Genomic DNA, 57,469 nt, shown 5'->3' with positions numbered 1-57,469 from the left:
CATCTCGGCCTTCTGGGCCGGAGCGGCCGACACCTCGGCCCACTTCATCATCGCCCGCTTCATCGGCGGCCTGGGCGTCGGCGCCGCCTCGGTGCTGTCGCCGGCCTATATTTCCGAAGTGACCCCGGCCTCGATCCGCGGCCGGCTGTCGTCGGTGCAGCAGATCATGATCATCACGGGTCTGACCGGCGCCTTCGTGGCCAACTATGTGCTGGCCCGCACCGCCGGCGGATCGACCGCCGACTTCTGGATGGGCTTCCCTGCCTGGCGCTGGATGTTCTGGCTGCAGGTCATCCCCGCCGCCATCTATCTGCTGGCCCTGCTGGTCATCCCCGAAAGCCCGCGGTTCCTGGTGGTCAAGAAGAAGGACGCCCAGGCTGAAGCCGTCTTGTCCAAACTGTTCGGCGCCGGCGTCGGCGCGCGCAAGGTTCAGGAAATCCGCGCCTCTCTGGCCGCCGACCACAAGCCGAAATTCTCGGACCTGCTGGATCCGTCCACGAAGAAAGTGCGCCCCATCGTCTGGGCTGGTCTGATCCTGGCCGTGTTCCAGCAACTGGTCGGCATCAACATCGTCTTCTACTACGGCGCGGTGTTGTGGCAGTCGGTCGGCTTCTCCGAGAACGACGCGCTTCAGATCAACATCCTGTCCGGCGTCCTGTCGATCGCGGCCTGCCTGGCGGCCATTTCGGTCATCGACAAGATCGGCCGTAAGCCGCTGCTGCTGATCGGTTCGGCCGGCATGTTCGTGACCCTGGCCGTCGTGGCCTGGTGCTTCTCGCGCGCCGCCCTGATCGACGGTTCGCTGCACCTGGACGACAACACCGGCCTGACCGCCCTGATCGCGGCCAACGCCTATGTGGTCTTCTTCAACTTCAGCTGGGGCCCCGTCATGTGGGTCATGCTGGGTGAGATGTTCCCCAACCAGATGCGCGGTTCGGCCCTGGCCGTCGCCGGCTTCGCCCAGTGGATCGCCAACTTCGCCATCTCGGTCAGCTTCCCCTGGATGGCGGCGACGCTCGGCCTGGTCGTCACCTACGGCTTCTATGCGGTCAGCGCCCTGATCTCCTTCTTCCTGGTCCAGGCCTGGGTGAAAGAGACGCGCGGTCGCGAACTGGAAGACATGACGGGCTGACTTCCGGCCCTTCGATCCCTATCTCCCCGAGACGGGCGGCGCTCCCCCGCCGCCCGTCAGCCTTATGAAAAGGACATCCCATGACCGACACGCTTGAACTCTCGCACTGGATCGGCGGCGAAAAGGTCTCCGGCGCGCTTGCCGGCGAAAGCCTGAACCCGTCCGACACGCGCGACGTCGTGGCCCGCACGCCCAAGGGTGGAGCGGCCGAGGTTGATCAGGCCGTCGCCGCCGCCCGCGCCGCCTTCCCCGGCTGGTCCGACGCCTCGCCGGAAGTCCGTTTCGACGTGCTGGACAAGGCGGGTTCGCTGATCATGGCGCGCGCCGCCGAAATCGGCCGCCTGCTGTCGCGTGAAGAGGGCAAGACCCTGCCCGAGGGCATCGGCGAGACCATGCGCGCCGCCCGTATTCTGAAATATTTCGCCGGCGAGGCCCTGCGGGTCCACGGCCAGAACCTGGCTTCCACGCGTCCCGGCGTTGAAATCCAGACCTATCGCCAGGCTGTCGGCGTGTTCGGCCTGATCACCCCGTGGAACTTCCCCATCGCCATCCCGGCCTGGAAGATCGCCCCGGCCATCGCCTTCGGCAACACCGTCGTCATCAAGCCCGCCGGCCCGACCCCGGCCACCGCCGAGGCCCTGATCGCCGTCCTGCATGAGGCCGGCCTGCCCAAGGGCGTGGTCAATATGGTCATCGGCGACGGTGACGTCGGCCGCGCCATCGTGGCCCATCCGGGCGTGGACGGCATCAGCTTCACCGGCTCGCAAGCCGTGGGCGCCGGCGTGGCGGAAGGCGCGATGAAGCGTCAGGCCCGCGTCCAGCTGGAGATGGGCGGCAAGAACCCGCTGATCGTTCTGGACGACGCCGATCTGGACCGCGCCGTGGCCATCGCCCTGGACGGCTCCTATTTCGCCACCGGCCAGCGCTGCACGGCCTCCAGCCGCCTGATCGTTCAGGACGGCATCCACGACCGCTTCGTCGCCGCCCTGGCCGAGAAGGTTGCAGCCCTGCGCGTCGGCGACGCCCTGGACTCCAATACCCAGATGGGCCCGGCGGTCAGCGAGGCCCAGCGCGAGACCTCGTACAAGTACATCGACATCGCCCGCGAAGCCGGCGGCCGTATCGTGACCGGCGGCGAGCGTCTGAACCTCGACAAGCCGGGCTGGTACGTCCAGCCGACCTTGATCGCCGACACGGTCGCCGACGCCCGCATCAACAACGAAGAGGTCTTCGGCCCCGTCGCCTCGACCATCCGCGTCGCCAGCTATGAAGAGGCCCTGGCCGTCGCCAACGGCGTCGAGTTCGGGCTGTCGGCCGGCATCGTCACCCAGTCGCTGAAATACGCGCGCGACTTCCAGAAGAACGCCCGCGCCGGCATGACCATGGTCAATCTGGCCACTGCAGGCGTCGACTATCACGTGCCGTTCGGCGGATCGAAGAAGTCGAGCTATGGCTCCCGGGAACAGGGCTTTGCTGCGGTGGAATTCTACACCCAGATCAAGACCTCCTACTCGGCGAGCTGATTGATGAATGCTGTGGAACTGGTCTGGGATATCCAGGCGGAGCTGGGCGAAGGCCCCGTCTGGGACGCCGAGCGCAAGGCGGTGTGGTTCGTCGACATCAAGGGTCGAAAACTGCACCGCTACACCCCCGCGAGCGGCGAGACGGTCTCGTGGGACACGCCGGACCAGACCGGTTTCGCCCTGCCGGCGGAAGACGGTTCTCTGGTCTGCGGGGTTCGGGGCGGCTTGCACCGCTTCGAGCCCGAGACCGGCGTCTTCACCCTGATCCAGCCGGTCGAGGAAGACCGGCCGCAGAACCGGCTGAACGATGGCTTCGTGGCGCCCGACGGCTCGCTGTGGTTCGGGTCGATGGACGACAGCGAACAGGTCCAGACCGGCGCCCTCTATCGCTGGTTCCAGGGCGAACTGACCCGGCACGACGACGGATACGGCGTCACCAATGGCCCGTGCCTGAGCCCGGACGGCCGCACCCTCTATCACCACGACACCCTGGCCAAGACCGTCCTGGCCTTCGACCATGAGGACGGAGTGATCTCGAACCGGCGGGTCTTCGCCGTGACCGAGGACGGCTATGCCGACGGGCCGAGCATGGATTCCGCCGGGGTCCTGCACGTCGGCCTGTTCAACGGCTGGGGCGTGGCCAAGTTTTCGCCTGACGGCGAGCGGATCGGCAAGATCGAGGTTCCGGTCCAGACCGTGACCAAGGCGGCCTTCGGCGGCGAGGATCTGCGCGATGTCTATATGACCACGGCCTGGCTGGGGAATGCCGACAAGCGCGGCGAACAGCCGACCCTGGGCGGGCTTTACCGCGTGCGGGTCGAGACGCCGGGCCTGCCCCAGAACAAGATCCGCCTGTGAGCCTGCTGACGCTGACGGCCGGTGACTGGCGCGCGGCCGTGGCGCCGGAGCAGGGTGGGGCGATCCTGAGCCTGGACTGGCGGGGACAGCCTGTGTTCCGGCCGACGCCCGCAGGGGCGACCGACATGCTGGAGACGGCCTGTTTCCCCCTGGTCCCCTACGCCAACCGGATCGCCGACGCGCGGTTCGGTTTCGAGGGCCGGGACGTGCGTCTGACGGCGCTCGAGCGGTTCGCACCCCATGCTCTGCACGGCGACGGCTGGCTGAACCCCTGGGCGGTCGAGACCGTCTCAAAGGACCGCGTCGAGATGAGCCTTGACTGGCCGGGTGACGTCGATCCTGACGGCGCGGGTTGGCCCTGGCCATGGCTGGCGCGGCAGACGGTTCGACTGTCCGAAGACGGTCTCGAGATCGTCCTGTCGGTGACCAACACCGGCGATGCGGTCATGCCGGCGGGCCTGGGTCTGCACCCCTATTTCCACAAGTCCGCCGACAGCCGTCTCCGCCTGTCCGCGACCGGGGTCTGGCTGACCGACGCGCGCGAAATTCCTGAGCGGCTGGCGACGTCCGCTGCGGTGGCGGACTGGAGCGGCGGACTGGCCCTGGCCGAAGCGCCCTTCGTCGATCACGCCTATGCCGCCTGGAACGGCGAGGCGGTCATGGAAGGCGGCGGGCGGCGTGTGGTCATGCGCGGCGGCGCCGGCGCCGAATGGGCCCAGGTCTATGCCCCGGTCGGCGCGGACTTCTTCTGCGTCGAGCCGGTCACGCACCGCCCCGACGTGCTGAATGCCCCAGAGGGTGAGCAGGGCGGGCTGGCGCGGCTGCTGCCGGGCGAAACCCAGAGCCTGGTCATGACCGTGGCGGCTGACAATATCTAACGGAGGGGACGCGTCGTCTCGGCGACGACGCGTCGAACTTATCGCGCCGGAGCGGCCTTGGTCCAAGCCGCAACAAACGCGGCGGCGTTGGCGCCGACTTCGTCGGGCGACTGGCCAGGCTTGAACACCGCAGAGCCGATGCCGAAGCCGGAGGCGCCGGCGGCGAGCCATTGGCCCATGCTGTCGGGATCGACGCCGCCCACCGGATAGACGCGGGTGGCGGCGGGCAGGACGGCGCGAACCGCCTTCAGGCCGCGAGGGCCGGCGATCTCGGCCGGGAACAGTTTCAGGGCGTCGGCGCCGGCGTCCAGGGCGGCGAAAGCCTCGGATGGGGTGAAGAAGCCGGGCAGGGACAGCAGGCCCAGGGCCTTGGTCTCGCGGATCACGTCGGTGTTGGTGTTGGGCGAGATGATCAGTTGGCCGCCAGCCTGGGCGACTTCGCGCGCGGCGGCGACGGTCAGGACCGTGCCGGCGCCGACCAGGGCGCGGCCGTCCAGCGCCGCACGCAGACGGCGGATGCTTTCCAGAGGCTCAGGCGAGTTCAGCGGCACTTCCAGGCAGCGGAAGCCGGTGGCGACGATGGCTTCGCCAACGGCGACGGCCTCGTCAGGCTTCAGCCCGCGCAGGATGGCGATCAGCGGCAGGGCGTCCAGGCTTTCGACGGTGGGGGAGATCATCGGGATACAGCCTCGTGAATGCGCCACAGGCCCAGGGCCGTGGCGGCGGCGCCGTCCGCGATCCGGACGTCGTTGAAGCCGCCCAGAGCCAGGGCGGCGGCGTAGCGGCGGCAGAGGGAGTCTGCCCCGATCAGAATGACCGGTCGGGCGCGGGTGTCGCTTTGGGCCGAAACCTCGGCCCCAATCAGCAGACCGGACAGATAGTCGGCGGCGGATGCTGCGGAAAGACGTCCGGCCAGGCCTTCGACCCGGACGGAGAACAGGTTGGCGGTCACGGCCGGGTCGTGCAGTGCGCGCGTTACGCCGGCGGCGAAGGCGTCGTCGTCCACGCCCGGTTCGCCCATGTCGGCGCCCAGGATCGTGCCCTTGCGTATGGCGGCGAACAGCTCGCCGGTCATGAAGGTGCGGAAACCGGTGATCCTGGCCTGGGCCGTGCGGATCCATTTGCTGTGGGTGCCGGGGCCGACCACCACGGCGTCGTCCTGAAGGTCCAGACCCAGGACCTGGGTCTCCTCGCCGCGCATCACGTCCTGAAGGCGCTCACCTTCGAACGCCGCGACCCCGGGCACGAGGCGAACGAGGGGTGCATCATCCGGCGAAGCGACGGCGCCGGCTAAATCCGCTACGCCGGCGGGGCAGGGCAGATAGGCCATTTCGCGCCAACGACCGCGCGCGCCGGCCATGCCGCTGACCAGGACCGGCAGGCCTTCGCCCAACCAGTCGCCGGCCACGTCCCGAAGGACGTCGTGGAACTGGTCAGGCGCCAGGCCGCCCGCGCCGCGCGGATCTGAACGACTGTCCAGAACCCGGCCGCCTTCGGCGATCCGCATGGCGCGCAGATTGCTGGTGCCCCAGTCAATGCCGATAAGGCCGGGGCCGATCCGGTCTGTCGTCACGCTCACCTTACCACCAGATCGAATAGACCAGGATCAGGAAGCAGACGACGCCGACAGCAGCCAGGTTGAAGCCCAGCGACGTCTTGTAGCTGATCTGATCCAGCTTGATCTTCATCGCGTCCGGCTTGGCCGGGATCAGCAGGGAGACGATGACGGCTGCGATCAGGGACACGACGAAGACGACGCCGACCCGGTTCATGAAGGGGAAGATGAACTGACCCGTTTCCTGCAGCCACCAGAAGATGGCGGACAGCACGACCGAGCCGATGGCGGCGGTCAGGGCGCCGGCTTCAGACGCGCGCTTCCAGAACAGGCCCAGCATGAAGATGACCACGATGCCCGGCGTGAAGAAGCCCGTGAACTCCTGGATGAACTGGAAGGCCTGATCGAAGCCCCCCAGCAGGGGACGGGCGGTCAGGATGCCGATGATCACGGCGACGACGGCGGCGATGCGGCCGACCGTGACCAACTGATGCTCGGGCGTGTCCTTCCTGATCTTGGCGTAGAGATCCAGGGTGAAGATGGTCGAGATCGAGTTCACCTTGGACGCCAGCGAGGCGATGATGGCGGCGATCAGGGCGGCGAAGACCAGGCCCTTCAGACCGACCGGCAGCAGGTTCATCATCGACGGATAGGCTTGGTCCGGCGTCGACAGGTTTGGCGCCAGGATCAGGGCGGCCATGCCCGGCAGGACCACGATCACCGGCATCAGCAGTTTCAGATAGGCGGCGAAGGCGATGCCCTTTTGCGCTTCCGGCAGCGACTTGGCGGCCAGGGCGCGTTGGATGATGTATTGGTTGAAGCCCCAGTAGCTGATGTTCATGACCCACAGGCCGCCCAGCAGAACGGCGATGCCCGGCAGTTCCTGATAGTGCGGATTGTCCTTGGACAGGATCATGTCGAACTTCTCGGGGAACTGGGTGACCAGTGTGTGGAAGCCGGCGATGGCGCCGCCCGCGCCGCCAATGGTGGACAGGGCGATGAAGCCGATGATCAGGCCGCCGCAGACCAGCAGGGCCACCTGGACGATGTCGGTCAGGGCCACGGCCTTCAGGCCGCCCCACAGCTGATAGGCCAGGGCGAAGACGCCGATGGCGACGATGGCGTAGTCCTGGTTGAAGCCCGTGACGGTGTGGACGGCGATGGCGCCCAGCCACAGGATCGAGGTCACGTTCACGAAGACGTAGAGCAGCAGCCAGAACACGGCCATGACGTTGCGGATCGTCGGTCCGTACCGCTGCTGCAGGAACTGCGGCATGGTGACGATGTCGTTACGCAGGAAGATCGGCAGGAAGAACTTGCCGACGATCAGCAGGGTCAGCGCGGCCATCCATTCGTAGGAGGCGATGCCCAGGCCGATCACATAGCCCGATCCGCTCATGCCTATGATCTGTTCGGCCGAGATGTTGGCGGCGATCAGCGAGGCGCCGATGGCCCACCAGGGCAGGCTCTTGGACGCCATGAAATAGTCGGTGGAGGTCTTCTGCTCGCCGGCCTTGCCGCGAGAGACCCACTGGGCCAGGCCGAAGATGAAGACGGCGTAGATCGCCAGAATCGCCAGATCGATGCCCGCGAGCGTCATGTGCATTTCCCCTACAGCCCTTGGTGCGGGCGGCCCTTGGTCCGGGCTTCCCGTAAAGCCTAGGGGAGGCGTCCATCCGCCGCAACGATATTTTTATATATGCGTGGAGATTTTACCCGCGACAATGCTAAGGTCCGGTGCTCGGCGGGCTTCACCCGATGGACACGCCCCGGTAGCCTCTGGATCTTCCCGCAGGATTCCCATGACCGATCAAGACCCGACTGACGACCGTAAATATCGTGCGCCAGCGCTGGAGAAGGGCCTGGACGTGCTGGAACTGCTGTCGGCCCAGGGGCAACCCATGACGCCGTCGCAGATGTCGGCGACGCTGGGCCGTTCGGTAAGCGAGCTGTTCCGCATGATCCAGGTGCTGGAGTTTCGCGGCTATATCGAACAGTCGCCGGACGGCTATCGCCTGACCAATCGCCTCTTCACCCTGGGCATGACCCAGGCGCCGATCAAGTCGCTGGTCGATGTGGCTATGCCGGCCATGCGTGATCTGGCCTCCAGCACCATGCAGTCCTGTCACTTGGTCGTGCCGTCTGGCGATCAGATCGTTGTCATCGCCCGGATCGAGAGCCCGGGTGATCTCGGCTATTCGGTCCGGATCGGGTATCGACGCAGCATCCTGCACGCGACCTCGGGCCTGATGTTCTATTCCCGGTCCAACCCGCGGGCGCGCAAACATCTGCACGACAGCCTGGTCTCTCTGTTTGGAGAAGCGGAAGTCACCGAGTTCGCGAAGCGGGCTGTGGCTATGACGCGAGGCGCTCATGTCGAGCGCGCCAGTGATTTCGTGGTCGGCGTCACCGACCTGGTCGCACCGATCATCGGATCCGACGGCGTCATCGCCACCCTGATCACCCCCTTCATCGAACAGGCGTCCATGGTCTGCACCAAGGATCAGGCGGCGACCCTGCTGGTGCAGGCGGCGTCGGATATTTCCGAGCAGATGAGCGCTGTTTCGCAAGCCTGATGTTCCGCCCAGCTTCCGCCGTTGACAGGAGGAAGCGCAGTCGTCATTTTCGCGGACGGTAACGCGTTTTATTTGTGAAACGCCAACAGCCGCCGATAATCGGCGGGCGTCGAGGAGGCGCGCTTCGAACCATGGCCGCCATCTACACCGACCTGAAGGGCAAGACCGTCATCGTCACCGGGGGCGCCGGCGGCATCGGCGAGGGCATTGTCCGCGCATTCCACGCCCAGGGCGCCCGCGTGGGCTTTCTCGATATTGACGCGCAACGGGGCCCCAAGCTTCAGGCCGAGCTGGGGGCGGACACGCTGTTCGTCGCCTGTGACCTGACCGATATTCCGGCGCTGAAGGCCGCGGTGGCCGAGGTGCGCGCTGCGTTCGGCCCGATCGACATCCTGGTCAACAACGCCGCCCATGACGAACGTCATGCGACCCTGGACGTGACCGAGGAATACTGGGACGGCCGGATGGCCGTGAACCTGAAGCATCAGTTCTTCGCCGCTCAGGCGGTGCTGCCCGACATGAAGGCGAGCGGCAAGGGCGCCATCGTCAACCTGGGCTCCACGTCCTGGATCATCGGGCAGGGCGGAATGCCGGCCTATACGGCGTGCAAGTCGGCCGTGATCGGCCTGACCCGTTCGCTGGCCCGCGATTTCGGCCCCTTCGGCGTTCGTGTGAACGCCGTGGCGCCCGGCTGGATCATGACCGAGCGCCAGCTCGAGCTGTGGGTCACGCCGGAGACCGAAAAGGAAATCTACGCCAACCAGTGCCTCAAGCGCCGGCTCGTGCCGGACGACATCGCCAAGATGGTCGTCTTCATGTGCTCGGACGAGGCCGGGGCGATCACCAATCAACACTATGTCGTCGATGGCGGCTGGACCTGAAATGACCGATACTCCGAAGACCGCCAAGACGCTCCGCAGCCGCGCCTGGTTCGACAATCCGGAAAACCCGGACATGACGGCGCTCTATCTGGAGCGATATCTGAACTACGGACTGACGCGCAAAGAGCTTCAGTCGAACAAGCCGATCATCGGCATCGCCCAGACCGGTTCGGACCTGTCGCCGTGCAACCGCCATCACCTGGTGCTGGCTGAGCGCGTGCGCGAGGGTATTCGCGAAGCCGGCGGCATCGCCATGGAATTCCCGGTCCATCCGATCCAGGAAACGGGCAAGCGCCCGACCGCCGGTCTGGACCGCAACCTGGCCTATCTGGGTCTGGTTGAGAGCCTGTACGGCTATCCGCTGGATGGGGTCGTTCTGACCATCGGCTGCGACAAGACCACGCCCGCCTGCCTGATGGCGGCGGCCACCGTGGACATCCCCGCCATCGCCCTGTCGGTTGGACCGATGCTGAACGGCTGGCACCGGGGCGAGCGCACCGGTTCCGGCACGATCATCTGGAAGGCGCGCCAGATGATGGCGGCCGGTGAGATCGACTATGACGGCTTCATCGAACTGGTGGCGTCTTCGGCTCCGTCGGTCGGCTACTGCAACACCATGGGCACGGCGACGACCATGAACTCGCTGGCCGAGGCCCTGGGCATGTCGCTGCCCGGGTCGGCCGCCATTCCGGCGCCCTACCGCGAGCGCGCCCAGGTCGCCTATGAGACCGGTCTGCGCATCGTCGAGATGGTGCGCGAAGACCTGAAGCCGTCGGACATTCTGACGAAGGAAGCCTTCCACAACGCCATCGTCGTCAACTCGGCCATCGGCGGCTCGACCAACGCCCCGATCCACCTGACGGCTCTGGCTCGCCACGCCCACGTCGATGTGCCGCTGCAGGACTGGCAGACCGAGGGCCTGCACGTGCCGCTGCTGGTGAACCTGCAACCCGCCGGCGACTATCTGGGCGAGGACTATTTCCATGCCGGCGGCGTGCCTGCCGTGGTGTCCGAGCTGATGAAACAGGGGCTGATCCGCGAGAACGCCCTGACCGTGACCGGCAAGTCGATTGGCGAGAACTGCAAGGACGCCGAGATCGTTCTGCCGGACGTCATCAAGACCTTCGACGCCCCGATGAAGACCGACGCCGGTTTCGTCGTCTTCACCGGCAACCTGTTCAACTCGGCCATCATGAAGCTGAGCGTGATCAGCCCTGAGTTCCGCGAGCGCTATCTGTCCAACCCCGACGACCTGAACGCCTTCGAAGGCCCCGCCGTCGTGTTCGACGGGCCCGAGGACTATCACCACCGGATTGACGACGAGAGCCTGGGCATCACCGAACAGACCCTGCTGTTCATGCGCGGCGCCGGCCCCATCGGCTATCCGGGCGCGGCCGAGGTCGTGAACATGCGGCCGCCGTCATACCTGATCAAGAAGGGCGTCAGCGCCCTGGCCTGTATCGGCGACGGACGTCAGTCGGGCACCTCGGGCTCGCCTTCGATCCTGAACGCCTCGCCCGAGGCGGCGGCAGGCGGCAATATCGCCCTGCTGAAGACCGGCGACCGGGTGCGGATCGACCTGAACACCGGCCGCGCCGACATCCTGATCTCGGACGAGGAACTGGCCCAGCGCCGCGCCGCGTTCGAGGCGGCGGGCGGCTATAAATACCCGGCGTCGCAGACTCCTTGGCAGGAGATTCAACGCGCCACGGTCGGTCAGCTGGAGACCGGCGCCGTGCTTGAGCCCGCGATCAAGTATCACCGCATCGTCGATAAGTTCGGCCTGCCGCGCGACAACCACTAAGGCGATCTGGCGTCGTTTCGGCGGGCCGACGTTGATCGTCAGCCCGCCGGTCCGGCGTTGCAACGCGCGGTGATGTAGTCGTCGTGGGTCGGCATCTGTTCGACCGCGCGCCGGATCGCCGATCGTACCTCGTTGAGCCGGAGCCGGATCTGCTCTTGAGGAACGATTTCGGTCAGAGGGTCGCAACGGGCCGGGAATATGCCCTGGCCCATCAGGACGGTGATCCAACTGGCCTCCTGAAACAGTTTGTCCTCGTGGCGGAAAACCCGCCCGCGACTGCGGAACAGTTCGATCTTTTCGCTGAGGCTGTCAGGCACGGCCATGGCGCGCACCTGGCGCCACAGCGGCGCGTCGTCCCGCTCGGTGGCGTGGTAGTGCAGGATGATGAAGTCGCGAACCCGTTCGAACTCCGCCTGCATCAGCTGGTTGTAGTTGTCGATGTCTATCTGGGCGAAGCCGGTGTCGGGGAAACCGAGCAAGAGCTTGGAAATGCCGGACTGGATCAGGTGAATACTGGTCGATTCCAGCGGCTCTATAAAACCGGATGCGAGGCCCAGGGACAGGCAGTTCTTGTTCCACGCCTTGCGTCGGCGGCCGGTGGTGAACCGCAGGAGGTTCGGCTCCCCCGTCGCAGGTCCGTCCAGGGACGCCCGAAGCGTCGCCTCGGCTTCGTCGTCTGACAGGAAGGCGCTGCTATAGACATAGCCGTTGCCCGTCCGGTGTTGCAGCGGGATCCGCCAGCGCCAGCCCGCCGACAGGGCCGTGGACTGGGTATAGGGAATAGGCGCCCCCACGCGAGCGCAGGGCATGGCGACGGCACGGTCGGCAGGCAGCCAGTGGGTCCAGTCCTCGTATCCGGTGTTCAGCGCGCCTTCGATGAGCAGGCCGCGAAAACCGGAACAGTCGATGAAGAAGTCGGCCGCCAATTCGCGTCCGTCCTCCAGTTTGACGGAATGGATGAACCCGTCGCCCTCGCGCAACCGGACATCGGCGATACGGCCTTCATGACGGATAACGCCGCGTGCTTCCGACTGTCGTCGCAGAAAACGGGCATAGAGGCCGGCGTCGAAATGGAAGGCGTAGGTCATCCGCGCCAGGGGCGAGTGCAGCGTGTCCTCAGGGCGCGCGAACCGACCCAGTCGGGCCGCGACTTCGGTTGGCGAATATTCGCCTAGGGCGCCGACGTCCCCGCCGCCTGCGGTCGCTCTCAGCCAGTATTGGTGAAAGGCCGCTACGCCGAGCGGGGCGCCGTAGGCGCCGAAGGGATGGAAATAGCCATGCCCTTGGCGAAACCAGTCCTGGAAGGCGATGCCCAGTTTGAACGTGGCCTGGGTTTCGCGAATGAAGCTGTTCTCATCGATGCCCAACAGCTGGTTGAAGAGTTTTATCGGCGGCACGGTCGCCTCGCCGACGCCGACCGTGCCTACGGCTTCGGACTCGACCAGATCGATATGCACCGCGCCGCCCAGGATGTGGGAGAGGGCGGCTGCGGCCATCCACCCGGCCGTGCCGCCGCCGACGATCAGAATGCGTCGAATGGGGGGCGGAACCATCAGGCGTAGCCGGTGAAATGTTCGGAGTGGGGAGGCAGGCTGGCGACCGCCTGGCGGATCAGGTCGGCGAAGCGCGCGGCCTGTCGTTGGACGTCGTCCAGCTTGTCCAGCGCGACGAGGGGCGCCGCCTGTCGGGGCCAGACGCCGAGGCCGGTGAAAATCGCGGTCCAGCTGTCCTCCCGGAAGGACTCATCCTCCAGAAGCGAAATCTCCCCCCGTGCGCGGAACAGCTCGATCTTCTGCATCAGGCTGTCGGGGGGAGCAGTGTTGCGGCAGTGCTGCCAAAGGTCGCCGTCGGTCCGTTGCGCCAGGTGATAATGCAGGACGATGAAGTCGCGAATTCGCTCGGCTTCCTGAGTGGATAGACGGTTGTATTCGCGGATCAGGACCGGGTCGAAGCTTCGATCAGGAAACAGCTGCAGCAGCCGGCCGATCCCGTTCTGTATGAGGTTTATGCTGGTCGATTCCAGCGGTTCCAGAAAGCCTGAGGCCAGCCCCAGGGACACCACATTGCCTTTCCAGGCTTCTCGCCGACGACCGGTGACGAACCTCAAATGGTTGGGCTCGGCCAGAGGGGGCGATTCCATCTGACCAACCAGGTCGTCCAACGCGGCCTGATCGTCGATATGGGCGCTGGAATAGACATAGCCGTTGCCGACCCGGTGCTGGAGCGGGATGCGCCACTGCCACCCGGCCGCACGGGCTCGGGCCGTCGTGAACGGCTCGGCGGGTCGCGTCGAGGCGCAGGGCAGGGCGATGGCGCGGTTGCAGGGGAGCCAGCGGCTCCAGTCCTCGTAACCGGCCTTCATCGTCTGTTCGATCAGCAGGCCCCGGAAGCCCGAACAGTCGATGAACAGGTCGGCCTCGACCTGGCGACCGTCCTCAAGTCGTACAGCGGCGACATGTCCCGTGGCTGGAGCCTGCACGACCTCGACGATCCGCCCCTCGCAACGCACCACGCCCAGACCTTCCGCCAGGGTCCGCAGGCGACGTGCGAACAGGCCGGCGTCGAACTGGAAGGCGTAGGAGTAGTGGGAGAGGGCGGAACGGGGATCGTCTACTGGCGGAGCGAAACGGCCGGCGCGCGCCATGACGGTCGGCAGCGACCAGGGCTCCAGATTCTCTATCCGGCCCGCCGCCTTCAGCCGGAATAAATACTGCCGCCACGCCTGTCCGGCGACGGTCGGGCCATAGTCGCCGAAACCGTGGAAATAGTCTGAGCCCGGACCATTCCAGTCCTTGAACCCTATGCCCAATTTCGCGGTAGCCGCCGTGGAACGGATGAAGTCGTCCTCGGCCAAGCCCAGCATGCGAATGAACTGACGGATTGGCGGGATGGTCGCCTCGCCGACGCCCACGGTTCCGATGGCCTCCGATTCGACCAGCGTGATGTCGAGGCCCAGGCGAGACGATCGCGTGAAGCTGCGCGCCAGCGCAGCGGCGGCCATCCACCCGGCGGTGCCGCCGCCGATTATGGCGACGCGGCGCACTTCTCCCGAAGACTGGTCCATAACCTCTCCCTACATGCCGGCTTTTCGCCGATCCTGATTGCCGGCCATCGTTAAAGCAAAGCTCGATGGAGAGCATTGATGGTAGCGCTATCAGAAATTGCTTTTCAACACGTGAAAACCTGTGCATCCTTGAAAGGTGATCATGCCGTCTAGGACGCAGGATCTCACATCGGGAGGGATGTCGTCCCACGTCGCTGATAAGCGGCGGGCGCGACCAGCAGGAGGTTGAGGCTTATGTCTCGTCATAATCATGTTCGCCGTGTCGCGCTTCTGTGCGGCGCTTCGCTTGTCGCAGTCGCCGCTCTGGCGCCGACGATGTCTGTCGCGCAGGAAGCTGCACAGTCTGATGACGCCGCCACGGTCGACGAAGTGGTCGTCACCGGCATCCGCGCTCAGCTGCGCTCGGCCCAATCCATCAAGAAGAACTCCGAGGTCATCGTTGATTCGGTGACGGCCGTGGACATCGGCGCCCTGCCGGACCGCTCGGTCTCCGAAGCGCTTCAGCGTATCCCCGGCATCACCCTGCAACGCACCAACTCCGCCCGCGACCCCGCCCGTCTGGCGGCGGAAGGCGGCGGCGTCTTCGTGCGCGGTCTGTCGGGCGTTCGCTCCGAAACCAACGGCCGCGACATCTTCTCGGCCTCCAGCGGTCGGGGTCTGAGCTTCGAAGACGTGTCCGCCGATCTGCTGTCGGGCGTGGACGTGTACAAGAACGTCGCGGCCAACATGATCGAAGGCGGTATCGCCGGCACGATCAACCTGCGCACCCGCGTTCCGTTCGACAACAGCGAGCCGCTGCTGGCGATCAACGCCGACTACAACTATGGCGACCTGTCGGAAAAAGGCTTCTGGTCGGGCAGCATCATCGGTTCGGACCGCTGGGACACGCGGATCGGCGAGTTCGGCCTGCTGGCCAATGTCAGCATCTCCAACGTGGGCAACCGCACCGACAGCATCTCGGCGGACCGTTACGACCCGGTGACCCTGTCGGCCGACAGCGCCGACGGCACGGGTAAAGCGGGGCAGACCGTCTATATTCCCAAGAACATGGGCTGGCGGACCATTGACTGGGAGCAGAAGCGTACGGCCGTCGCCCTGGCGGCGCAGTGGCGCCCTAACGACCAATGGCTGTTCACGCTCCAGGCTCTGGGGTCGCAAGCCGAGGCCTACAATGTCGAATATGCGATGGGCAGCGAGAGCATCCTGACGCCGAACTCGAGCTATTCGTATAATGACGCTGGGTTCTTCGTTTCCGGAGAGGTTCCCAACGCCAATTACAGCACCGACACTCGCGTCGGCGACGATACCAAGAAGACCGGCGATGTCTCGCTGAATTTCAAATATACGCCCGGCGGCGCCTGGTCCTTCAGCGGCGATCTTCAGTACGTCAAGTCGACGGCCGAGATTTACTCGATGACGGCCTACACGCAGCTGGAGGATCGCCCGACTCTGGCGTTCACGATTGATGGCGATCTTCCGACCATCACCTCGACCGGTGGGTCGATGGAAGACAAGTCCAGCTACTGGTGGGCTGCCGCCATGGACCACATCGAAGACAACGAAGCCGACGAGGTGGCCGGTCGTCTCGATGCACGCTACGATTTCGAAAACAATGACTTCTTCCGCTCGGTCGAGTTCGGCGTCCGTATGACGGACAAGAACTACACCAATCGTCAGACAAAATATAACTGGAATCTGCTATCTAACCAGTACTGGTTAGGGAATACGAATACGGTTTACCTGGATGAGACGGGCTATTCTGGCGGAACGCAAGATGCTCGCTTGCTTGACTCGTCTTTCCTGTACACATTCGACAATTTCTTCCGCGGCGACACCAGCGTTCCGGGCGTCGCCTGGTTCCCCACTGCTGGTCTGCTGAACAAGGGCACGGCCTCCGCCTACGACATCCTCAAGAACACTGAGAGCGCCGGATGGGGTTGGTCGCCGCTCAGCGACGATTACGACAGCTATCGTTTGGGCAGCGGGGACGGCGGTGTAACCGACCTGCAGGAGAAGACCGAGGCGGCCTATATCTATAGCCGTTTCGGCAATGATACTGGCTTCTTCGGCCGCGCCTTCGACGGCAATATCGGTCTTCGCGTCGTGAAGACCAAGACCGAGACCAACCAGGTCATCACCCTGCCGTCGATCACTGGCACCTGCCCGCCGGCGACCAACGCAGCTGCGGACTGCACCGACTTCAATGAAGCGGTCCAGTTCGTCTCCGGCGGCGCATTGGACGCAGGCGCGGATGTCAGCAAAGAGTACACCAATGTGCTTCCCAGCCTGAACCTGCGCGCCTTCCTGACTGACACGCTTCAGGCCCGTGTCGCCGTTTCGCGCGCCATTGTGCGACCGGAAATGTACCAGCTTCAGCCCTTCACCAATCTGTCGATCAACTTTGAGTCTGACGGCTATACGCTGAACGCGACGACGCCCTATACGGGCACCGGCGGCAATCCAAACCTAGAACCTCTGAAGTCCACCAACTACGATTTCAGCGTGGAATGGTATTTCGCCCCCACCGGAAGCCTGACCTTCGCCGCCTTCCACAAGGATCTGAAGGACTACATCTTCTCGGGTAGTTCGACCGAAACCTTCACCAACGGCGGCGTGAGCTACGACTTCGTCATCTCGCGCTATGTGAATGGCGATGAGGGCAAGATTGACGGTTTCGAACTGGCCTATTCGCAGTTCTACGACTTCTTGCCAGGAGCGCTGAGCGGCCTGGGGCTTCAGGCCAACTTCACCTATGTCGATAGCAGCGGCGGGCGCAACACCAGCCAAGACATCCTCAGCACTGACCAAAACTCGGCGTCTGGAGCCGAACTGCCGCTCGAGGGTCTGTCCAAGACCAGCTACAACGCCGCCGTCCTGTATGAAAAATACGGCATTTCGGCGCGCCTCGCCTACAACTGGCGCGAGGAGTATCTGATGACCACCTCGGCGGCCAACATCAACGCGCCTGTCTGGGCCAGCGACTTCGGCCAGCTGGATGGTTCGATCTTCTACAACCTGACGTCGGACGTGAAGATCGGCATTCAGTCGACCAACATCCTGAACGAACGGACGGTTCTGAAGGTCGGCTATCCGGACCGTAAGGCGCCTTACAACTGGGTCGACACCGACCGCCGGGTCGCTGTGGTGCTGCGCGCCGCCTTCTGATCTGGACTGACCCAACGGGGCGTCGGCAGTCGCCGGCGCCCCGATTGTTTTCTTATCGACGTTGGGAGGCGGCGATGGGTTTTTTCGCACGCGGATTGAGCACGGCCCTGTCCTTCGCGGCCGTCGCGGTCGTGGCGACGGCGCCAGTCCAGGCGCAATCGCCGATCCCTCGGCTGGTGCAACAGGACGGCCGACATGCCCTGATGGTCGATGGCGCGCCTTTCACAATCCTGGGCGCCCAGGTCAATAATTCGACCAACTATCCGGCCCCCTTGGCGGAGGCTTGGCCCGCGATCCGTTACATCGGCGCCAATACCGTCCAGGTGCCCATCGCCTGGGAGCAGTTGGAGCCGGAGGAGGGGCGGTATGACTTCTCCTTCGTCGATCATCTGGTGCAGGAGGCGCGTCGCAACAATGTGCGGCTGGTCGTCCTGTGGTTCGCCACCTGGAAGAACACTGCGCCCAAATATGCGCCGGCCTGGGTCAAGCTGAACCCCGGACGTTTCCCACCTCTGATCCAGAAGGACGGGACGGAGTCTTACGCCCTGTCGCCCTATGGCGAAGAGACCAAGGCGGCCGACGCGCGCGCCTTCGCCGCCCTGATGCGCCACATCCGTCAGATCGACGAACGTCAACGCACCGTCATCATGGTCCAGCCGGAGAACGAGACCGGCACCTACGGATCTGTCCGCGACTACTCCCCCGCCGCCCAGACCGCCTTCGACGGCCCCGTCCCTCAGGCCTTGCTTGATCGAATGGGCAAGGCGCCGGGAAGCTGGTCTTCGGTCTTCGGCGAGGAGGCGGACGAGTTCTTCCACGCATGGTCTATCGCCTCCTACGTCAATACGGTGGCCGAGGCGGGCAAGCGCGAATATCCGCTACCCATGTACGTCAATGCGGCCCTGCCGGACCCGTTCGAGCGCACGCCGCCGACCGGCTATTCCGCCGGCGGACCGGTCTGGCCCGTGATAGACGTCTGGAAGGCGGGGGCGCCGGCCATCGATATGTTGAGCCCGGACATCTACAATCGCGACTCGCGCACCTATCTGGGCCAGCTGGACCGCTATACCCGGCCGGACAATGGTCTGTTCGTGGCCGAGACCGGCAACGACACCCTCTACGCCCGCTATCTGTTTTCGGTGCTGGGCCGCGGCGGGATCGGATTTTCATCCTTCGGCATCGACTATACCGGCTACGCCAACTATCCGCTGGGCTCCAAGTCGGTCGATGAAGAGACGCTGAAGCCGTTCCGCGAAACCTATCGCCTGGTTGCGCCTTGGCAGCGGGTCTGGGCCCAGGCGGCCTTCGCCGGCAAGGTGTGGGGCGCGGCCGAGCCGGACGACCGGTCGTCTCAAACCCTGGATCTGGGCGACTGGACCGCCACTGTCGGTTATCGCCGCTGGCAGTTCGGCCAACCGGAATGGACCTGGCTTGGGCCGCTCGACCCGGTGCCGGGGCGCGACAAGCCCGCCGGCGGCGCCCTGGTCGCCGAGATCGCGCCAGGTGAGTTTATCGTCACCGGCTATCTGTCGCGCGTAGACTTCGCCGCCAAGTCGACGTCCGACGGTAAGCGTCGCATGGTCCTGCGCTACGAAGAGGGCCATTTCGACGACGCCGGAAAATGGGTCTTTGAACGCATCTGGAACGGCGACCAGACCGACTACGGCCTGAACTTCACCGACCGACCGCAGCTGTTGCGCGTCGTCACCGCCACTTACTGAACGCACCCCTGATAGAAGCGAGAGCCTCCATGACCTCGACCCTCGCCCGCCGACTGATGTTGGCCACCCTGATGATCGCGCCCCTGGGCGCCTGCGCCGGAACGGGCCTGATGGACAGCGCCTCTGCCGGCGCCATCCAGCAGGCCGCCTTCGAACGCATCCCCGCCGGCGTCGTCATCGCCCCGACCGAGGGCGCCGCGCGCCGTGTGCGGCTCGAGGTCTATGGCCCCGAGACCATCCGCGTCACCGCCAGCGAAGACGCCGATCTGGATCTGCCCGCCAGCCTGATGGTCACGGCCCAGCCTTCGACCAACACTCCGTTCGAGGTCGAGACCCGCGGCGACCTGGTCGTGCTGAAGACGGCCGAGGCCACGGCGGAAGTGTCGCGCACCACCGGCGCCGTCCGCTTCCTCGACGAGAACGGCCAGGAGGTCCTGAAGGAGCGTCCGAACAGCCGTGAACTGACCCCCGTCACGGTCGAGGACCAGAAGGGCGATCATCGTTTCCTGGCCACGCGCCAGGTTTGGGAAAGCCCCGCCGACGAGGCCTTCTACGGCCTGGGTCAGCACCAGCAGGGCATGATGAACTACAAGGGCCAGGACGTTCTGCTGGCCCAGCACAACATGGACGTGGGCGTGCCCTTCGTCGTCTCCAGCCGCAACTACGGCCTGCTGTGGGACACCAACGCCATCACCCGCTTCGGCGACCCGCGCCCCTATGGCATGTTGTCGGATCGGCTGATCGTTCGTGACGAGGGGGGCGCCTTCGGCGGCCTGACCGCCCGCTATTATCAGGACGGCGTGCTGAAGGTCAGCCGGCCGGAAGGCGAGATCAATTATGAGTTCATACGCGACCAGCAGCGCTGGCCCGAAGGCCTGAAGGCCCAGCCCGGCGCCCCGGTCCAGACCGGCGATATGGGCAAGCCTGGCCAGGCCGGCGTCAGCGTCGTCTGGGAAGGCACCATCGAAACCGCGACCGCCGGCCTGCACAAGTTCCGCCTTTATTCGTCCGGCTATGCCAAGGTGACGATCGACGGCAAGGTGGTCGAACAGAACTGGCGCCAGAACTGGAACCCCTTCGACCATGATTTCCAGGTCCAGATGGCGGCGAACACGCGCGTGCCGATCAAGATCGAATGGACCCCGGAAGACGGCTATATCTCGCTGCGCCATATGGACCCGCTGCCTGCGGCTGATCAGGGCGCGCTGAGCCTGGCCTCGGAAGTCGGCACGGCCATCGACTACTTCTATGTCGGCGGCGACGACATCGACGGCGTCATCTCCAACTATCGCGGCCTGACCGGCAAGTCGGTGATGCTGCCCCGCTCGGCCTATGGCTTCTGGCAGAGCCGCCAGCGCTACAATACCCAGGAAGAAGTGGTCGGCGCCGTGCGGCGTTACCGCGAACTGGGCCTGCCGATCGACATGGTGGTGCAGGACTGGTTCTACTGGCCCGAAAACGCCTGGGGTTCGCACCAGTTCGACCCGGCCCGCTATCCGAACCCGACCCAGATGGTGAAGGACGTTCACGACATGAACGCCGACATCATCATTTCGGTCTGGCCGAAATTCTATCCGACGACGGAACACTACAAGCAGCTGGACGCCATCGGCGGCATGTACACGCGCAACGTCGATGTCGGTGCGCGCGACTGGGTCGGCCCCGGCTACGCCAACAGCTTCTACGATCCCTATCTGCCGGCCGCCCGCGACCTGTACTGGAAGCAGATGTCCGACAGCTTCAAGGACATGGGCTTCGACGGCTGGTGGCTGGATTCGGTCGAGCCGGACATGCACTCCAACCTCGACATCCCCGAGCGGACCCTGCGCATGGGACCGACCGCGGCCGGGCCGGGCGCCTATGTGTTCAACTCCTATCCGCTGGTGAACGCCGAGAACGTCTATCGCAACTTCCGCGCCGAGCAGGACGGTCAGCGCACCACCATCCTGACCCGTTCGGCCTGGGGCGGTCTGCAACGCACCGGCTCGATCCTGTGGTCGGGCGATGTCGTGGCGCGTTGGGACAATCTGCGCGACCAGATCTCGGCGGGCGTCAACGCCGGCCTGTCGGGTCTGCCTAACTGGACCCATGACATCGGCGGCTTCTCGGTCGAGGCCCGCTATTCGAACCCGGCCGGCATGAAGCCCGAGGACAAGGCTGAGTGGGACGAGCTTCAGCTGCGCTGGTTCCAGTTCGGCGCCTGGTCGCCGATCTTCCGCTCGCACGGCGAATACCCGCTGCGCGAGGTCTACAACCTCGCCAATCCGGGTACGGACTATTACACCGCCTATGCCGAGCAGATGCGGACCCGCTACCGGCTGATGCCCTATATCTACAGCCTGGCCGGCGACACCTATCGGCGCGACGGCACCATCATGCGCGGCCTGGTCATGGACTTCCCGTCCGACCGGAAGGCGCGCGACATCGCCGACCAATATATGTTCGGTCATGCCCTGATGGTGGCGCCCGTCACCGAGTACAAGGCGCGCAGCCGGTCGGTCTATTTCCCCGCCGGCGCCGACTGGTACGATCTGAAGACGGGTCAGACCTATGCGGGCGGTCAAACCGCCTCCGTTGCGGCTGCTCTGGGCAAGATCCCGGTCTTCGTCCGCGCAGGCTCGATCCTGCCGACCGGTCCGGCCATCACCTATGCGTCCGAAAAGCTGGACGGCCCCCTGACCCTGGTCGTCTATACCGGGGCGAACGGCGCCTTCTCCCTCTATGAGGACGACGGTCAGGACTATGGCTACGAGCGAGGCGAGTTCTCCACCATCCCGATGACCTGGGACGACGCGCGCGGCGTCCTGACCATCGGCGCCCGCGCCGGCGCCTATCCGGGCATGCCGTCGAACCGCACGATCAATGTGCGCTTCGTCAGCGGCCCCGGCGCCGATGTCGGCGACTTCGACGCTGCCCCGGCCAAGACCATCCAGTACACGGGTCAGGCGGTCGAGCTGCGTCGCTAGAAGACGGGGGGCATCGACATCGCGCGCAATGTCGATGCCCGTTCCGTTGTTTTACATGATGATTTGAAGATTTTTGGCGGGCTGACCAAGCATGGTTCCAGACGGGGTTATACTCTCCACTCCGTCTTCGCTGGGCCAGCCAAAGACCCGGCCAAATTGCACTCAATTGCATATTGCACTGGTTTTTGACGTGCAGTGCAATTTCGGAACACCCGCCCAGGCGGGGTGATTGGGAGGCGCCGATGCGCTCGCTGTTGCTATCCGCCGTCGCGGCGACCGTCCTGGCCGCCGGCGCCGTCCAGGCTCAAGATCAAATGGCCGCTGCGCCGCTGCTTGATCCGATGTTCCAGGACCACGCGGTCCTGCAACGTGACCGGCCCATCTCGGTGTGGGGAAGGGCTGCGCCCGGCGCTGTCGTTTCCGTCGGTCTGGACCAGACCCAGGTTCAGGCGACTGTCGGCGCCGACGGCGTCTGGCGCGCGACCCTGCCGACCCTGACTGCTGGCGGTCCCTATGTCCTGACCGCCCAGACCTCGGGCGCGACCCAGACGGTTGCGGACGTCATGGTCGGCGATGTCTGGCTGTGCTCGGGCCAGTCGAACATGGAGTTCGCCGTCCGCCAGGCGACCAACGCCGAGAGCGAGATCGGCGCCGCCAACGACCCCAATCTGCGCCTCTTCCTGGTCGGCCGTTCCAGCCTGCCCGCGCCGTCGTCGGCGCCGCACGCGGTGGGCCAATGGCGCACGACCAATCCCGCCAGCGTCCGCGACTTCTCGGCGGCCTGCTATTTCATGGGACGCGATCTGCGCCGGTCCGAGAATGTGCCCGTTGGCCTGATCGCCGCCTCCTGGGGCGGGTCGATCATCGAGGACTGGCTGAGCCGGGACGCCGTGACGACCCTGGGCGGTCATGAACAGGCGCTGGAAGCGCTGGACGCCTACGCCCGCGATCCGTCCCAGGGCGACGCCCTCTGGCGAGAAATCACCCAGGCCTGGTGGGCGGCCAATGATCCTGGCACCAAACAGGGCTGGAACCTGCCGCGCACGGCCGACGCCGATTGGGCGCCCATTGCGGCCGAAGGATTCTGGGAGACGACCGTTCCGGGCCTGACGACCTTCGACGGGCTTGTCTGGCTGCGAAAGGAGGTCGAACTGACCGCAGCCCAGGCCCGTCAAGCCGCCACGCTGGAGCTGGGGCCGGTGGACGACGCCGACGTGACCTGGGTCAACGGCAAATATGTCGGCGGTCAGCAGGGCTGGGACACGCCGCGCACCTACGCCATTCCGGCTGGGACCCTTAAGGCGGGGCGCAACCTGATCGCGGTCGGGGTGCTGGACACCAATGGCGGCGGCGGCGCCTGGGGACCGGCCGCGAACAAGCGTCTGGTCCTTGCAGACGGAACCAGCGTCGCCCTGTCTTCGGGCTGGCGTCACCGCGTCGCCGCCCCCCTGGGGAACCTGCCTAATCCGCCGCGCACCCCCTGGATCGGCGGCAGCGGCACGACCACCCTTTACAACGGTATGATTGCCCCCCTGGGCGCCTATGGTGTGAAGGGCATGGCCTGGTACCAGGGCGAGTCGAACGTGGGCGACTACGTCGGTTACCGCCGACTGCTGCCCGCCCTGTTCGCCGACTGGCGCAAGCAGTTCCAGAATCCCGAGATGCGGATGCTGGTGGTTCAACTGGCCAATTTCGGTCCCGCGGCAGGCCAACCGACCAACTCCTACTGGGCCGCCCTGAGGGAGAGCCAGCGCACGGTCGTCAACGCCGATCCCCTGGCGGGTCTCGCCGTCGCCATCGACATCGGCGACCGCTACGACATCCACCCGACCAACAAGCTCGAGGTCGGGCGGCGACTGGCGTTGGAGGCGCGGCGTCTGGACGGAACCGTTCAGCCTGTGTCGCCTCAGCCGATCTCGGTCGACCGCGCTGCCGACGGCGTTCACGTCCGCTATGCGGTGGGCACGGCCTTGACCGCCTATGGCTTCAATCGCCCAATTGGGTTCGAGCTATGCGGCTCAGATGGCGCTTGCCGCTTTGTCGATGCGAGCCTGGCTGGCGATCAAGTGGTGCTGCCCACGGCCCAACCGACGGACGTCAAGGTGCGCCTCTGCTGGGCCGACAGCCCGGTGTGCAATCTCTATGGACCGGCAGGGCTGCCGGCGGTCCCGTTCGAGGCGACGATCCGCTGATTTGGGGGCGAGTTCAGACCAGACCCGCGCCCCGCAAACGCACCGCCGGTGCAACGGCCACCGGTCGCGCCTCCGGCAGGTCGATGACCAGGCCCTGATCGGTTTGCCGGAAGGGCAGGGCGGGGCCGCCCAATAGCTCGACGGCCTCGACCCGGCCTGCCTGCGGCGTCAGGGCGTGGATCTGCATCTTGCGGTCTTGCGGCCAGTCGAGAGCGAAGGCGTACAGAGACTGCCCCTTGGTGGTGAAGCGGATGTCCTGGCCGGTCCACGGCCGCGCCGCGCCCTCGCCGTGCATACCCGCGACCACTGTCGTCGGCCCCTCGCCGTAGATGCGCCAGGGGCGGGTGTCGAAGATGGCCTCGCCGTTGATCTTCATCCAGGCGGCGATGTCGGTCAGGATCTGGCGTTCGTCGCTGTCGATGGAACCGTCGCCCCGCTGAGGAATGTTCAGCATCAGATTGCCGTTCTTCGACACCACGTCCACCAGGCGCTGGATCACGCTGTGCGCGGGAACGTAAGAGTGGCTGGTGTAACGGCCGCGGTTGTAGTGCCAGTCGCCGATACAGGTGTCGGTCTGCCAGGGCTCCGGCTTCAGACTGTCCGAGAAGCCGCGCTCCACCGTCTCGACGATGCCCTTGCGCTGACGCTCGTCCAGCCGTTTGCCGTTGACGACCGGCAACTCGCCGCGCCACGCCAGTGAGGCGTTGTAGTATTCGGCGGTCGCCTCCAGCCCATACTGCCCCAGCGGCAGGCCGTAGTTGTCGAAATAGACCATGTCCGGACGGTATTTCGTGATCAGGTCGCGCTGCCGCGCCACCCAGGATCGGACGAAAGCGGGGTTGTTCGCCGGCGGCGTCTCAATCCACTGGCGGTCGCGGGCCTCGTGCCAGGCGTCCATCTCGGCGATGGAGCCGATTCCGTCGGGCGGGGCGAAGGTCGGGCCGGTGTAGAGTTCTTGCGGGTCCAGCCCGTCCCACCATTTGCCTGCCCCGTCGGCCTTGGTCAGGCGCGCGGCGTCATAGCGGACGCCCTTCAGCGGACCTTCGGCGTCATAGCCATAGGCGGTCTGCCACCAGTGCCAGGCATGGGCGGCATGGTTCGACACGGCGAACCTAAGGCCCCGCGCCCGCACCGCCTTCTCCCAGGTCCCGACGATGTCGCGCTTCGGCCCGACCCGCATCACGTTCCAGTCGTGATGGGCGCTGTCGAACAGGTCCAGATTGTCGTGATGGTTGGCCATCGACATGATGTAGCGGGCGCCCGCCGCCTGATAGAGGTCTAGCAGACCCTCGGGGTCCCACTGGTCGGTCCTCCACTGATTGATCAACTCCATGAAGCCGAACCGGCTGGGATGGCCGTAGGTTGCGACGTGGTGTTCGTAGAAGGGATGGCCCTGGATATACATCAGTCGGCCGTACCAATCGCCGAACTCAGGCACGCACTGGGGACCCCAGTGGGACCAGATGCCGAACTTGGCATCGCGGAACCAGTCCGGCGTCTTGTAGCCGTCAATCAGGCTGTCCCAAGTCGGCTTGAACGGGCCGGACGCGATCTCGCCCGACGTCGTGGCGCAGGCGCCCAACATCGAAGCTGAGGCGCCCGCCCCCAGAAGTCCGCGTCGTGACAGGTTCATGCCGGTTCTCCATAGACGACGCCGCGTCCGTCGGTGGCCACATAGACGCGGCCGAACACCCTGGGATCGCCCGCGATGGCGCGATAGCGGCGACCGTATTCATGGCGGTCATCATTGACCCGGACCCACGACCGACCCCGGTCGTCGGAGCGGAAGACGCCGCGGATCGCCCCCTGCGTCCCTATGGCGAACAGGGCGGGATAGGGCGATCCTGCCGGCGGCTTGCCGAAGTCCAGCATCTCTACTGCCAGCCCACCGTCGATCCGGTCGAAATTCTGGCCGCCGTCCCGGCTGTTGTAAAGCCCGGAGCGGGAGACGAACCACAGGTCGCCGTCATGGCCGGGCGTAGCCTTCAGCGGAAAGGCCTGCTCGCGCCAGGTCGGCCGGTCAGCCGAGACGTCGGGCAGGCCGCGTGACGGCACGGGCGCGAAGCTGCGCGCCTGGTCCACGCTGACGAACCAGTCGCCGGTTTGGAAATCCAGGGCGTAGAACAGGCCGGCGTCCTTGCGGTCCGCAACCGGACGCAGCAGCGGCGGCAGGCCAAGACACGGTCGCCAACTGGCGCCCCGGTCGTCCGACCAGGCCGTCTGCGGCGTCGCCAGCACGAAGGTCGCTCCATCTGCCGAAACGGTGATCGGGGCGTCACGGTACAGGTTCATGTGCGGGTTGTCCGGCGACGTCGCGGATGTGCCCGAGGCTGGACGGGGGCGGCCCAGGGGCTTCCAACTGCGCCCTGCATCGGCGGACCAGGCCAGGGTCGAGCCGTCGTGGCCTTCTGAGCCGACGCCTTCATGAGGCGTACCGCTGCGCACCACGATCTCGGGCGCTGCGCCGGCGTAGTCGATCTGGTTGGTGTTGGCGAAGACGGGGGTGGTGAACTGCAAATCCGGCGACCGGGTCAGGTCTTCGTGGGCGAAGCCGGAGATGTCGCCGAACCCTGTCAGAAGCTGCGGCCCGACCGGGGGGCTGATCAGGGTGATCACCGCCGTCTGCTCGATGCCCTCGACCCAGGGCCTCCAGTCAGTCGGGCGGCCCGCGTCCGCCGCCGACAGATTGCGCGTCTCATAGACGGTCGCGCCGGTCGCATAGACCAGCCGGTCACTGTCGAACGGATCCAGAGCCAGGGCGGCGATCCACCAGCCGAAGTCGGGCTTGTCGTTGCCCCAGTTCAGATAAGGGGTGGCGCTGACGTCGTGACGGGCCGCCTCCCGAAGGCTGATCCAGGTCTTGCCGTCGTCGGTGCTGCGCCAGATCGTATCTCCAGGTCGCCACCGGTTCAGGGTCGAGACCATCAACACGTCCGGCCGCTGGCGGTCCACCGCAACCCCCATGAAACCGCCGAGAGGGCGAGGCGGGGTGATATCGGTCCAATCGCCTGTGTTCGTGTCCAGCCGCCAAACCGCGCCGTCGGTGACGCCGTTGGGACCTATGCCCAGGGTGCAGGTGACGTATAGCACGCCCCGGTCGTCCAACTCAGCCTTGGCCGCCGACAGTTCGGCGTGGGGGCCGCCTTCGACCGGCCGCCAAGTTTGGCCCGCATCGTCGGAGCGATAGAGGGCGTACTCATGCGGATCGGCGACGCCCACGAACAGGGTCTGAGACCGCCGCCCTCTGGAACCGCTGCGGGGATCGAAAATCACGAAGCTGAGGCCGCCGTGCGTCTCACGACCAGTCGGCAGACCTAGGCCTTTCTGGGGGAAGCTATCGACCTTGGCCCAGCTATGGCCGCCGTCGGTCGAGGTCTGCAATCCGTCGTGCCGCGAGCCGAAATAGAGGATCTGATTGTCGTTTGGGTCGATGGCCAATCGCTCGCCGAGCCCTCGGCCATCTTCATTGCCGCCCATGCGGAAAGGAACCTCGACCCGCGACCAGGTCTCGCCCCGATCATCAGAGCGCAGCATCGCGCCCGGATCGCCCCGATGGACCCCCACCGCCATATGGACCACGTCCGCGTCGACGGGGTCAGCGGCTATGCTCTCGACGCCGAAATCGGCGGACAGGGGACTGGAATCCTGTAACGGCCGCCACTGTCCAGCGGCGGCGTCGAAACGATAGGCGCCGCCCATGTCCGACCGAGCGTAGGCCAGGCCTTGCTCGACACGGCTGAACACAATGCCGGGTATGAAGCCGCCGGCGCCGACCTTCACATTGCGCCACCGATAGTTTGCCCCTTTCGGTTCGGCCTGCGACACGGCGCTGAGCGGGACCAGCGCCGTCGCAATTCCGAGCGTCAGAACGCCCGCCGCCCGTCGCGTGATTCCGTTCGTCATGCCGTTTCTCCCTAGAACTCGGACGTCTGACGGTCCGTTTGTGGTAGCGCTAACTTATTCCAGTTGACAGCATTGTCATGGGTGCATCAAGTTGCGCCGGTGAAAATCAACGTCGGCCAACGACGTGCGGGAGGGAGGCTTGAGTTCTAAGGGATTTCGCCCGCCCGCGCGTCCGAGACGACTGATCTTTTGCACCCTGAGCGAACTTCCGGTGCGGTCTGAAGGCCGCACCGGGCTTTTCGCGCCCAGTTTCTCGCCCGCCGAATGGACGGACCCGACATGACCCCGCGCTTCCTGACTTCTCGCCGCAACGCCGTATCCATCATGGCGTTGAGCTTCGCTCTTGCGGCGGGCGCTTGCGCCACGACCACCTCGCAATCGACGCCGATCAACTATGTGAAGCCGTCGGAGACAATCGTCACCGACGCCAGCCGGGCCCATCCCGACCTGTGGCCACATGCCGCATCCCCCGCCGCCATGTCGGACGCCGCCACCGAGGCCTTCGTCACCGAACTGATGGCGAAGATGACGCTGGAGGAGAAGGTCGGCCAGACGATTCAGGCTGACATCGCCTCGATCAAGCCCGAAGATCTGCTGACCTATCCGCTGGGATCGATCCTGGCCGGCGGCAACTCCTCACCGGGCGGAGACGAGCGCGCCTCGGCTCAGAAATGGGTCGAGCTGGCCCAGGCCTTCCGCGCGGCGGTGGCCCAGCGTCCGGGCGCCAAGATCCCGATGATCTACGGCATCGACGCCGTCCACGGGCATAACAACATCGTCGGCGCGACCATCTTCCCGCACAACAGCGGCCTGGGCGCCATGCGTGATCCCGATCTGATCCGGCGCATCGGTGCGGCGACGGCGCTGGAAGTCGCCGTGACTGGCGCCGACTGGACCTTCGGTCCGACCCTGGCTGTGCCTCAGGATGACCGTTGGGGCCGCGCCTATGAAGGCTATGGTGAAAATCCCGAAGTCGCCCAGAGCTACGCCGGTCCGATGACCTTGGGCCTGCAAGGCTCGCTTTCCGCCGATCATCCGCTGACGCCGGGCCATATCGCCGGCTCAGCCAAGCATTTCCTGGCCGATGGCGGCACCACGGGCGGTCATGACCAGGGCGATTTCGCCGGCACGGAACAGGAACTGATCCGCACCCATCTGTCCGGCTACCCCCAAGCGATCGACGCCGGCGTCCTGTCGATCATGGCCAGCTTCTCCAGCTGGAACGGCGTCAAACATTCCGGCAACGAGACGATCCTGACGGACGTGCTGCGCGGACCGCTGGGCTTCGACGGTTTCGTCGTGTCCGACTGGAACGCCCATGGGCAACTGCCCGGCTGTTCGAACGAGAGCTGCGCCCTGGCCTTCAACGCCGGGATCGACATGTTCATGGCCCCCGACAGCTGGAAGCCGCTGTATCAGAACACCCTGGCCCAGGTGCGGTCGGGCGAGATCCCGATGGCGCGGCTGGACGAGGCCGTGCGTCGGATCCTGCGGGTCAAGGTCAAGACCGGCCTGTTCGCCGACAGCCGACCGGTCGAGGGTCATCTGAACGAACTGGGCTCGCCCGCTCACCGCGCCATCGCCCGTGAGGCGGTGCGCAAATCGCTGGTGCTGCTGAAGAACGAGGGCTCGGTCCTGCCGATCCGGTCCGGTGCGCGCGTCCTGGTCGCCGGTCATGCCGACGATATCGGCCAGGCTTCGGGCGGCTGGACCCTGACCTGGCAGGGCACGGGCAACACCAACGCCGACTTCCCGAACGGCCAGTCGATCTGGAGCGGCATCCAGGAAGCGGTTGCGGCCGGCGGCGGCACGGCGACCCTGAGCGCTGACGGCGCCTTCACCGACAAGCCCGATGTGGCCATCGTCGTCTTCGGCGAGACCCCCTATGCCGAGTTCCAGGGCGACGTCGATACGCTGGACTTCCTGCCCACCGAGCCGCTGGAGACTCTGAAGCGCCTCAAGGCTGCTGGTATTCCGACCGTCTCGGTCTTCCTGTCCGGCCGGCCGATGTGGACCAACCCTGAGATCAACGCCTCTGACGCCTTTGTCGCCGCCTGGCTGCCGGGCACGGAAGGCGGCGGCGTGGCCGACGTCCTGATCGGCGACGCTGCGGGCAAGCCTCGCACCGACTTCAATGGCAAGCTGTCGTTCAGCTGGCCCAAGAACGCCAAGGGCGAACCGCTGAACGTCGGGCAGCCGGGCTATGATCCCCAGTTCGCCTACGGCTACGGCCTGACCTATGCCCAGGGCGGGCGGGTCGGCGTCCTGTCCGAAGAGAGCGGAGTTGCGGGCGAGATCGGCAGCATCGATCGCTATTTCGTCGATGGCCGTTTCGTTGCGCCCTGGTCGCTGATGCTGCGAGACGCCGGCGGCGAGTTCCGCCTCGGAAACGAGAGCAGCGGCGCCAGCCCGCGCGGCGGCGTCAGTGTCCGGTCCGCCGATGGGGCAGGGCAGGAGTCCGCTCGCGCCCTGACCTTCGGGCCGATCGGCGGTCACGCCTTGATCGCCGCCAAGCCGGTGGATCTGACCCGTCAAGCCAATGGCGAGATGGCGCTTGTCTTCCGCTACCGGGTCGACGCCCGGCCTACGGGGCCTGTCATGCTGACCCTCGGCGAGGGCAAGGTCGATGTGACCGCTCTGTTCAACGCGGCGCCGCTCGGTCAGTGGCGGACGCTGAAGGTTCGATTGTCATGTCTGCGCGACGCAGGGGCGAACCTGGCCGCCGCTGATCAACCCTGGGGCCTGAGCGCCGCAGGAGGTTTCGGCGTGACGGTCGAGGATATTCGTCTAGGGTCCAATGAGGGGGACGCCATCTGTCCGGCAACCTGACGTCGGGCTGAAGCGAGCAAACGCAATGGGCCAGGCGCCGACAGGCAGTTTTATGCTGAACCGCCGCGCGGTCCTGGCCGCGACCGCCGCTCTGACCCTGGCCCTGAAGTCAGGCGCGGCGTCGGCCGGCGGCCGCATGGCGCCGGCCCGCGGGTTCGTGACGCGTGACGGAATCAGGCTGATGCTGGATGGCCGGCCCTATCGGTTCGTCGGCGCCAACGCCTGGTATCTGGCCTGGCTGGGCGTGGATGCCGACTATGGCGACCGGGGGCGTCTGGCGCGCGAGTTGGACGCCCTGGCGGCTGATGGCGTGACCAATCTTCGGATCGCCGCCTCGGCCGAACTTTCGCCGCTGACCAATTCGGTCCGCCCCGCTTTCCGCGACCAGACGACGGTCTACAACGAGACCCTCCTGATCGGACTGGACCAAACCCTGGTCGAGATGGGCCGGCGCGGCATGAAGGCGGTCCTGTATCTGACCAACTTCTGGGAATGGTCGGGCGGGATGATGACCTATCTCTCCTGGGTCAACGGCGGTCGCTATATCAACATGAACGACCCGGCCCATCCCTGGCCTGAGTTTCCCGACTTCAACGCGGGATTCTACCGCAGCGAAGACGCCGTCGCTCTCTATCACGACTATGTCCGGGCGGTGGTCGGCCGCACCAACACGATCAGCGGCGTGGCCTATGCCGATGATCCGACCATCATGGCCTGGCAACTGGCTAATGAGCCGCGCGCGGGCGGCGGAGCGCAGGTCGCTCTGGACAATCTTCCCGCCTTCTACGCCTGGATCAACGGCACGGCCCGGCTGATCAAGTCGCTGGCGCCTCACCAACTCGTTTCGACCGGCGGGGAAGGGCTGAAGGGCTCCTCAGAGCGCGCCGACGTGGTGATGGACAGCTGTCGTTCGGCCGACATCGACTATCTGACCGCCCATGTCTGGCCGGCGAATTGGAGCTGGCTGGACCGCAAGGACATGGCGGGAACCGACGACGCCCACGCCCGCGCCATGGCGATCGACTATGTGAACCAGCACATCGGGTTCGCCCACCAACTGGACAAGCCGCTGGTGATCGAGGAGTTCGGCTATCCGCGTGACGGCGACCTGTACGCCCCCTCCGCGCCCACCACGCTGCGCGACGGCTTCTATGCCGACATCCATGCGGCGGTCCTGGCCGACGCCCGGGCGAACGGGCCGCTGGCCGGCTCGAACTTCTGGGCCTGGAACGGCGAGGGACGCACGCGCAATCCGGACTTCCGCTTCCACGACGGCGACAGCGCCTGGCTGGGCGACCCGCCGCACGAGCCCCAGGGCTGGTACGGCGTGTTCGACACCGATCATTCGACGCGGGCCCTGGTGCGCGAGCAAGCCGCTGCGCTTCGCGCCATCATTGGCTGAAGATCTGCGGCGCGGGTCTGTCGCCCACGCATAACCCCCAAAGAAAAACCCCGGCCTCGCTTTGCGGCGAGACCGGGGCTGATGTTCAGCGAAAGCTTGCGTCAGCTCTTGGCGATGCGGGCCTTGTCCGAAGAACTGCGCGCCAGCTCTCTGTTGAGCCACAGGGCGACCAGGGTCAGAACCGCGCCTGACAACAGATAGGCGCCGGCCGCGATCAGGCCGAACTGGCTGGAGATCCACAGGGCGACGAGGGGCGCGAAGCCGGCGCCGAACAGCCAGGCCAGGTCGGACGTCAGGGCCGAGGCGGTGTAGCGGTTGGCCAGAGAGAAGCTGGACGCCACCGGACCTGAGGCCTGGCCGAACGAGAGGCCCAGCAGGATGAAGCCGGAGATCATGAAGACCAGCTCCCCGACCGCGCCGCCGTTCAGCAGTTGAGGCGCGAAGCCCGAGAAGGCGGCGATGCCCGCCGCCGTGGCGGCCAGAAGCGAGCGACGGCCGAAGCGGTCGGCCAAAAGGCCGGAGGCGAGAATAGCCAGCAGGCCGAAGACTGCGCCGACCATCTCGATCAGCAGGAACCGCACCGGCGTCTCCTGGGTGAACAGGAAGACCCACGACAGCGGGAAGACGGTGACCATGTGGAACATGGCGAAGCTGGCCAGGGGCGCGAAGGCGCCGATGGCGATGCGGGGGCCTTCCGCCTTGATGGCGGTGTGAACCGGCGTGGGCTGCAGTTCTCGCGTTTCGAACATCTTCTGGAAGCTGGGCGTCACGACGATACGCAGGCGCGCGAACAGCGCCACGACGTTGATGGCGAAGGCCACGAAGAACGGATAGCGCCAGCCCCAGTCGAGGAAGTCCGCCGCCGACAGGGAGTTCAGGAAGAAGGCGAACAGAGCCGAAGCGACGATCAGGCCGATGGGCGCGCCCAGTTGGGGGATCATTGCATACCAGCCGCGACGATTTTCCGGCGCGTTCAGGGCCAGCAGAGACGCCAGTCCGTCCCAGGCGCCGCCCAGAGCCACGCCCTGACCGATGCGGAAGACGGCCAACAATACGGCGGCGGCGATGCCGATGGTTTCATAGCCGGGCAGGAAGGCGACCGCGACGGTCGAGGTGCCCAGCAGGAACAGGGCGATGGTCAGCTTGGCGCCGCGCCCGAACTTCTGGTCGATGGCGATGAAGAGGGCGGTGCCCAGCGGACGCGCCAGGAAGGCGAGGGCGAAAACAGCGAATGAAAGCAGCGTGCCGCCGATCGGTCCCGCGAACGGGAAGATCAATTGCGGGAACACGACCACGGAGGCGATGGCGTACACGAAGAAGTCAAAGAACTCCGAGGTGCGGCCAATGATCACGCCGATGGCGATTTCGCCGGGATCCACCTTGCCATGATCGTCGTGGAGGGCGGCGGCGTCGCGTTCCAGCGACTCTGACGAAGGGGTCGTCGAGACGGACATGGGCTGGGATCGCTCCGTTTAAACTAGGGGGATTTGAGTGTACGGCGGTAATGCCGCATTATGACCGCGCGCCCTTTGCGATGAAAGTCGCCACATGAGGATAGGACAGATTGTCCAATGTCGCTCCTGACCGAAGCTGACTATCGGGCGCAATTCGAACGCCAACCGTCGCGACTCCTCCCCATGGTCCGACGTTTCCCGATTGGAGCCGCCTTGCGCCGTCTGCGCCTACTTCTGCTCGTGCCCATGGTGGCGCTGCTGTCGGCCTGCAACCTGGTCGTACTGAAGCCCGCGGGCGATGTCGCCCAGCAGCAGGGCGACCTGCTGATGGTCTCCACCCTGCTGATGCTGCTGATCATCGTGCCGGTGATGGCGCTGACCGTCTTCTTCGCCTGGAAGTACCGCGCGTCGAACACCGAGGCGGAATATCGCCCCGACTGGGATCACTCGACCCATCTGGAAGTGGTGATCTGGGCCGCGCCGCTGCTGATCATCATCTGCCTGGGCGCCCTGACCTGGGCCGGGACCCACCTGCTGGACCCCTATCGTCCGATCGACCGGATCAAGCCGGGGCAGCCCGTCGCCGAGAATGTCGAGCCGCTGCAGGTCAATGTGGTTGCGCTCGATTGGAAGTGGCTGTTCATCTATCCCCAATACGGCGTCGCCACCGTCAATGAACTGGCCGCGCCCGTTGATCGCCCGATCCGTTTCCACATCACCTCGTCCTCGGTGATGAACTCCTTCTACATTCCCGCCCTGGCCGGCCAGATCTACGCCATGCCGGGCATGGAGACGAAGCTGCACGCCGTCATCAACCGTCCGGGCGAGTACCAGGGCCTGTCGGCCAACTATTCCGGCGACGGCTTCTCGAACATGCGGTTCAAGTTCCACGGCATGGATCGGGCGGGCTTCGACGGCTGGATCGCCGGCGTTCGTCGCGGCGGTCAGCCGCTGGATCGCGAACGTTACCTCGAGCTGGAAAAGCCCAGCGAGAAGGTTCCCGTCATGCGCTTCTCCGCCGTCGATGGCGGTCTGTGGGACGCCATCCTCAACATGTGCGTCGAGCCGGGCAAGATGTGCATGGGCGAGATGATGGAGATCGACCGTAAGGGCGGTCTGACCATGGCCTCGATCCGCAACACCATGCCGCTGGTCTATGACAAGTACGCTGGGCGCGGGAAGAACGCCGCCATCTTCGGCTCGAACGACAGTTATGTCATGACGATCTGCACCCCGCTTCAGGCCGAAGCCGCGGCTGCCGACCGGATCCGTCGCGCTGAACTGGAGACGGTCAGCGCCCCGGTCAGCCTGGCGCCGCTAACGGGGCTGGGCCTGCCTATGGCGTCGCTTTCCACCTCACAACAATCGACGGGGGCGGTTTCGACCGACGTCCGTTCCTCCCCCAACGCCTGAGCGAACACAGTCGATGAACGCTGACACTCTCATTCCCCTTATCTTCGGGCGGCTGACGCCCGAGGCCTTGCCCTTGCACGAGCCGATCTTGGTCGTGACCATGATCGTGGTCGCCCTGGGCGGCCTCGCCCTGTTCGGCGCCCTGACCTATTTCAAGCTCTGGGGCTACCTCTGGAAGGAATGGTTCACGACCGTGGACCACAAGAAGATCGGGATCATGTACATGATCCTGGGTCTGATCATGTTCTGCCGCGGCTTCGCCGACGCCATCATGATGCGCCTGCAACAGGCCATGGCCTTCGGCGGGTCAGAAGGTTACCTGAACGCCCACCACTATGATCAGGTCTTCACCGCCCACGGCGTGATCATGATCTTCTTCGTGGCCATGCCCATGGTTACGGGCATCATGAACTACGCCGTGCCGCTGCAGATCGGCGCGCGCGACGTGTCATTCCCGTTCCTGAACAACTTCAGCTTCTGGATGACTACGGCCGGCGCCGTCATCATCATGGCCTCGCTGTTCGTGGGCGAGTTCGCGCGGACCGGCTGGCTGGCTTATCCGCCGCTGTCGGGCATCGGCTACAGCCCTGGCGTCGGGGTCGATTATTATATCTGGGGCCTACAGATCGCGGGGGTCGGCACGACCCTGTCCGGGATCAACCTGATCGCGACCATCGTGAAGATGCGTGCGCCGGGCATGGGCATGATGAAGATGCCGATCTTCACCTGGACCTCGCTGTGCACCAACGTCCTGATCGTGGCGTCCTTCCCGGTCCTGACCGCCGTTCTGGCCCTGCTGACGCTGGACCGGTACGTCGGCACCAACTTCTTCACGAACGACTTCGGCGGCAACCCGATGATGTACGTGAACCTGATCTGGATCTGGGGTCACCCGGAAGTCTACATCCTGATCCTGCCGCTGTTCGGCGTCTACTCCGAGATCGCCTCGACCTTCTCGGGCAAGAAGCTGTTCGGCTATACCTCCATGGTCTACGCCACGGTCGTCATCACCATCCTGTCGTACCTGGTGTGGTTGCACCACTTCTTCACCATGGGCTCGGGCGCGTCGGTGAACTCCTTCTTCGGCATCACGACGATGATCATCTCGATCCCGACGGGCGCGAAGATCTTCAACTGGCTGTTCACGATGTACCGTGGACGCATCCGGTTCGAACTGCCGATGATGTGGCTGGTCGCCTTCATGCTGACCTTCGTCATCGGCGGCATGACGGGCGTGCTGCTGGCGGTGCCGCCGGCTGACTTCGTGCTGCACAACTCGCTGTTCCTGATCGCCCACTTCCACAACGTCATCATCGGCGGCGTGCTGTTCGGCCTGTTCGCAGCCATCAACTTCTGGTGGCCCAAGGCCTTTGGCTTCAAGCTGGACAAGTTCTGGGGGCTGGTCAGCTTCTGGTGCTGGGTGCCCGGTTTCTGGCTGGCGTTCGCACCGCTCTATGTCCTGGGCCTGATGGGCGTCACCCGCCGGATGCGCGTGTTCGACGATCCGTCGCTGCAGATCTGGTTCGTGATCGCGGCCATCGGCGCCGGCGTCATCGCTCTGGGCATCGCCGCCATGTTCGTCCAGTTCGCCGTCTCGATCATCAATCGCGACAAGCTGCGCGACACCACGGGCGACCCCTGGGGCGGCCGCACTCTGGAGTGGGCGACCTCTTCGCCTCCGCCGGCCTACAACTTCGCCTCCACGCCGGTCATTCACGATTCCGACGCCTGGTGGGACATGAAGAAGAAGGGCTATCAGCGTCCGCTGACCGGCTACCACGCCATCCACATGCCCTCGAACACGGGGACGGGGGTCATCCTGTCCGGTCTGTGCCTGGTGATGGGTCTGGCCCTGGTCTGGTACATCTGGTGGCTGGCGGCGCTCAGCTTCGTGGCCGTGCTGGCGGTCGCGATCGCCCATACCTTCAACTACAAGCGCGACTACTACATCCCCGAGGATGAGGTTCGCGCGACCGAAGAGGCGCGTACGCGCGCCCTGGCCGGAACGGAGGCCTGATCCATGAGCGCGACCGCGACTGCGACTGAGATCGACCCGAACGTCTTCCACCTGGAAGAAGAGCCGCATCACGAAGAAGGCTCCAGCACCATGCTGGGCTTCTGGCTCTATCTGATGAGCGACTGCCTCATCTTTGCGATGCTGTTCGCCGTGTTCGGCGTCCTGGGCGGCAACTTCGCCGCCGGGCCTGGGCCGAAGGAACTGTTCGACCTGGAGCTGGTGGCGGTCAACACCGCCATGCTGCTGTTCTCGTCGATCACCTACGGCTTCGCCATGCTGGCGATGGACCAGAACAAGAAGACCCAGACTCTGGTCTGGCTTGCCATCACCGGCCTGTTCGGCCTGGCCTTCCTGGGCATCGAACTCTACGAGTTCGCGCACCTGATCCATGAAGGCGCCACGCCGCAACGCAGCGCCTTCCTGTCGGCCTTCTTCACCCTGGTCGGCACCCACGGCCTGCACGTGACCTTCGGCATCATCTGGCTGGTGACGCTGATGGTTCAGGTCAGCTGGAAGGGCCTGATCCCGGCCAACAAGCGCCGCCTGATGTGCCTGTCTATGTTCTGGCACTTCCTCGACGTCATCTGGATCGGCGTCTTTACCTTCGTCTATCTGCTGGGCATGGTTCGATGAGCGCCGACAAGAACGACCACTCGCCGGAGTCGCACGACACCGACCATCTGGGCCACGAGACGCACAATCACGGCTCCTTCAAGAGCTATATGATCGGCTTTGTGCTGTCGGTGATCCTGACGGCCATCCCGTTCTGGCTGGTCATGACCGGCGTGCTGCCGGCCCAGGCCACCGCGCTGATCGTCATGGCCTTCGCAGTGGTGCAGATCGTGGTCCACATGATCTACTTCCTGCACATGAACTCGAAGTCCGAAGGCGGCTGGACCATGCTGGCCCTGATCTTCACGATCATCGTCGTGGTGATCGCCCTGTCGGGTTCGCTGTGGGTCATGTACCACCTGAACACCAACATGATGCCCACCAGCCATGATATGAACCGGATGGGCTCCTAGGCGCCCAGTTCGGAGGCCGTCATCAAGGGCGATCATCATAAAGCGCCGCGTTCGTCTTCGGTCCTGTTCTGGGCCGGGGTCGGCGCGGCGTTTCTGTTCGCAGGCTTCGTCGCCCTGGGCGCGTGGCAGGTGCAGAGGCTTGGCTGGAAGACCGAGCTGATTGCTCAGGTCGAGGCGCGCGTTCACGCCCAACCCGTCCCTGCGCCAGGGCCGGCCTCCTGGCCCGAACTGTCCCGCGAAAAGGACCAGTATCGCCGGGTCACGATGCGCGGCGTCTTCCAGAATGATCGCGAGACCCTGGTCCAGGCTGTGACGGACTATGGGTCGGGTTTTTGGGTCATGACCCCGTTGATGACGGACGAAGGCTTCGCGGTTCTGGTCAATCGCGGCTTCGTCACGCCTCAGCGCCGTTCGCCAGCCGAGCGTGCCGCAGGCCAGGTGGCTGGCCGCCAGACCGTCACGGGTCTTCTTCGTATAAGCGAACCGGGGGGCGGCTTCCTGCGCGCCAATGATCCGGCAGGGAACCGCTGGTACTCCCGAGATGTGGCGGCGATCGCGGCGGCGCGAGGGGTGTCCAACACCGCCCCCTATTTCGTCGATGCAGACGCGACCCCCAATCCGGACGGTTGGCCGAAGGGCGGGCTGACGGTGGTGAGCTTCCCCAACAGCCATCTGGTCTATGCTCTGACCTGGTTCGGAATGGCGCTGCTGACCCTGGTTGGATACGGGATCGTGGTGCGTGAAGTCCGGCGTCGGCGACGGCCGGCATGACGTCCACCCTTCAACGCCTGCTGGGCTTCGGCGCCTGGCGCGAGACGGCGGTGTCGCAAGAGGCGGCGAACCGGCGCAATCTTCGCCTGCTGGTTCAACTGCGATGGCTGGCTGTGTTCGGGCAGGTCGTCACGATTTTGATTGTCCACTTCGCCCTGGGCATCCGGCTGCCGGTGTTGTGGCTATTGATCGCGCCGGCCAGCCTGGCCTTGGTCAATCTGATCAGCCTGCCCCTGACCCTGCGTCGGGACGCGATCTCCGACCATGAGTTGATGTTGGCTCTATTGGCTGACGTGGCGGCCCTGACCGGCCTGCTATTTCTGACTGGGGGCGCGACCAATCCGTTCGTCGGTCTTTATCTGCTTCAAGTCGTCCTTGGCGCGGTGCTGCTGCGCCCCTTCTACGCCTGGTCGCTGATCGCCATCACCAGCGTCTGTTTCGTCTGCCTTGGCGTGGTTCACCTGCCGCTCAACCTGCCGCCCTACCAGGAGGGCGGATTGCTGAGCCTCTATATGGTCGGGGGGCTGATCTGCTTCCTGCTGATGGCGGTGCTGCTGGTGCTGTTCATGACCCGGATCAACGAAAATCTGCGCGCGCGTGACGCCTATGTGGCCGATGTCCGGCAGCAGGCGACCGAACAGGACCATATCGTCCGCATGGGTTTGCTGGCGTCGGGCGCGGCCCATGAACTGGGCACGCCACTGGCCTCGCTTTCGGTGATCTTGAGCGACTGGCGGCGGATGCCGGTCCTGAAGGCCGACGCCGACCTGAGCCAGGACATGGACGTGATGCAGGCCGAGGTCGAGCGCTGCAAGGCGATCGTTACGGGTATTCTGATGTCGGCCGGCGAGGCGAGGGGGCAGGCGCCGTCTCACACCACCCTGGTCCGTTTCCTTGACGAGGTGGTCGAGGGGTGGACGACGCGCGATGTTCGAATTCGAGTGGATGTGACGCCCTGGACTGGGCCCGATCCTGAGATCATAGCGGATCCGGCGTTGCGCCAGGTCTTTGGCGTCCTCTTCGACAATGCGGTTGAAGCCGGCGCCCGGCGGATTGTCGTTGCGCCCAGCGTGAGCGAGGGGAAGTTGCAGGTGGCGGTTCGGGACAACGGCCCTGGTTTTCCCGCCACGGTTCTGGACCGGCTGGGCAAACCCTATAATTCGACCAAGGATCGCCCTGGCGCCGGGCTGGGTCTCTTCCTTCTGGCCAATGTGATGCGGTCGTTGGGCGGGTCGGTCGAGGCTTGCAATCCGGCCGGCGGCGGCGGCGAGGTCAGACTGACGCTGCCGATTGACGTGCTGGCGCCCGAGGAGACTGTGGATGACCGATGAATCCCCCGTTCTGTTGATCGTCGAAGACGACGGCTCCTTTTCCCGCACCCTGAGAAAATCGTTCGAACGGCGAGGCTATGTGGTCGTCAGCGCCGAGGGGCCCGAGCAGATGGCTGAGGTTCTCAAGATCCATCGACCGGGATTCGCGGTCGTGGACCTCAAGCTGGGCGGGGCGTCAGGCCTGGGTTGCGTTTCCACCCTGCACGCCTTCGACCCGGACATGAACATCGTCGTCCTGACGGGTTTCGCCAGCATCGCCACGGCGGTCGAGGCGATCAAGCTGGGCGCACGGCACTATCTGGCCAAACCGTCCAGCACGGATGACATCGAAGCCGCCTTTGGCAAGGCCTCGGGCGACGCGGCGACGCCCCTGACCACGCGCCCGACCTCGATCAAGACCCTGGAATGGGAGCGGATCCACGAGACCCTGGTCGAGACCGACTTCAATATCTCGGAAGCGGCGCGCCGGCTGGGCATGCACCGCCGGACCCTGGCGCGGAAGCTGGAGAAGCGACGGGTCACCTGACGCCGCCGCGGATCTCGACGTCAGCGTGGCGGCCGCTCGGCCCATTTCAGCAGGGGGATGAGGGGCAGCCCCCAGGCCGTGCCCCCGACGCCGAAGAAGAGAAAATCGATCCAGGCGGAAGCCGGCAGCAGTCCGCGCAGGGCGATCAGCCCCCACACCCAGAAAACCAGAAAGGCGACCACGCCGACCGCCGCGACGAACCGCCGCGCGCGGGGCGGCATCAGCGCTTGTTCCTGAACAGGAAGAAGGCGACCAGGCAGACGGCGGATCCCACCAGCGCCCATGGCGTCCAGATCCAGCTGTCCATGGTGCTGACGGCGAAGACGCGCACGGCAAGGAACCAGCCGCAGGCCAGGCCGACGCCGGACACAAGAATGGTCCCGCCCAGCCCGCGCCGCCCCGTCAGTAGGTCGGCGATCCAGGCCAGCAGGAGTCCGCCCAGAACGGCGGCGGCTATGTCGGCGTATTGCAACCCTGATCTCCCTGTCGGCCCCGCGCCGCACCCTAATCCGACTCGATCTTGTCATCGTAGCCGGGCATACCGCCACGGTCGCGTTTTGGTCACGGTCGAAGGCGACACCATATCCGGGTCAGTGTCGGGCGTCGAATGAACCGTTTCGGAAATCCAGATCGCAATCGCGCAGTCGCCGTGTGGCTGTTCGCCACTGCGGCGGTTGTCTTCCTGATGGTGGTAGTCGGCGGCATCACCCGCCTGACCGGTTCAGGCCTTTCGATCACCGAATGGCAACCCATCGTCGGCGCGATTCCGCCGCTGAACGAGGCCCAGTGGGCCGAGGCCTTTGAGAAGTACAAGCAGATACCGCAATACGCCCAGGTCAACGCCGGCATGAGCCTGGGCGAGTTCCAGGGCATCTTCTGGTGGGAATGGCTGCACCGCCTGATCGGGCGGCTGATTGGACTGGTCTTCGCCCTTCCGCTGGCCTTCTTCCTGCTCTGCCGGATAGCGCCCCTGCGGTCTGTCTTTCCCCAACTTGCCATGCCGGATCGACTGATCTGGCGGTGCCTGCTGTTGTTGGCCCTGGGCGGCCTGCAGGGACTGATCGGTTGGTGGATGGTTTCCAGCGGCCTGTCTGAGCGGGTCAGCGTCGCGCCCGAACGCCTAGCCGCCCATCTGGGGCTTGCCTTCATCCTGTTCGTCGCCCTGATCTGGACCGGGCTCGAAGCCTGGAATGGCGAGGATCATGGACGTCCGCCGGCGGGCTGGGCGAGGGGCGCCGGCTTCCTGCTGGGGCTGGTCTTCCTGCAATGCCTTCTCGGCGCACTGGTCGCCGGAGGACATGCCGGGCTGGTCTATACCGACTGGCCGTTGATGAACGGGGCGGTCCTGCCGCCGGCGGATTGGAGCCTAGGCGCAGCAGCCTTCCTGCATGATCAGGCCCTGACCCAATTCAATCATCGGCTTGTGGCGTACGGACTGCTGATCGCGGTCACCATCTACGCCTTCCAGGCCTGGCGCTGGCGGGTGGCCGAGGGGATGGGCTTGGCGGCCTTTGCCCTGGCGACCGTGATCTGGCTTCAGGCCGCGGTGGGTATCGTCACTCTGATTCACGCGGTGCCGGTCTGGCTGGGCGTGCTGCACCAGGCAGGGGCCGCCGTCGTCCTGGCTGTGGCGACGGCGAACCTTTGGCTGGTGCTGCGGGCTCAGCCCCGGATCTTCATGTCCGGACCGAGGACCATGGGCCTCTGATCGCCAGGGTCATGCCTGGGTACATGATGTTGACGAACAGCACCTCGCCGTCAGGCGAGAAGCAGGCGCCCGCGAACTCGGAGTTGCCGGTGAAGACGTTGCGTCCGATCGTATAGAGCTTGCCGTCCGGCGTGACGCCCTTCAGGTGGTTTCGGACGTCGGTGGAGTAGTTGTCCTCGCACAGGATCAAATGGCCCCATGGCGCGACCGTGATGTTGTCGGCCATGTTCATCGTCTTGATGTCGGTGCTTTCGACGAACAGCTGAAGCCGGTCGGCCGCGCCGTTCAGGTCGGGAACCAGTCGCATGACTTGGCCGCGCCGGATCGGGCCACCCGAGGTGGCGGTGAAGTACATCTCATTGTCGCCCCACCAGACGCCTTCGCCGCGCGCCACCCAGGCTGCACCGGCGGCATGGCCGCGTTTGGCCAGGTCGCCGTTGGGGGATTCGACGTCTTCCATGTCGATCCACTCGATTTCACGCCAGTCGCCGACAGCCCAAGTGCGGGTCTCCTGGTTACGGGTGTCGGCCGAGCGCTCGCCCTTCCAGGCCATGGCCTGGAGCTTCCCGCCTTCGACCAGTTTGCCGGGCGTCTTGGGAATGAAGCGGTAGAACAGGCCGGAATTATCGTCCTCGGTCAGATAGACGATGCCCGTGCGGGGATCGATGCAGACCGCCTCGTGGTCAAAACGACCCATGGCCTTCAGCGGTACAGGATCGACCAGGCCGGTCGCCGTCGATGGCACCTCGAACACCCAGCCGTGGCTCTTGGTCATGTCGGCGGTCGCGGGCGTTTCGATGGTTTCTTCACAGCTCAACCAACTGCCCCAAGGCGTCGGTCCGCCGCAGCAGTTTGTAGAGGTCCCGGCCAGGGTCAGATGCTGGCTGATCTTCTGGCGCGTCTGGAGATCATAGATGATGGTGGAGCACCCGCCGGGCAGGGGGCGTCCGTTCTTGTAGGTGTCATAGGCTTTCGAAGCATTCAGCAGGCCGAGGCGTTCCTCCCGCAGGCCGCCGGGGCCCAGATTACGGTGGAGGCCGGAAGACCCCTTAAGTTCGTGATTGACCACCAGGGCGACCTTGGTCCCGTCTAGCGGGAAGCAGGCCATGCCGTCGGGCTGTCCAGGGACGAACAGGCCGTCGTCCATGGTGTCGCCGCTCTGAGTCACCACTTGATAGGAGAAGCCCGCGGGCAGGTCGAGCAGCAGGTTCGGATCTTCAATCAGCGGGCCATAGCCATGCACGTCGTTGACGTAGGTTTCTTCGCCGGCGGTCTGAGCGGAGGCGTGGCGCGCCAGCCCCGCAAAGGCGAGAGCGGCGCTCGAGGCGATCAGGCCGCGACGGTGAAGATTCATGAGAGGACTCCGAAAGGTTTGGTTCTTCCGATGCCCGTGAATGGCTATGGTTTCATGACGACCGACGTTAATTTATAACGGAAGACGCACCGAGCGAACGGGTATTTTAATACCGTATATAAAATACTGATTTAATTCAGTTAGTTGATGCGGTTGCGGCGCATTCAGGCGCGTTGACGCGACGTGTCCTGTCCTGTATCAGCGCGCCTTCATTCGGTTCCCTCGGGGGCCGGACCCGATTTTCGTCTCCAGGAACCCCCTCAATGCTGAAGAGCACCACGGCTTCGTTGAAGCCGGCCGAGGTCGAGAAGAAGTGGATCCACATCGACGCCGAAGGCGTCGTGGTGGGCCGCCTCGCGACCTTCATCGCCAACCGTCTGCGCGGCAAGCACCGCGGCGACTACACCCCGCACGTTGACTGCGGCGACTATGTCGTCGTCACCAACGTCGACAAGGTGGTGTTCACGGGCAAGAAGTCGACCGACAAGGTTTACTATCGCCACACCGGTCACCCGGGCGGCGTCAAGTCGACGACCCCTGAGAAGGTTCTGGGCGGTCGCTTCCCCGAGCGCGTGCTCGAGAAGGCCGTCGAGCGCATGCTGCCGAAGGAAAGCCCGCTGGCCCGCAAGCAGATGACGCACCTGCGCCTGTTCGCCGGCGGCGCGCACGAACATGAAGCCCAGCAACCGGAAACGATCGACTTCAAGTCGGCGTCGCCCAAGAACACCCGGAGCGTCTGAGCATGACCGACGTGACCAACGAAACCGCCACCGGCTTCGACGCCCTGAAGGGCCTCAGCGCTTCGGTCGAGAACGACGCCCCCGTCTATGTCCAGAAGCTGGACGCCCAGGGCCGCGCCTATTCGACCGGCAAGCGTAAGAACGCTATCGCCCGCGTCTGGGTGAAGCCCGGCACCGGCAAGATCACCATCAACGGCAAGGACCAGGAGCAGTATTTCGCTCGTCCCGTGCTGCGCATGATGATCGCCCAGCCGCTGACCGTTTCGGACCGCGCCACTCAGTATGACGTCGTCTGCACCGTCGAAGGTTCGGGCCTGTCCGGCCAGGCCGGCGCCATCCGCCACGGCCTGTCGCACGCCCTGACGCATTTCGAACCGGAACTGCGCAAGGTCCTGAAGCCGCACGGCTTCCTGACCCGCGACAGCCGCGTCGTCGAGCGCAAGAAGTACGGCCGCGCCAAGGCTCGCCGTTCGTTCCAGTTCTCGAAGCGCTAATCGCGTTCACGCGGTTTGGATTTGGGGCGCTTCGGGGAGACCCGGAGCGCCCTTTTTCTTGTCTATCTTCTCCCGCATGGGGGAAGGGTCAGGAGTAGCCTATGACCCACACCATCTTTATCGACGGCGAAGCCGGAACCACGGGCCTCGAGATCCGCGAGCGGTTGGAGGTTCGTGCCGATCTGGAGCTGATCCTGCTGGGCGACCGTCGGCGCGATGTCGAGGCGCGGCGCGAGGCGTTAAACAGCGCCGACGCCGTGATTTTGTGCCTGCCCGATGATGCGGCGCGCGAGGCTGTGGCCATGATCGAGAATCCGTCGGTCAAGGTGATCGACGCCTCGACCGCCTATCGGGTCGCGCCCGGCTGGGCCTATGGCTTCCCTGAAATGGACGCAGGCCAGCGCCAACTGATCGCGCGGTCGCAATTCGTGTCCAACCCCGGCTGCTATCCGACAGGCTTCATCGGTCTGATGCGGCCGCTGGTGAAGGCGGGCCTGGTTCCGGCCAGCCATCCGGTCACGGTCAATGCGGTCTCGGGCTATTCCGGCGGCGGCAAGGCCATGATCGCCGAGTTCGAGGCAGAAGGCGCTGCAACCGCTTATCGCGCCTATGGTCTGTCGCTGAAGCACAAACATGTGCCGGAAATGACGAAACACACGGGGCTGAGCCGCGAGGTGCTGTTCGCCCCCGCGGTGGGGAATTACCGCCAAGGCATGCTGGTCGAGGTTCCGCTGCACCTCGCCGCCTTGCCGGAGACGCCTTCGGTCGAGCGTATCCACGGCGCCCTGGTCGAGGCCTATGACGGCCAGAGGTTCGTCGAGGTCGTCGATCTGGACGAGACCGAGGCCATGACCGGCCTGGAGCCCGAGGGGTTGAACGGCACAAACCGCCTGCGTCTGCACGTCTTCGGCGACCGATCCGGCGAGCAGGTGCGGCTGGTCGCCCTGCTGGACAATCTGGGCAAGGGCGCGTCCGGCGCGGCGGTGCAGAACCTCAACATCATGCTGGGACTGGACGAAGCCGTCGGTCTGGTCTGATGTGGTGACGGGCGGGAAACCCTTTCGCGTCCGCCATCGTACTGGATGTCATGACCCAGTCCCTGATCCTCAACCGCCGGGGCCTTCTGACGGGCGCCGGCGCGTTCGCCTTGTCCGCCTGTTCTCCCGAACCAGTCGAGGCCGGGGAGGGCGAATACGCTTTGTCTCCCTATCGCCGGATATCAGAGGCGGAGTGGCGGCGACGGTTGGGCGACGCGGCCTGGAGCGTCATGCGGCGCGAGGGGACGGAGCGTCCCTACACCAGCCCGTTGAACAATGAACATCGGCGCGGCACGTTCGTATGCAGGGGGTGCGACCTGCCGCTGTTTCGATCCGGCTGGAAGTTCGATTCCCACACCGGTTGGCCCAGCTTCTATCAAGTCATAGCCGACAACATCGGCCGCAAGCGCGATTTCGCCATCGGCATTCCCCGCACCGAATACCATTGCGCCCGCTGCCTGGGTCATCAGGGGCATGTGTTCAACGACGGGCCGAGGCCGACCGGGCTGCGCTATTGCAACAACGGCGTCGCCTTGAAGTTCGTGCCAGCCTAGCGCCGGTTGGCGCGAATGGCGGAATCGACTGTCACGCCGAACCAGACCGCCGCGATGATGATCAGCAGGCCATAGTCATGGCCGGGCAGGAAGACCGGCGCGACTGCCGCCGCAATGACCAGCAGGGGGAACAGACCGGCCCAGACGGCGGTCGACGGCGTGGCCGTGTTGATCATCGCCCGCGGCTCAGGCCGTTTCATTACCCGCGCCATCCAGCCGTTCAGCGCCACGAACAGGACCGAACAGACCACGGCGCTGATCACATATTTCGTCGTATTGCCCGGCTCGCCGAAGAGCGCGGCCGTCATGACAAGAAGCATCAGGGCGACGCCCGTGCTGACGGCCAGCAGGATATTGGGTTCGATACGGTTCAAGACTTCACTTTCACATAGACGCCCGGCGCCGGCGCCAGGGGAGGGAGCGGACCCTTAGCAGGGTCGCGCGCCGGAATCCTGTCGCCCGAGCGTGCGTGCAACCAATCCGCCCAGTGCTCCCACCAGCTGCCGGGATGTTCGGCGGCGCCGGTCTGCCATTCGGCCAGGGTTTCTGGCAGGGCGGCGTTGGTCCAGTGCTGGTACTTCTTCGCCGCCGGGGCGTTGACGACGCCCGCGATATGACCCGACCCCGCCAGGGTGAAGGTGACGTCCTTGCTGCCGAACAGCCGCGCCGAGCGATAGACGGAGTTCATCGGCGCGATGTGATCCTCGCGGCTGGCTTGGAAATAGAGCGGGATCTTCACCTTGGACAGGTCCGCCGTCAGGCCGCCGATCTCGAACACGCCGCGCGCCAGGGCGTTGGCGCCGTACATCTGGCGCAAATAGGCCAGGTGTAGGGTCTTGGGCATTCGGGTCTGGTCCGCGTTCCAGAACAGCAGGTCGAAGGCCGGCGGATCCTTGCCCAGCAGATAGTTGCTGATGAAGAAGGACCAGATCAGGTCGTTGGAACGCAGGGCGTTAAAGGTCTCGGCCATGGCGGCGCCGGGCAGGACCCCGCCGGCCGCGTCCATCTGGCGTTCGATCTCGGCGATCCAGTGCTCGTCAGTAAACAGCAGCAGATCGCCGGCTTCGGCGAAGTCGTGCTGGGCGGCGAAGAAGGTGGCGGCTGAGACGCGTGTATCGCGCTTGGCCGCCATATGGGCGAGGCCGGCGCCGAGCAGGGTGCCGCCGATACAATAGCCGACGGCGTTCAACTGGTCGGCGCCCGACTGTTCCAGCGTCTTTTCGACGGCGCGATAGACGCCCTTTTCCAGATAGTCGTCGAAGCCGAAACCGGCCTTGTCCAGGTCCGGATTGACCCAAGAACAGACGAAGACGGTGAAGCCCTGGGCCGACAGCCAGCGGATCAGCGAATTGGTCGGCTGAAGGTCCAGGATGTAGAATTTGTTGATCCAGGGCGGGAAGATCAGCAGCGGAATCTTATGCTGGGTCTCGGTCGTCGGAGCGTACTGGATCAGCTCGAACAGTTCGTCGCGCCAGACGACCTGACCCGGGGCCGTGGCGATGTTCTCGCCGACGACGAACTTGCCGTAGTCGGCCTGGCTGATGCGCAGAGAACCTTGGCCGCGTTCCAGGTCGGCGGCGAAGTTCTGCATTCCCTTCACAAGGGATTCGCCACTGGTTTCCGCCAGGGCCTTCAGCGCGACTGGGTTGGAGGCCAGAAAGTTCGAGGGTGAGAAGGCGTCGGTCAGCAGGCGGGTGAAGAACTGGGCCCGGCGTTTGACCGCCGGATCGACGTCCTCGACCCCCGCGATCAGACCGTTCATCCAGTCCGAGGTCAGCAGGTAGGACCGCCGCATCATGTCGAACATCGGATTGTCCGACCAAGCGGGGTCTTTGAACCGTTTATCGGCGGGGGCGTCGGGCAGGGGTTCGCCGGCCGCCTGGCGGACCGTGCCGGTCCAAAGGTCCATGTATCGGCTGAACAGGTCCGCCTGGGCTTGGAACAGCTTCTCGGGCCGGGAAGCCAGACTGCTCATGACCGAGGTCATCGCAGGGGCCACGTTGAACGGGTCGGGCGATAGAGCCGCGGGACGGTCGGCCTGCGCCAGGGCGGCCTCGGCGAGCGCGCTTTGAGCCATCATCGCCGCCTTGGCCAGGTTTATGGACAAGGTTTCGAGCAACTGGGCCTGATCGCCGCCGAGCAAGGAGGCAGGGGCGGACTCTGCGGTCTTTGTGGCCGAGGCTTCGTCAGACCGGGCGGACGGCGATTCGCCCCCTGCGGCCGGCGCGGAAGAAGGAGAGGGCGTCTTCGCTCGGGGTGGGCGTGGTTTTGCGGATGTGGGGCGGCCGGGTTTGCGCGGAGTTTTGACTGCGGAAGGCGCGAGCGGCGCCGTCGGCTCCGGCTTGCTGGTTAGGACGGTCTTGGCCTTTGGGGACTTGGCTGTCGGCGGCGACTCACCGGAGGCCTCGGCCTTCGGACCTTTTTTCTTCGGAGCTTGGGCCATGGATTTCCTTCGCGTTCCTGAATGCGGAGGCCCGGTTCGACGCCTCGCCCTTCCGCACGGAGCGATGATGGCATAAGACCGACCCCGACATGAACGCGCACTTTCGAAAAAGGACGAGGCTGAAGGCTTCGTCGCTGTGTCTGGCGGCGCTGCCGGCGTTGCTGGGGGCCTGCGCGCCTTCGTTCGCGCCGAAGACTGATCCATCATCCCCCATTGCGCCGCGCGTTCAGGCTCTGGTTGACGCCAATCGTCATTATCCCAGCTGGGAGAATTTCCCGGCGGCTCCAGCGGACTTGCCCATACCGACCCAGGTCGCCGCCAATGTGCAAGCATTGGAAGGCCAGGGCGGAGCTTTGGGGGGCGAGGTCTCACGGATCGACTGGACCCTGAAGGACGCGGAAACCTTGGCGGCCGAGACCCGCGCCCAGGTGGAGGCCGTTCCGGTCTCGCCTGATTCCGTCCGCACCCAGGCCGAGATCGACGCCTTCGCCCAGAGCCTGCGCGACCGCGCCAAAGCCCCGCCTCCGGTCGATCGGCGCCCGGTTGAATGAGATTGTCGCCGGGGATCGAGAATCCCCGGATGATGCGCCGATGGCGGACGACGGCGGCTTCAAGATCGACAGCGTATTTCTGGGGGTGACCCAGTCTCTGTCCGGCCGCGTCTGGCGTCAGCGACCGGCCGAGGCGGCGACCATACGCGCTCATATGCAAGGCCTGGGACTGGACGAGCCGCTGGCGCGCGCCTTGGCTTCGCGGGGGGTGCGAGCCGACCAGGGCGCCGATTTCCTGACGCCAACCCTGCGCGCCCTGTTCCCGGATCCGTCCAGCTTCATGGATATGGACGCGGCGGCGGACGCAATCCTCGACGCCTTCCAGGCCAGCGCCAGGGTCCATGTGTTCGCCGACTATGATGTAGACGGCGCCGCCAGCGCGGCCCTGCTGGTGCGTTGGTTCCGCGCCATGGGGGCGGATCTGCCCATCTATGTCCCCGACCGGTTGACGGAGGGCTATGGCCCCAGCGCCAAGGCCTTCGACAGTTTGAAAGCGGCAGGCGCCGATCTGGTGGTTACGGTCGATTGCGGTGCAGCGGCGAACGAAGCCCTGGCCCATGCGGCGGCCATCGACCTGAAGGTCGTCGTCATCGACCACCATCTGATGCGCAGCGAACCGCCTAAGGCGTTGGCGGTGGTCAACCCGAATCGACCCGGCTGCAACTCGGGGCAGGGCAATCTGGCGGCCGCGGGCGTGGTCTTTGTTCTCCTGGCGGCGCTGAACCGTGAAGCGCGGCGGCGCGGCCTGTTCGCCGAGCGGCCAGAACCCGACATTCGCCAATGGCTGGATCTGGCGGCCCTGGGCGCGATCTGTGACGTCACGGCCTTGACCGGGTTCAATCGCGCCCTGACGGGGCTGGGCCTGAAGGTCATGAGCGACTGGAAGAACCCCGGCCTGCGCGCCCTGCTGGCTGCAGCCGGCGCCGAGGAAGGCCCGGCCAAGAGCAATCATGCCGGCTTCATCCTGGGGCCGCGCATCAATGCCGGCGGACGCATTGGTCGGTCCGATCTGGGCGCGCGCCTGCTGTCGACCGATGACCCAACAGAGGCGCAGGCCCTCGCACTGGAATTGGACGCCCTGAATCTTTCGCGCCGCGAGGTCGAGCGCGCCGTCACCGAGGCGGCTGTCCGTCGGGTCGAGGCGACCGGCGCCCACGCTGACGATTCGGCGCTGGTCGTCGTGTCGGGCGAGGACTGGCATCCCGGTGTGGTGGGCATCGTCGCCGGTCGCCTGCGCGAGCGGTGGCGCAAACCTGTCATCGTCGTCGGTATTGATCCGGTGACCGGACTGGGGAAGGGCTCCGGCCGGTCGCAGCTGGGCATGAATCTGGGGCGCGCAATTCAGGCGGCGTGGGAAGCGGGAATCCTCTTGGCCGGCGGAGGCCATGCGATGGCGGCCGGCCTGACGATGGACGGCGCGCGATTGGATGAGCTGACCGTATTCCTGAACGCGAGGCTGGCTGACGAACGGGTCGAGGCCGTGGCGATGGATGCGTTGGACATCGACGCCCTGATCGATCCCGGCGCAGCGACGCGCGCTCTTTTCGAGTCGTTCGAACAGCTGGCGCCCTTCGGTCCTGCCAATCCGGAGCCTGTCTTCGCCCTGAATGGAGTACAGGCGCGCGAACCGGTGCAGATGAACGGCGGCCATGTCCGCTGCCGGTTGGTGGGGCCGGACGGCGCCTCCGTGCGCGCCATCGCCTGGCGCTGCGCCGATCTGCCGACCGGGCAAGCGCTGTTGAGCGGGCAGGGCGGGTTGAACGTCGTGGGACGTCTGAAGGCGGACGACTGGAACGGTCGTCGAGGCGTGCAGTTCGAGATCGAGGACGTCGCCGATCCCCGCAGGGTTTGAACGGCGCCGCAACGCCTCGGAGCGTCGCAAAAAACTCGAAATCCACGCTTGCACCCGTCCGAGGGCGCGGCTATATCGCCGGCTCTCCCGCGCAGCGGTCCCTTCGTCTATCGGTTAGGACGTCAGGTTTTCAACCTGAAAAGAGGGGTTCGACTCCCCTAGGGACTGCCACGCGGGATGATGAAGGGCCGGGCCGAATGGCCGCCCTACCGGCCTAACCGCCTCTCCTGATGCTGCAAAGGCGAATTGGCCTACCGGCGGCGTTCGCGCGACACAACTGCAACGTTTCTGCTGAGAGGCGCAACTTTCTGTGCCTTTTCTGGATTTTGGCCTTTCCAAAGATTCACGGAACAGTGTTAAACGTAATCTGTTGTCCGTTAGAGGAGCGGACGGGGGTTTAAACTTGTCTGATTTCGATGGGATGGAAACGGCGGAGACCGTTCGTGTCGTCGGTCGCGTGAAATGGTTTGATCCGGCGAAGGGCTATGGCTTCATCGTTCCGGACGATCCGACGCTGACTGAGCTGCGTGACGTTCTTCTCCACATTAGCAGTCTGCGTGATACCGGCCGTGATACGGCTGATGAAGGCGCGCCGATTACCTGTGCTTGCGTGAAGCGGGCCAAGGGGTGGCAGGCGGTCGAGATTCACGAGCTTGGGGCGGGAGAAACGAGCGTGGTCGCACGCCGCCCCATGCCCGTGGCTGTTCCGCAAGCGCCCTGTCCCGACGTGGACGGGACACTCGAATCTGCAATCGTCAAATGGTTCAACCGAACCAAGGGCTACGGATTCGTCGTGCGAGACCGTGAACCGGGCGATATCTTCGTTCATATCGAAACCCTGCGTCGCTGCGGCCTTGACGATCTGGTGCCGGGCGATGTTGTTCAGGTGCGGTTCGCCAGTGGTCCCAAGGGCCTGGTGGTTGCTGAAATCAGACCGGGCGGCTGATCGATTCGCCCAAGGGACGGGCGTATGATCGACGCGAAGAGACGTTTTCTGATAGCCGGCTTTGCGGTCCTCGCGCTTGCGGGATGCGCCGCCAAAGCCCCGGAAGGCCCGAATGGCGAAGCCCTTCAAAAGCTCGCCGTCGTCACGGCCTCAGGTGAGCACACCTTCTGGGTCGAGATTGCGGACGAGGAGCCTGAGCGCCAGCGCGGCCTGATGTTCCGGCCGCCTCTGGAAGCTGACCGCGGCATGTTGTTCCAATGGCCGGGCGAAGCGCCGCGCGAGCAGAGCTTCTGGATGCGCAATACGCCCAGTTCGCTGGACATCCTCTATATCGACCCGCATGGGCGGATCGTCTCGATCGCTTCCCACGCCACGCCCTTTTCCGAGGCGCCTATCCCTTCGAACGGGCCCGCCAACGGCGTGCTGGAACTGCGCGCCGGCCGCGCTGACGAGATCGGCGCCAAGCCCGGCGACAAGGTTTTGCATCCTTATTTCAAGCCTTGATTGCGGATTGCCTCGCGAAGTGCCAATAGAGCGCTCCGTTCGGTCCGGGGTGTAGCGCAGCCTGGTAGCGCATCTGGTTTGGGACCAGAGGGTCGGAGGTTCGAATCCTCTCGCCCCGACCAAGGAACGGCCGCTGGATTCCATGTCCGGCGCGCGTTATGGCAGGTCCACAGGACCTGCCGATCACTAGGGATTTCGCCATGCTCGCCCGCATCTACCGCCCGGCCAAGACCGCTATGCAGTCCGGCAAGGCCAAGAGCCGCGACTGGCGCCTTGAGTTCGAGCCGGCGTCGGCCCGTACGATCGATCCGTTGATGGGCTGGACCAGTTCTTCGGACATGAACGGCCAGGTGCGCCTGGCCTTTGATTCGAAGGAAGAGGCCGTCGCCTATGCTGAACGCCACGGCATTCCGTTCCGCCTGCACGAGCCGAATGAAGCCCCGACGATCCTGAAGGCCTACGCCGACAATTTCGCACCCAATCGCAAACAGCCCTGGACGCATTGACGCCCGGCTCGCTGCCGAGCGCCCTTAGCTCAACCGGATAGAGCACCCGCCTTCTAAGCGGACGGTTGCAGGTTCGAGTCCTGCAGGGCGCGCCATGTTTTGACGGCGCCGCTGAAAGCCACGCCATGACCGAATCAACGTCCTCCAGTATCGGCCAGATCCGCGTCGCGGCCCTTTACCGATTCGCCCTGATCGCAGACGTCGGCGTGGCGCAGGCGCGTTTGCAGGCTGTCTGTGAGGGCGGTGGGGTGAAGGGGACGTTGCTGGTTGCAGCTGAAGGGTTGAACGGCACCATAGCGGGGCCTGAAGCGGGTGTTAAAGCCGTCTTGGCCGAGGTGCGCGACATGGCCGGCTTCGCCGATCTGGACGTGAAGTACGCCTGGACCGGCGAGATGCCGTTTTTGAGGATGAAGGTCCGGATCAAGCGCGAGATCGTCACCATGGGGCAACCGGATCTGGATCCGGCCCGGCAGGCTGGCGTCTATGTCGCGCCGCAGGACTGGAACGCTCTGATCGCCGATCCGACCACTCTGGTGATCGACACTCGCAACGACTACGAGGGCGAGATCGGCGCCTTTGAAGGCGCGGTGCAGCCGAACACTCGCAGCTTCCGGGACTTCCCCGACTGGTTCCGCACCGAGGGGCGCGCCCTGTTGGACGAGAGACAGCCCAAACGCGTCGCCATGTACTGCACCGGCGGCATTCGCTGCGAGAAGTCGACGGCCTTTCTGAAGGCCGAGGGGGTGGAGAATGTCCATCACCTCGAGGGGGGGATCCTGCGGTATCTGGAAGAAGTCGAGCCGGGCGACAGCCTGTGGCAGGGCGACTGTTTCGTCTTCGACGAGCGGGTTTCAGTCGGTCATGGGCTGGTTCAGGGCGATCACACCCTGTGCCGGGGATGTCGCATGCCTTTGGACGCCGAGGGGCGGGCCTCTCCCCACTTTATCGAGGGCGTCTGCTGCGACCGCTGCCGCGACACCCGCGACGACGCCCAGCGGCTCCGCTACGCTGAGCGGCAGAGGCAGATCGAACTGGCCCGCCGGCGCGGCGAGACCCACCTGGGCCGCAGCGATTCGGCCTGAAGCCCTATTTGGCCGGCTGCTGATAGACGACGCGGCAGTCGCCATCGATGGTCGTGTAGCGGTTGTTGGCGGCGTCCACGAAAGAGATGCGACCGCCGTCGTCATATTCGACCTTGCCGGTGGACCGCCCCTTGAAGTTCTCGACCCCATAGGTCCAGCAGGTGATATCCGCCGGCGTGTCGCCCCAGGTCGCGTCGTTGCGCGCGCGTTTGCTGTCAGTGCAGGCGACGGTCGTCGCGACCAGCGTAAGGGCGAGGGCGACTTTAGATAAGCTATTCATCCGAACAGGTTCGCATGATCGCAGCGCAGGCGGAAGCGGCGGGATTCGAACACCCCTATACTGCCCTCCGTGATCCTCCACAGGGCCTGGCTTTTAGGCCTTATGGGCACTGGCCTTTCTCCACCTATCTCCAGCGACCTTGCTCCACATCGGCGGGTCGAACTTAGGGCGGGACTTAGGGTGGCGACCGATCCTGTCGTTGGCCTATGTTCTCTTTTCGTTCTTTAGGAGCAATGGCGCGCGAGATCAACAGATTGACGACCTTGGAGGTGCGTTACCAATAGGACAGCAATGACGATCAGCGCCGTCTTCATGTCAACCTCGCCCACCCGTCGCTCCCTTGGGATCAGCGTTGTCCGAATTCGGTCAAACTCGCAATTCTGGTCAGTTCCTAGCAGCAGCGACTATCGGAGCCAGTTGCTTGCCTGCCCAGGTCGCGACAGATGGCGCGCAAGTCACGATAAACACCGAGAATACGAAAACTCCGAACACAGATAGGACGCCTGCAATCATCTGCTGGACGCACCAGAAGGCGACTTTTAGCCAGCCAGACGGTGCGAGATCTTGGGCGAGCTTTTGATGCCTGTATCGTTTTAAGGCGATAAGAGCGTTTGTTCGCTGGTTTTCTAAGTCATCCTCACAGAACTCATCCCAGAGATGGGTTGTCTGGTTCTCGTTGGCGGCTGTGAGTGGTTGGTTATGCAAAAAGTCCGCCTCGGACTGCCAACACGAGCGAGTGTACTCGCCAACCTGAACGAGCCACTCTACATATTCGTTGTCGTCGTAGGCACCCAGAAGGCGCAGGCGTACGGTCGGGTAGTCAACCTTCGCTTGGCCTGCAGCAGTTGGTTTCGCGCTTTTTCCCCCGATTTTAGGCAAGCTACGCGGCTTCCTTAACCCGACGTTTTATGGCTTCTTGAGCTCGAACTTCGGCGGCCCATTCGCCCCTGGCTTCCAAGGCGGCGCGAGCCCCCTGAGATGCGCCATGCATAGCTGACTGTTGATCTTTGGAGAGCACGTCGACCACTCGAACATGGCCGTTCAAAAGGTTGCCGAGGCGGCTGAGGACCTGTGTCACTGCTCGTTCCATTGTGTCAAAGACCGAAGTGCGCATAGATGGACCAACGTTCTTTCATGTCAATGGCTCCACTCTGGGCGAGATTTTGGGCTGACATGCGGCGGTGTTGGGGCAACTCGGTCACGTTCCATAACTTGTGCTCCAGTGTTGGATGGCACACCAGCATTTGTGGTTTGGTTAACGTCGGTCTCCGAGTCGTGTAAATCCATTCACAGGCTTATCCACATGGATATTAAGGGATCTACAGACGTCATTCGCTGTAGGGCTCAACCTCCAAGCCCCAATCCTGAGCCATGCGGTGGAACATCGCTTTAGCGTGGGCCTCAGCTTCGGCTTCGTTGGGGGGCAGGAAGAACTGCTTCACGTAGGCCTGGGGGCCCTGGAGCTTCTCTTCACGGGCGAAACGTTCCGAGAACCAGCCAGTGTATCAGCGCAATGTCGCCGTCTGCACCGTCGACGGCCGCGACCTGAGCGGGCTGCTCGTTCGTGAAGGCCTAGCTATCAGCGAGAACAACTATGGCGATCCGTACCGCAGGGAAGAAAACGCGGCCCGCCGGGAGAAGAAAGAGATCTGGAAATGAGCGCGGCGAACGACAACGGGTTCAAGCTGGCCTACTCTATTGCGGAGGCAAGCAAGGCGATGAGCCTGAGCGAGGCGACGATCTACGCCATGTTGGCAGACGGGCGGCTCGAGCGCCGCAAGATCGGACGGAGGACAGTTATCCCCAGAAGTTCGCTCGAGGCTCTTTTGGCCAGTCCGGACGACGCTGCTTAGGGCGGATCGTCCGAACGCCCAGCAAATCCAGTGCTGACGGAAAGCTCCGGCGGAAGCGGTGGGATTCGAACCCACGGACGGCTCTCACCGTCGCTGGTTTTCAAGACCAGTGCCTTAAACCACTCGGCCACACTTCCTTGCCGGATCGCCCGGTCGGGCGGACGCCATAGCAGGGGAAGGGCGCGTTAACCAAAGCGGAAATGTCTTCGGTCATCCTCTTTTTTGGACGATTGTGACGAGGCGTACCGATGCGAGTTGGACAATGGGTGCGGAGCGGCCTGATTTTGGGGCTGTTCTCGCTGCTGGCGGCCTGTTCGACGTTTGGCGGCGGGCGGGGCGGCGGAGCCGTGCCGGTGGTCAAGGATCCGGCGCCGATCGTGTCGGGGACGATGCGCCCCTATCAGGTGCGCGGGCGGTGGTACACGCCCAAGGAACAGCCGGACTATGAGGAGGTCGGTCTGGCCTCCTGGTATGGCGACGCCTTCAACGGGCGGCCGACCTCGACCGGCGAGCGGTTCGACATGAGCCAGCTGACCGCCGCGCACAAGACCTTGCCGCTGCCCGGTCTGGTGGAGGTCA

Annotated in this window: 49 protein-coding genes and 4 tRNA genes (2 of these 53 cut by a window edge); 37 read left to right on the top strand and 16 right to left on the bottom strand. The window is 65.0% G+C overall.

Translation table 11 applies throughout. The features are described from left to right. From ACW177_RS11045 to ACW177_RS11030, 4 genes are all read left to right on the top strand, one after another. Positions 1–1,132, top strand: partial view of a sugar porter family MFS transporter gene (locus ACW177_RS11045; protein ID WP_492025761.1) — the 3' portion only. 302 nt of this gene lie to the left of the window's left edge; only the last 1,132 of its 1,434 coding nucleotides appear in the window; its start codon lies beyond the left edge, outside the window; the stop codon is at positions 1,130–1,132. Between the two features lie 80 nt (positions 1,133–1,212). After that, positions 1,213–2,655 carry an aldehyde dehydrogenase family protein gene (locus tag ACW177_RS11040; RefSeq protein WP_492025760.1) on the top strand — a complete coding sequence of 481 codons (1,443 nt, stop codon included), beginning with the start codon at positions 1,213–1,215 and terminating at the stop codon, positions 2,653–2,655. A gap of 3 nt (positions 2,656–2,658) precedes the next feature. Further along, on the top strand, positions 2,659–3,513 hold the full coding sequence (locus ACW177_RS11035; protein ID WP_492025759.1) for an SMP-30/gluconolactonase/LRE family protein: 855 nt from the start codon (positions 2,659–2,661) through the stop codon (positions 3,511–3,513). Further along, positions 3,510–4,391 (top strand): aldose 1-epimerase, encoded by an 882-nt coding sequence (locus tag ACW177_RS11030; RefSeq protein WP_492025758.1) that lies wholly within the window; start codon positions 3,510–3,512, stop codon positions 4,389–4,391. Before ACW177_RS11035 ends, ACW177_RS11030 begins: the two co-directional genes overlap by 4 nt. 38 nt (positions 4,392–4,429) lie before the next feature. On the opposite strand, the gene ACW177_RS11025 is transcribed toward ACW177_RS11030, so the two are convergent. Genes ACW177_RS11025 through ACW177_RS11015 form a run of 3 tightly spaced genes read right to left on the bottom strand, consistent with a single transcriptional unit; the run spans position 4,430 to position 7,546 of the window. Next, positions 4,430–5,068 (bottom strand): 2-dehydro-3-deoxy-6-phosphogalactonate aldolase, encoded by a 639-nt coding sequence (locus ACW177_RS11025; RefSeq protein WP_492025757.1) that lies wholly within the window; start codon positions 5,066–5,068, stop codon positions 4,430–4,432. Next, a complete protein-coding gene (locus ACW177_RS11020) occupies positions 5,065–5,970 on the bottom strand; it encodes a 2-dehydro-3-deoxygalactonokinase (RefSeq protein WP_492025756.1) in 906 nt (301 codons plus the stop codon). Before ACW177_RS11020 ends, ACW177_RS11025 begins: the two co-directional genes overlap by 4 nt. A gap of 1 nt (position 5,971) precedes the next feature. Then, positions 5,972–7,546 (bottom strand): sodium/sugar symporter, encoded by a 1,575-nt coding sequence (locus ACW177_RS11015; RefSeq protein WP_492025755.1) that lies wholly within the window; start codon positions 7,544–7,546, stop codon positions 5,972–5,974. A 202-nt stretch (positions 7,547–7,748) separates the two neighbouring features. On the opposite strand from ACW177_RS11015, the gene ACW177_RS11010 reads away from it, so the two are divergent. From ACW177_RS11010 to ACW177_RS11000, 3 genes are all read left to right on the top strand, one after another. Then, entirely contained in the window at positions 7,749–8,522 is a 774-nt protein-coding gene (locus tag ACW177_RS11010) for an IclR family transcriptional regulator (RefSeq protein WP_492025754.1), read from the top strand. Positions 8,523–8,653: 131 nt separating this feature from the next. Further along, positions 8,654–9,403 carry an SDR family NAD(P)-dependent oxidoreductase gene (locus ACW177_RS11005; RefSeq protein ID WP_492025753.1) on the top strand — a complete coding sequence of 250 codons (750 nt, stop codon included), beginning with the start codon at positions 8,654–8,656 and terminating at the stop codon, positions 9,401–9,403. A 1-nt stretch (position 9,404) separates the two neighbouring features. Further along, the gene (locus ACW177_RS11000) at positions 9,405–11,207 is read left to right on the top strand and encodes an IlvD/Edd family dehydratase (protein WP_492025752.1); all 1,803 of its coding nucleotides are present in this window, start codon (positions 9,405–9,407) and stop codon (positions 11,205–11,207) included. A gap of 38 nt (positions 11,208–11,245) precedes the next feature. Here the strand turns inward: ACW177_RS11000 and ACW177_RS10995 are convergent, their stop codons facing one another. Both ACW177_RS10995 and ACW177_RS10990 read right to left on the bottom strand, forming a co-directional pair. After that, entirely contained in the window at positions 11,246–12,760 is a 1,515-nt protein-coding gene (locus ACW177_RS10995; RefSeq protein ID WP_492025751.1) for a tryptophan halogenase family protein, read from the bottom strand. Next, positions 12,760–14,271, bottom strand: coding sequence for a tryptophan halogenase family protein (locus tag ACW177_RS10990; protein WP_492025750.1), 1,512 nt, complete (start codon positions 14,269–14,271; stop codon positions 12,760–12,762). The genes ACW177_RS10995 and ACW177_RS10990 overlap by 1 nt, the downstream gene beginning before the upstream one ends. Positions 14,272–14,586: 315 nt before the next feature. On the opposite strand from ACW177_RS10990, the gene ACW177_RS10985 reads away from it, so the two are divergent. The 4 genes from ACW177_RS10985 to ACW177_RS10970 all read left to right on the top strand — a co-directional run bounded on the left by ACW177_RS10985 (position 14,587) and on the right by ACW177_RS10970 (position 24,315). Further along, on the top strand, positions 14,587–17,436 hold the full coding sequence (locus ACW177_RS10985) for a TonB-dependent receptor (RefSeq protein ID WP_492025749.1): 2,850 nt from the start codon (positions 14,587–14,589) through the stop codon (positions 17,434–17,436). Positions 17,437–17,510: 74 nt separating this feature from the next. Next, positions 17,511–19,157 (top strand): DUF5597 domain-containing protein, encoded by a 1,647-nt coding sequence (locus tag ACW177_RS10980; protein ID WP_492025748.1) that lies wholly within the window; start codon positions 17,511–17,513, stop codon positions 19,155–19,157. Between the two features lie 29 nt (positions 19,158–19,186). Beyond that, the gene (locus ACW177_RS10975) at positions 19,187–22,123 is read left to right on the top strand and encodes a TIM-barrel domain-containing protein (protein WP_492025747.1); all 2,937 of its coding nucleotides are present in this window, start codon (positions 19,187–19,189) and stop codon (positions 22,121–22,123) included. Positions 22,124–22,365: 242 nt separating this feature from the next. Further along, positions 22,366–24,315 carry a sialate O-acetylesterase gene (locus ACW177_RS10970; protein ID WP_492025746.1) on the top strand — a complete coding sequence of 650 codons (1,950 nt, stop codon included), beginning with the start codon at positions 22,366–22,368 and terminating at the stop codon, positions 24,313–24,315. A 13-nt stretch (positions 24,316–24,328) separates the two neighbouring features. On the opposite strand, the gene ACW177_RS10965 is transcribed toward ACW177_RS10970, so the two are convergent. Continuing rightward, a complete protein-coding gene (locus ACW177_RS10965) occupies positions 24,329–25,948 on the bottom strand; it encodes an alpha-L-fucosidase (protein WP_492025745.1) in 1,620 nt (539 codons plus the stop codon). Then, complete coding sequence (locus tag ACW177_RS10960) at positions 25,945–28,218, bottom strand: WD40/YVTN/BNR-like repeat-containing protein (protein WP_492025744.1); 2,274 nt, start codon at positions 28,216–28,218, stop codon at positions 25,945–25,947. Before ACW177_RS10960 ends, ACW177_RS10965 begins: the two co-directional genes overlap by 4 nt. A 279-nt stretch (positions 28,219–28,497) precedes the next feature. On the opposite strand from ACW177_RS10960, the gene ACW177_RS10955 reads away from it, so the two are divergent. After that, positions 28,498–31,047 (top strand): glycoside hydrolase family 3 protein, encoded by a 2,550-nt coding sequence (locus tag ACW177_RS10955; RefSeq protein ID WP_492025743.1) that lies wholly within the window; start codon positions 28,498–28,500, stop codon positions 31,045–31,047. 52 nt (positions 31,048–31,099) lie between these two features. Then, positions 31,100–32,449, top strand: coding sequence for a glycoside hydrolase 5 family protein (locus ACW177_RS10950; protein ID WP_492025742.1), 1,350 nt, complete (start codon positions 31,100–31,102; stop codon positions 32,447–32,449). A 101-nt stretch (positions 32,450–32,550) separates the two neighbouring features. Here the strand turns inward: ACW177_RS10950 and ACW177_RS10945 are convergent, their stop codons facing one another. Further along, positions 32,551–33,903 carry an MFS transporter gene (locus ACW177_RS10945; RefSeq protein ID WP_492025741.1) on the bottom strand — a complete coding sequence of 451 codons (1,353 nt, stop codon included), beginning with the start codon at positions 33,901–33,903 and terminating at the stop codon, positions 32,551–32,553. A 213-nt stretch (positions 33,904–34,116) separates the two neighbouring features. Here ACW177_RS10945 and cyoA point away from each other — a divergent pair, with 213 nt between their 5' ends. From cyoA to ACW177_RS10910, 7 genes are all read left to right on the top strand, one after another. Then, positions 34,117–35,316: a ubiquinol oxidase subunit II gene (gene cyoA, locus ACW177_RS10940; protein ID WP_492025740.1), complete on the top strand. Its 1,200-nt coding sequence runs from the start codon at positions 34,117–34,119 to the stop codon at positions 35,314–35,316. Between the two features lie 13 nt (positions 35,317–35,329). Next, a complete protein-coding gene (cyoB, locus tag ACW177_RS10935; protein WP_492025739.1) occupies positions 35,330–37,333 on the top strand; it encodes a cytochrome o ubiquinol oxidase subunit I in 2,004 nt (667 codons plus the stop codon). Between the two features lie 3 nt (positions 37,334–37,336). Then, on the top strand, positions 37,337–37,966 hold the full coding sequence (gene cyoC, locus ACW177_RS10930; protein ID WP_492025738.1) for a cytochrome o ubiquinol oxidase subunit III: 630 nt from the start codon (positions 37,337–37,339) through the stop codon (positions 37,964–37,966). Further along, complete coding sequence (gene cyoD, locus ACW177_RS10925; protein WP_492025737.1) at positions 37,963–38,358, top strand: cytochrome o ubiquinol oxidase subunit IV; 396 nt, start codon at positions 37,963–37,965, stop codon at positions 38,356–38,358. Before cyoC ends, cyoD begins: the two co-directional genes overlap by 4 nt. Positions 38,359–38,487: 129 nt before the next feature. Beyond that, on the top strand, positions 38,488–39,129 hold the full coding sequence (locus ACW177_RS10920) for an SURF1 family protein (protein WP_492025736.1): 642 nt from the start codon (positions 38,488–38,490) through the stop codon (positions 39,127–39,129). Further along, positions 39,126–40,460, top strand: a complete 1,335-nt coding sequence (locus ACW177_RS10915) for an ATP-binding protein (protein WP_492025735.1) — start codon at positions 39,126–39,128, stop codon at positions 40,458–40,460. The genes ACW177_RS10920 and ACW177_RS10915 overlap by 4 nt, the downstream gene beginning before the upstream one ends. Continuing rightward, a complete protein-coding gene (locus ACW177_RS10910; protein WP_492025734.1) occupies positions 40,450–40,986 on the top strand; it encodes a response regulator transcription factor in 537 nt (178 codons plus the stop codon). The genes ACW177_RS10915 and ACW177_RS10910 overlap by 11 nt, the downstream gene beginning before the upstream one ends. Before the next feature lie 20 nt (positions 40,987–41,006). On the opposite strand, the gene ACW177_RS10905 is transcribed toward ACW177_RS10910, so the two are convergent. Together ACW177_RS10905 and ACW177_RS10900 are read right to left on the bottom strand one after the other, a co-directional pair. Beyond that, positions 41,007–41,207 (bottom strand): DUF2842 domain-containing protein, encoded by a 201-nt coding sequence (locus ACW177_RS10905; protein WP_492025733.1) that lies wholly within the window; start codon positions 41,205–41,207, stop codon positions 41,007–41,009. After that, positions 41,207–41,458: a transglycosylase gene (locus ACW177_RS10900; RefSeq protein ID WP_492025732.1), complete on the bottom strand. Its 252-nt coding sequence runs from the start codon at positions 41,456–41,458 to the stop codon at positions 41,207–41,209. Before ACW177_RS10900 ends, ACW177_RS10905 begins: the two co-directional genes overlap by 1 nt. 135 nt (positions 41,459–41,593) lie before the next feature. Between ACW177_RS10900 and ACW177_RS10895 the strand changes: the two genes are divergently transcribed. After that, complete coding sequence (locus ACW177_RS10895) at positions 41,594–42,694, top strand: COX15/CtaA family protein (protein ID WP_492025731.1); 1,101 nt, start codon at positions 41,594–41,596, stop codon at positions 42,692–42,694. On the opposite strand, the gene ACW177_RS10890 is transcribed toward ACW177_RS10895, so the two are convergent. Then, positions 42,663–44,048: an alkaline phosphatase PhoX gene (locus ACW177_RS10890; protein WP_492025730.1), complete on the bottom strand. Its 1,386-nt coding sequence runs from the start codon at positions 44,046–44,048 to the stop codon at positions 42,663–42,665. The genes ACW177_RS10895 and ACW177_RS10890 overlap by 32 nt on opposite strands. Before the next feature lie 266 nt (positions 44,049–44,314). On the opposite strand from ACW177_RS10890, the gene rplM reads away from it, so the two are divergent. The 4 genes from rplM (at position 44,315) to msrB (ending at position 46,873) form a co-directional block, all read left to right on the top strand. Further along, positions 44,315–44,788 (top strand): 50S ribosomal protein L13, encoded by a 474-nt coding sequence (gene rplM, locus ACW177_RS10885; protein WP_183196355.1) that lies wholly within the window; start codon positions 44,315–44,317, stop codon positions 44,786–44,788. A 2-nt stretch (positions 44,789–44,790) separates the two neighbouring features. Further along, a complete protein-coding gene (gene rpsI / locus ACW177_RS10880) occupies positions 44,791–45,282 on the top strand; it encodes a 30S ribosomal protein S9 (protein ID WP_492025729.1) in 492 nt (163 codons plus the stop codon). A gap of 101 nt (positions 45,283–45,383) precedes the next feature. Next, entirely contained in the window at positions 45,384–46,319 is a 936-nt protein-coding gene (gene argC, locus ACW177_RS10875) for an N-acetyl-gamma-glutamyl-phosphate reductase (protein WP_492025728.1), read from the top strand. A 50-nt stretch (positions 46,320–46,369) separates the two neighbouring features. Then, the gene (gene msrB, locus ACW177_RS10870) at positions 46,370–46,873 is read left to right on the top strand and encodes a peptide-methionine (R)-S-oxide reductase MsrB (protein ID WP_492025727.1); all 504 of its coding nucleotides are present in this window, start codon (positions 46,370–46,372) and stop codon (positions 46,871–46,873) included. On the opposite strand, the gene ACW177_RS10865 is transcribed toward msrB, so the two are convergent. Next, positions 46,870–47,247: a hypothetical protein gene (locus tag ACW177_RS10865; RefSeq protein WP_492025726.1), complete on the bottom strand. Its 378-nt coding sequence runs from the start codon at positions 47,245–47,247 to the stop codon at positions 46,870–46,872. The two genes, msrB and ACW177_RS10865, sit on opposite strands and share 4 nt — an antisense overlap. Further along, positions 47,244–48,953 (bottom strand): class I poly(R)-hydroxyalkanoic acid synthase, encoded by a 1,710-nt coding sequence (gene phaC, locus ACW177_RS10860; protein WP_492025725.1) that lies wholly within the window; start codon positions 48,951–48,953, stop codon positions 47,244–47,246. Before phaC ends, ACW177_RS10865 begins: the two co-directional genes overlap by 4 nt. A 452-nt stretch (positions 48,954–49,405) precedes the next feature. Here phaC and ACW177_RS10855 point away from each other — a divergent pair, with 452 nt between their 5' ends. From ACW177_RS10855 to trhO, 9 genes are all read left to right on the top strand, one after another. Beyond that, a complete protein-coding gene (locus ACW177_RS10855) occupies positions 49,406–49,867 on the top strand; it encodes a hypothetical protein (RefSeq protein ID WP_492025724.1) in 462 nt (153 codons plus the stop codon). Between the two features lie 40 nt (positions 49,868–49,907). Next, positions 49,908–51,719 carry a single-stranded-DNA-specific exonuclease RecJ gene (recJ, locus tag ACW177_RS10850; RefSeq protein WP_492025723.1) on the top strand — a complete coding sequence of 604 codons (1,812 nt, stop codon included), beginning with the start codon at positions 49,908–49,910 and terminating at the stop codon, positions 51,717–51,719. Positions 51,720–51,815: 96 nt separating this feature from the next. After that, positions 51,816–51,890, top strand: a tRNA-Glu gene (locus tag ACW177_RS10845). A gap of 250 nt (positions 51,891–52,140) precedes the next feature. After that, positions 52,141–52,665, top strand: a complete 525-nt coding sequence (locus tag ACW177_RS10840) for a cold-shock protein (protein WP_492028108.1) — start codon at positions 52,141–52,143, stop codon at positions 52,663–52,665. Between the two features lie 24 nt (positions 52,666–52,689). Beyond that, positions 52,690–53,169, top strand: coding sequence for a DUF192 domain-containing protein (locus tag ACW177_RS10835; RefSeq protein ID WP_492025722.1), 480 nt, complete (start codon positions 52,690–52,692; stop codon positions 53,167–53,169). A gap of 45 nt (positions 53,170–53,214) precedes the next feature. Continuing rightward, a tRNA-Pro gene (locus ACW177_RS10830) sits at positions 53,215–53,291 on the top strand. Positions 53,292–53,369: 78 nt separating this feature from the next. Next, positions 53,370–53,675 (top strand): ETC complex I subunit, encoded by a 306-nt coding sequence (locus tag ACW177_RS10825; RefSeq protein ID WP_271166349.1) that lies wholly within the window; start codon positions 53,370–53,372, stop codon positions 53,673–53,675. An 18-nt stretch (positions 53,676–53,693) separates the two neighbouring features. Next, a tRNA-Arg gene (locus tag ACW177_RS10820) sits at positions 53,694–53,770 on the top strand. Between the two features lie 54 nt (positions 53,771–53,824). Next, positions 53,825–54,757 carry an oxygen-dependent tRNA uridine(34) hydroxylase TrhO gene (gene trhO / locus ACW177_RS10815; protein ID WP_492028107.1) on the top strand — a complete coding sequence of 311 codons (933 nt, stop codon included), beginning with the start codon at positions 53,825–53,827 and terminating at the stop codon, positions 54,755–54,757. 4 nt (positions 54,758–54,761) lie between these two features. Here the strand turns inward: trhO and ACW177_RS10810 are convergent, their stop codons facing one another. After that, positions 54,762–55,037: a hypothetical protein gene (locus ACW177_RS10810; RefSeq protein ID WP_492025721.1), complete on the bottom strand. Its 276-nt coding sequence runs from the start codon at positions 55,035–55,037 to the stop codon at positions 54,762–54,764. A 384-nt stretch (positions 55,038–55,421) separates the two neighbouring features. Next, positions 55,422–55,916: a hypothetical protein gene (locus ACW177_RS10805; RefSeq protein WP_492025720.1), complete on the bottom strand. Its 495-nt coding sequence runs from the start codon at positions 55,914–55,916 to the stop codon at positions 55,422–55,424. A 621-nt stretch (positions 55,917–56,537) separates the two neighbouring features. Between ACW177_RS10805 and ACW177_RS10800 the strand changes: the two genes are divergently transcribed. Together ACW177_RS10800 and ACW177_RS10795 are read left to right on the top strand one after the other, a co-directional pair. Beyond that, entirely contained in the window at positions 56,538–56,696 is a 159-nt protein-coding gene (locus ACW177_RS10800; protein ID WP_492025719.1) for a thermonuclease family protein, read from the top strand. Beyond that, complete coding sequence (locus ACW177_RS10795; protein ID WP_492025718.1) at positions 56,693–56,890, top strand: helix-turn-helix domain-containing protein; 198 nt, start codon at positions 56,693–56,695, stop codon at positions 56,888–56,890. The genes ACW177_RS10800 and ACW177_RS10795 overlap by 4 nt, the downstream gene beginning before the upstream one ends. A 50-nt stretch (positions 56,891–56,940) precedes the next feature. On the opposite strand, the gene ACW177_RS10790 is transcribed toward ACW177_RS10795, so the two are convergent. Next, positions 56,941–57,027 (bottom strand) — tRNA-Ser (locus tag ACW177_RS10790). A gap of 111 nt (positions 57,028–57,138) precedes the next feature. On the opposite strand from ACW177_RS10790, the gene ACW177_RS10785 reads away from it, so the two are divergent. Beyond that, positions 57,139–57,469 carry the 5' end (the start) of a septal ring lytic transglycosylase RlpA family protein gene (locus ACW177_RS10785; RefSeq protein WP_492025717.1) on the top strand. Its footprint extends 500 nt past the window's final position, so 331 of the gene's 831 nt are visible here — the first part of the coding sequence; it begins with the start codon at positions 57,139–57,141; its stop codon lies off the right edge, out of view.

It is taken from the genome of Brevundimonas sp. AVps23W (assembly GCF_058681395.1).
Note: the sequence above shows the minus strand (reverse complement) of the source record. Positions and strands in the feature narration are given on the sequence as shown.

Bases quoted from the DNA above. Each gene is read 5' to 3' on its own strand.
- ACW177_RS11040 (WP_492025760.1), top strand. From the start codon at position 1,213: ATGACCGACACGCTTGAACTCTCGCACTGGATCGGCGGCGAAAAGGTC.
- ACW177_RS11035 (WP_492025759.1), top strand. From the start codon at position 2,659: ATGAATGCTGTGGAACTGGTCTGGGATATCCAGGCGGAGCTGGGCGAA.
- ACW177_RS11025 (WP_492025757.1), bottom strand. From the start codon at position 5,068: ATGATCTCCCCCACCGTCGAAAGCCTGGACGCCCTGCCGCTGATCGCC.
- ACW177_RS11015 (WP_492025755.1), bottom strand. From the start codon at position 7,546: ATGACGCTCGCGGGCATCGATCTGGCGATTCTGGCGATCTACGCCGTC.
- ACW177_RS11010 (WP_492025754.1), top strand. From the start codon at position 7,749: ATGACCGATCAAGACCCGACTGACGACCGTAAATATCGTGCGCCAGCG.
- ACW177_RS11005 (WP_492025753.1), top strand. From the start codon at position 8,654: ATGGCCGCCATCTACACCGACCTGAAGGGCAAGACCGTCATCGTCACC.
- ACW177_RS11000 (WP_492025752.1), top strand. From the start codon at position 9,405: ATGACCGATACTCCGAAGACCGCCAAGACGCTCCGCAGCCGCGCCTGG.
- ACW177_RS10995 (WP_492025751.1), bottom strand. From the start codon at position 12,760: ATGGTTCCGCCCCCCATTCGACGCATTCTGATCGTCGGCGGCGGCACG.
- ACW177_RS10990 (WP_492025750.1), bottom strand. From the start codon at position 14,271: ATGGACCAGTCTTCGGGAGAAGTGCGCCGCGTCGCCATAATCGGCGGC.
- ACW177_RS10985 (WP_492025749.1), top strand. From the start codon at position 14,587: ATGTCTGTCGCGCAGGAAGCTGCACAGTCTGATGACGCCGCCACGGTC.
- ACW177_RS10980 (WP_492025748.1), top strand. From the start codon at position 17,511: ATGGGTTTTTTCGCACGCGGATTGAGCACGGCCCTGTCCTTCGCGGCC.
- ACW177_RS10975 (WP_492025747.1), top strand. From the start codon at position 19,187: ATGACCTCGACCCTCGCCCGCCGACTGATGTTGGCCACCCTGATGATC.
- ACW177_RS10970 (WP_492025746.1), top strand. From the start codon at position 22,366: ATGCGCTCGCTGTTGCTATCCGCCGTCGCGGCGACCGTCCTGGCCGCC.
- ACW177_RS10965 (WP_492025745.1), bottom strand. From the start codon at position 25,948: ATGAACCTGTCACGACGCGGACTTCTGGGGGCGGGCGCCTCAGCTTCG.
- ACW177_RS10960 (WP_492025744.1), bottom strand. From the start codon at position 28,218: ATGACGAACGGAATCACGCGACGGGCGGCGGGCGTTCTGACGCTCGGA.
- ACW177_RS10955 (WP_492025743.1), top strand. From the start codon at position 28,498: ATGACCCCGCGCTTCCTGACTTCTCGCCGCAACGCCGTATCCATCATG.
- ACW177_RS10950 (WP_492025742.1), top strand. From the start codon at position 31,100: ATGCTGAACCGCCGCGCGGTCCTGGCCGCGACCGCCGCTCTGACCCTG.
- ACW177_RS10945 (WP_492025741.1), bottom strand. From the start codon at position 33,903: ATGTCCGTCTCGACGACCCCTTCGTCAGAGTCGCTGGAACGCGACGCC.
- cyoB (WP_492025739.1), top strand. From the start codon at position 35,330: ATGAACGCTGACACTCTCATTCCCCTTATCTTCGGGCGGCTGACGCCC.
- cyoC (WP_492025738.1), top strand. From the start codon at position 37,337: ATGAGCGCGACCGCGACTGCGACTGAGATCGACCCGAACGTCTTCCAC.
- cyoD (WP_492025737.1), top strand. From the start codon at position 37,963: ATGAGCGCCGACAAGAACGACCACTCGCCGGAGTCGCACGACACCGAC.
- ACW177_RS10915 (WP_492025735.1), top strand. From the start codon at position 39,126: ATGACGTCCACCCTTCAACGCCTGCTGGGCTTCGGCGCCTGGCGCGAG.
- ACW177_RS10910 (WP_492025734.1), top strand. From the start codon at position 40,450: ATGACCGATGAATCCCCCGTTCTGTTGATCGTCGAAGACGACGGCTCC.
- ACW177_RS10905 (WP_492025733.1), bottom strand. From the start codon at position 41,207: ATGCCGCCCCGCGCGCGGCGGTTCGTCGCGGCGGTCGGCGTGGTCGCC.
- ACW177_RS10895 (WP_492025731.1), top strand. From the start codon at position 41,594: ATGAACCGTTTCGGAAATCCAGATCGCAATCGCGCAGTCGCCGTGTGG.
- ACW177_RS10890 (WP_492025730.1), bottom strand. From the start codon at position 44,048: ATGAATCTTCACCGTCGCGGCCTGATCGCCTCGAGCGCCGCTCTCGCC.
- rpsI (WP_492025729.1), top strand. From the start codon at position 44,791: ATGACCGACGTGACCAACGAAACCGCCACCGGCTTCGACGCCCTGAAG.
- argC (WP_492025728.1), top strand. From the start codon at position 45,384: ATGACCCACACCATCTTTATCGACGGCGAAGCCGGAACCACGGGCCTC.
- msrB (WP_492025727.1), top strand. From the start codon at position 46,370: ATGACCCAGTCCCTGATCCTCAACCGCCGGGGCCTTCTGACGGGCGCC.
- phaC (WP_492025725.1), bottom strand. From the start codon at position 48,953: ATGATGGCTCAAAGCGCGCTCGCCGAGGCCGCCCTGGCGCAGGCCGAC.
- ACW177_RS10855 (WP_492025724.1), top strand. From the start codon at position 49,406: ATGAACGCGCACTTTCGAAAAAGGACGAGGCTGAAGGCTTCGTCGCTG.
- recJ (WP_492025723.1), top strand. From the start codon at position 49,908: ATGGCGGACGACGGCGGCTTCAAGATCGACAGCGTATTTCTGGGGGTG.
- ACW177_RS10840 (WP_492028108.1), top strand. From the start codon at position 52,141: ATGGAAACGGCGGAGACCGTTCGTGTCGTCGGTCGCGTGAAATGGTTT.
- ACW177_RS10835 (WP_492025722.1), top strand. From the start codon at position 52,690: ATGATCGACGCGAAGAGACGTTTTCTGATAGCCGGCTTTGCGGTCCTC.
- ACW177_RS10825 (WP_271166349.1), top strand. From the start codon at position 53,370: ATGCTCGCCCGCATCTACCGCCCGGCCAAGACCGCTATGCAGTCCGGC.
- ACW177_RS10810 (WP_492025721.1), bottom strand. From the start codon at position 55,037: ATGAATAGCTTATCTAAAGTCGCCCTCGCCCTTACGCTGGTCGCGACG.
- ACW177_RS10795 (WP_492025718.1), top strand. From the start codon at position 56,693: ATGAGCGCGGCGAACGACAACGGGTTCAAGCTGGCCTACTCTATTGCG.